Source organism: Hoylesella nanceiensis DSM 19126 = JCM 15639 (assembly GCF_000379965.1).
GTDB lineage: Bacteria > Bacteroidota > Bacteroidia > Bacteroidales > Bacteroidaceae > Prevotella > Prevotella nanceiensis.
Window position 1 is genome coordinate 115,343 of record NZ_KB904332.1, and the last position, 57,671, is coordinate 173,013.

The following is a 57,671-nucleotide window of genomic DNA, read 5'->3' on the forward strand; positions in this document are numbered from 1 at the left end:
ATCATCATAAAGAAACCTTTTTTGTTTTGATTGAGCAGCTCAATGCCCTTTAATGATGCTCGAGCTAATAGGTCTCCACGTTCATCTGGTAGCGGAGTATCCACCAAATAAGGCACAGCAAAGACCTTACCGCTATTGATTTTCTCTAAACTTTCCCACGAACGAGCGATCTGATAGCCCTTTGTTGAAAGCTCATTGAATAGGTTTCGGCCATCATTTCGATGTTCAAAGAACTTAGCTCCACCGCCAAAGGCATAGTCAATACCGCAATTTACGTAGTCAGCAGCAATCTCTTGCTCTCTATCTCTATCGCTATTATGACAACAGAACGTTGCGGGTGTGGCGTCCCAAAGTCGACATGTGACTGCAATACCTGCCGACTTGCCTTTTTGTTGAGCCAACTTACAGAGCGAAGGCACAGGATTTCCATCGCCATCTACGCCTACTGCATGATAACGAGTCTTCACTCCGCTCGACAATGCCGTTCCTCCTGCACCCGAATCAGTCACCAATCGATTGAGACAAGGAGTTTTAGAAAGACCCGTGTATTGAGCATTTTCTAACCAAAGTTGTCCCCTATTGCAAGTCCATGCAGTGTAGATGTGCATCAAACTCATTCCGTCCCCTATCATCAAGATAACATTTTTCACCTTTTTTCCTTTGGGTGGAGTGATCTTTTCCACTGCATAAGGGGTCTTTAAGGTATAGGTTTGGGTGTTAGTTTGTTGTCCTTTAACTCCTAAAACAAAGGAAAGAAACAGACTACAAAGGGCGATTGTGCGATAATTCATATTGTTTCGTTTTGAAAAGGTGAGAAGAATAAAGTCTTTTCTACCACTCATTAGGTTGCAGAGTGATAGAAAAGAACAAGTATTAATTTACACTTGCCTCAATAAAAAGGCAATAACCAGTAGTGCCAGAGAGCTTAGTTGCAACTGTTTCTCGTAACATCCACGATGTTGGTGCAATGACAAACAAGGCATAATCCTTATCTGCTTCTTTGGTTGCAAAGGCCAACTTCACATTTTGTACAGTCTTAACGGCTGTTTGAAGCTTCTCTGCTAAGCTTGTTTTTACCGAACCAACGAGCACAGCTCCATAGTTACTGCTCGCCAAACGAGTTAAAACTGGAAGTGAAGCAGTGATTTGTTCTTCGCTAGAAAAACGTGTTGTGGCAAAAGGAACAAGGATTTTGACGGGTGTTTGCACATTGCTTTGAGCCATAATAGGCACAAATTTGATGTAACAATCATCTGTTACCTTGAAACTTTCTTCGGTATTCAACTTATGATTAAACAAGATGGTACTTCCTTCGATATTACTTGTGGTGTAACGATGAAGAGAGAACGATGTAAAACGAGCTGTTTTCACTGCAAGATCGGTAGAAAGAGTCTTGCAAGCATCATACCATGGATAGTTTTGAACATCTGAACGCTCAACAACTCCTATTGAACACGCCTGCCCTTTGGCATTTAAAAAGTCGGAAATAGCATCGATATGGGTCTCTGTTTTATCGCTCAATGTAGATACGACATACACATCAATGGTTTTATTTTTATTCCATTCTTTCGCTTGTTCAGAGTTTTCTTGATGATTAGGAATAACGCCCCACTCCTCTTTTATACACGAAGCACATAAAAGTGCGCCGAAAAGGAAAAACAAATGTAGGTGTTTCATATCGTTATATATTATTTAAATGATTCATTACTTATAGCTTATCTTTCATCAATGCCATGCGGTGGTGTTGCAATAGCATAGCTTTTAGTATGTAATAGCTATCCTTTTACCATGCAAAAGCAATGCTTTTTGAATGTAATATCAATGCTTTTTCTGCGCTGTGAATAACACTTTGCCAAGGTGCAAAATTGATTTTGGAAAAGATAAGATATAGAATATAAATTATATAAAGTGTCGGTTCAGCTCTATTTCATTTTTACTACTGAAACAACAGGGCAGTGGTCGGAAAGTTCTTTGCCGTTTAAAAAGCGGTCGAGAACACGACATGACTCTAAAGTCCAGTGACCTTTTGAACCAAAAATGAAATCGATTTTCGACAATCCTAAGTATGTTCCGCTGTCATTGTCCATTCTTTCAAACACGGTTTCAATCTTATTGATCACCGTTGAGCCTGCTCCCATGTTCATATCTCCTGTTAAGAGCATTGGAATAGACGAGGTATAGACTTTATCCGATACCAAAACTTCGGCTTGTTCGAGCTGTCCTCCAACGTGATCTAAGTGAGTACTTGCTGCTCTTATCACTTTTTTTGAAGGAAGAAGAATATCTGCATACACCACACCTCGTTGGTCGGCAGAACCTTTTGGACGTGGAAGTTGCAAGCAACTGCTATTCAAAATGGGGTAACGAGATAAGATGGCATTGCCATAAAGCTCGTTAAGCGAATAGCGATAGTTTTCTTCTGAATACTCACCTTTCTTGTTAGCAAGGTTATAAGAGTAGCCAAAGAGTCCAAACATATTGAGTTTTTGTGCCAATTCTGCCACAACATCACGGAATTTTCCATTACGTTGCTGACGAGAACTTCTGTTTTCTACTTCATTTAAACAAATGATATCTGCCTCTTCACTACGCAACAACTCGGCATAGGGAGCAACATCGAAGTCGGGTTCAAATGAACGTATGTTGAATGTAATCACTTTTATCTTGTCTTGTGCACACAATTGCTGTGTAGCAAAAAGCGATACAAGGAAAAAGAATATCCATATTTTTTTCATAGCGATATGAAATTAGATTGTTATGAAGTTGAGATGGAAAGATAGATAGTTTGTTTGCATTACGAAACACTTGTCTTCTTGCCTCTCAACTCTTTTAATATTAATATCCCATATTTTGTTTCAAGTTGCCAGAAACACTCTTTCTAACCTGTGAAGCAGGTATTGCAAACACTTGATTCTTTACTGGATCGAAGGTGCGTTGGGGCCAAATTTCGATCTCTGTAACACCTGTTATGCTTGTTCCATCAGTGGTTGTAGAAATACCATGCAACGCTTTTGCATAAACAGTTTGTGCATCTCCCCATCTAACAAGGTCGAGATGGCGACTTGGTTGGAATTCGAATGCTAACTCACAACGACGTTGGTTCTTCAATTCAGCTTTGGTTGCAGAAGCGTTTTGTGATAGTCCTGCACGATGACGAATTTGATTTAGCAATGCTTTTGCTTCGTTATTACCTTCGCCTTGAGTCCAAATTAAAGCCTCAGCCTTCATCAACAACACATCAGCAAAGCGAATAAGACAAGTGCCGAGGGTGTTACTTGCATTGTTTCCGTTAGGGTTTAGGGTCTTACCAATGCAGTCTGCAGCTTCGAAAGGAGCCATAAACTTTCTGAAGGTCATTCCAGATGTACTTGAAATAGTAGCTGGTGAAACTCCAAAATGAATGTCGTGACCTATAAAGGTGATGTGTTGTCCGGGATAAAGAATGGTTGCATCTCTTCGTGTATCACCTGCTTCAAAAGCCTTGTACAGTTCAAGTGTGGGCTGGAAAAAGCCCCATGTGTTGTAATATCCCCAACCTCCGTTTTGGAAAGACATGCCATGAAACTTCGGACCTTCGGTTGCATTGCCCAAAAGTGAGAAGATATATTCTTCACAGAAGTTGTTTTCTGGTCGGAAAAGCTTGGTATAATCGGGATAAAGTGCTCGCTTATCAGCTCCTGTAAGATTGATTACTTTGTCGCAATAAGCAATTACTTTTTGATAATATGCTGCGTCCCACTGAGCTGCATACAATGCTGCACGTGCAGCAAAGGCCCACGCTGCAGCACGATGAGGTCTGCCATAATCATCTTCACTCAATTGAGAAAAGAGTGGAAGAGACTCTGCTGCCTTATCCATATCGTCTAAAATCATGTCGTAATTGGCAAGAACTGAAGCTGGACGAGGTTGGTCTAAGTCTGTTGTTGGGGTGTTTTCGGTTACAATAGGTATTCCTCCATTAGGTCCATTGTCGCCATAATAAGGTGCTAACCATAAGTAAGCAAAGCCTCTATAGAAGTGAGCTTGCCCAACAGCAACGCTCTTTAAGTTGGCAGAGATATCCATATTGGGAACGTTTCTCAACACGTCATTGGCTTTAGCGATGAGCTGATACATTGCAGGCCAATTGTCTTTGGCATCTCTTCCGTTAGATGCAGACATCTGGAAGTTCTTTATTTGAGCTGCTTCTGCATTGGGACGACCTGTTACAAGATTGTCACTACAATTCTCAAACCACATCATTCCACGACCAGTTAAGCCTTCTTCGTATGTAAAAGCATGGAAAGCATCGAGCGCTTTGTTTACATCTGCTTCTGTTTTCCAGAAGTTTACCGAGCCTTGAACGCCGTAAGGTTCATACTCTAAGCCACATCCATTGAGCATAACACCAACAAGTGTGCATGCCATTATCTGTTTGATATTAAGGAATTTCATAATAGATTGTTTTAAATTAGAAACCAAAATTAAAACCAATAGTAAATGAGCGAGCAACTGGATAAACACCTCCATCAAGACCAAAGTTGCCTACTTCGGGATCGATACCTGTGTAGTCGGTTATTGTAAAGAGGTTTTCGCAGTTGAAATAAAGACGCAATGTAGATTTCTTTAGGCCTAAAGCATTCAACCATTGTTGTGGAAGTGTGTAACCAAGTGTTAGGTTCTTTAAGCGAAGATAACTACCATCTTCAAGATAAAAGTCTGAAGGATTGGTGTAATTACCATTTGGATCGTCTACTAAAGCTAAGCGAGGAATACCTGATGTGTGGTTATAATCCCACGCATTGAGAATATCTTTCAACATATTACCACCTTGTTGACGACCTGTAAGGGTCATTTGTTTGAAGGCATTGTAGATAGTTGACTTGCCAACTCCTTGGAATTGGAAACTGAAATCGAGATTCTTATAATTGAGGTTTCCACCAAATCCAAATGTAATCTTTGGCATATAGCTACCCATATACTGATTATCATCTGAGTTGATCTTACCATCATTGTTGAAATCTACATATCTCAAGTCACCTGGTTTAGCGTTAGGTTGAATCAAATTGGTAAGTCCTGTGTTAGGATCGGTCCACTTATAATTATTGATTTCTTCTTGACTTTGGAAGATTCCGTTTGTTTTCAAAACATAATAAGAATACCATGGTTTGCCAACTGTTGAACGAAGAGGACGTTGACTGTTTACAACGATGTCGTGTTCAAGGGTCTTTCGGGTTCCAAGTTCTAACACTTCATTGTGAACGGTAGATAAGTTAGCGTTCAATCCGAAAGAAACTGCACCAATAGTTTTATGATAAGATGCGCTAAACTCCCAACCTCTGTTCACCACATCACCAATGTTTCCGTATGGTTCTACGGCAATTCCTGCTACAGAAGATACGGGAACCTTCTCTATTAGGTCTTTTGTTCGTTTGTTGAAGTAGTCTACTGTTAAGTTTAAGTCGTTGTTGAAAAGACCTACATCTAATCCAACTCCCCATTGTTCTGTGGTTTCCCACTTCAAATTCTTTGTCGCAATAGATTCTGCAAACACACCATATACCACCTTATTGAGGTTCTTTCCATAGATAATAGGCCACTCGGTATTTCCCATTGGCACGTTCCATGAATAGCGAGGAACAAGCGCAACGTTACCAACTTGACCCCAACCAGCACGTAGTTTCAATAAGTTGACGGTGCCTTTGAGAGGTTCAAAGAACTTTTCTGATGATATTTTCCAAGATGCAGACAATGCTGGGAAGACGCCAGAGTTATTGTCTTTGTATAATTTAGATGTGGCATCACGACGCAAACTTGCTGTTGCAAAGTAGCGATCGTTCCACGAATAGCCCACTCTTCCAAAGAAAGAGAGCATCGCTTCTTCCCATATTACCTCGTTAGGTTTATACTTTGTCCATTCATTTGCTTGTGGAAGGGTGCTTTCATGGCGTCCTTCTCTATCATAATTGGTGGTATAAACGCCATACATCTTATATTTATCATACTTCGTTGTCAATCCCATCATAGCACTAATATGATGCTGTTTGATCATAGTTGAATAGGTAGCTGTTGTTTCCCACAACCAATTATTCAAGCTAGAGTGCTCTATGTCGTGGCGATTTTCATCAGAAGGGTTACCTGGTTCGGGTACTTTATGAGTAAAGTTGTCGATCTCTGAAGAAGTAATACCAGCGGTAAATTGAGAACGGATATCTAAGTTTGCAATCGGTTTGATATGCAATGTAGTTGTAGAATATAAAGTACTTGAAGGACGTTTTTGATCTAATCGTCTCAAAAGAGCCACTGGATTGCGGAATTCTCCATATCCACTTATACCTTCTTCGGCTGCCCATCGAGGCAAAGTACCGTGATATAAGGCCTCACCATAGTTGTTATAAAGAGGTGATCCGCCTTTAGTATAATCGAAAATTGTGGCAGAACGTGGGAAGAAGATAGCGTTAGCAAGTACTCCTTCGTGTCCTTTATTGATGTTACCTTGTCCGTTTGAGAATGTATAAGTAACTTGTTCTGAGAACGATATGTATTTATTTACTTTGAAATCGAGATTTACTTTTCCACCAAACTTACGAGCGAAGGTATTTAAAAGCACACCTTGGTCTTTGTCAAAGTTAAACGATGCCAATGCTTTAAGATTGTCGCTACCTCCTGAAAGCGATAAAGCATAATGCTCTAAAGAACCTGTTCTGAATATTTCATCAATCCAATCGGTTCGTGTAACGGCTCCATAAGCATACTTACTTGCATCTGCTGTGGTTGGAAGAGTGCCGCCATAAAGACGCACTGCATCAGCCCATACCTTATTATATTCTTGAGATGTCAACACAGAAGGTAAGTGCATAGCATTCTTTATGCTCTTAGATATGTTCACACTAATCTTCACTTGTCCTGCTTTAGCTTGTTTAGTGGTGATAACAACCACACCTCCAGAACCTACACTAGCACCATAAATGGCAGCAGAGGCAGCATCTTTAAGGATAGTTATGCTCTCGATATCTTCAATATTGAATGGAGCTCCAGGCACACCATCAACAACATACAACACGCCATCACCGCTATTATAATCGTTGTCGGTACCTCTTGAACCTCTACCACGAATAGATAGCGATGCAGTTGATAAGGGATCGCCTCCATTATTCTGCACCATTACACCTGGCATGGTTCCTTGTAGCATCGAAACGATATTCGATGGACGGCTTTTCATTGCGTCATCGAGTTTCACAGAAGAGATAGATGTAGACAAGTCTTGCTTTCTTTGACTTCCATAACCAATAACAACAACTTCGTTAAGCGATTTCTTTTCATCGTGAAGAACTATCGTTTGTTGCTGTTTTGATGCTTTAATAGTTTGTGAGATGAAGCCAATAGACGAGATTTTTATTTCTGTTCCTGGACTAATATTTACCGAGAAGCGACCATTTACGTCACTTATTGCAAGTGTCTTGCCATCCTTTAAACTGATGGTTGCACCCACAATAGGTTCGCCCTGCTCGTCTAATACGATTCCAGTAACAACGTCTTGGCTCTGAACATTAATGTTGTTGCTCTTCAAACAAATACTTGTTGACACGGCATTCATTGGTACACAAACTGCGAGTGTGCACAAAACCGATACGAAACGGCTATGCCTTAAGGCTGTTTTTTTGACTATTCGTTTGTTCATTGCTATGAAGTTTTAGATTTATGACTTAAAACTTGGCAGGCAACAACTTTGAAGAAGAGTTTTCTTTGGGTGTGTTTTTAATCCTAGTAGCTATGATTATATAGGATGACGTGATATTTTATATTGGATGTTTTTGTATTTTCTTGAATGCTTCTTTAATAAGTTGTTGCCGTTATTGCCATGTTCTTTTTTACAAAGGTAATTTTACTTGCTGTTCTCCTCTTAGGAAGCACACTGCATCATCAGCGTTCATTCTAATGTACAATACCCCCTTTAAGGAAGAAACACTTTGTTTTTATTCTTCAGTATTTAAGGTTTAGGTTGGTTGTAGAATTGTTTTTATTATATTTATATCAAAAAGTTACACAGCAAAGATAAAGCTTTACACTTGATTTATATAAACGCATTTGCGTAATAAATATTCACTTTTGCGAAAAATATTTGTTTTTTTATTTAAAATGCGCAACGTCCTTACCTTATTAATATATAGGGAATGGATTTCGATGCCATTGTTTTTACTTTTAAACAGGAAAGCAAAGAAAGTCGACATTTAGGCAGAATAGAGCTCAAAAAGATACTCCTTTTAAAACGACTCAACCCAATTCACATCAAACAAATTACTCTATTTGATGCGAACTGGGTTGATATACTAAACTAAACTAATTAACTTGGTTTTACAACTTAGCTTATCTCGGTTAATAGAAAAAGCTTTTGTTGCAAGGCTTATGAATTTATTTGCCTAGATAATATTTATTGGTTACATTAAAATTATCGTCAAATTCATATACTAATGGAGTACCTGTTGGGATCTCAACATTGATAATTTCATCGTCAGAGATGTTTTCGAAGTACTTAATTAGTGAGCGTAGAGAGTTTCCGTGTGCTGCAATCATTACACGTTTACCTTCCATTACAAGAGGTTTAATTTCCTTTTCGAAGTAAGGAACAGTACGTGCAATTGTATCTTTCAAGCTTTCGCACATTGGAACTTCAGCTGGATCAACATTACGATACGCTGGATTCTTTAGCGAATTGTATGGATTGTCTTCTTCCATCTTTGGTGGACGAACGTCAAAGCTACGTCTCCAGATCTTAACTTGATCGTCACCGTACTTTTCTGCTGTTTCTTTTTTGTTCAAACCAGAAAGCGCACCGTAGTGACGTTCATTAAGTTTGTAAGACTTAAACACTGGTAACCATTCACGTTCCATTTCTTTTAGAATGATTTGTTGTGTGTTAATTGCTCTCTTAAGGTAAGATGTAAAACAGATATCGAAATCGATTCCTGCTTCTTTTAATGCCTTACCAGCACGCTTTGCTTCTTCACGTCCATTGTCAGAGAGTTCTACATCCACCCAACCGGTGAAGAGATTCTTTTGGTTCCATTCACTTTCTCCGTGACGGACAATAACTAATCTTTTCATTGTTTTTTGTTTTATATGAAAGTTAAATTAATAAAATCTTACTATTTACAAAATTACTTATAATATATTTCTTGCACAACTACCTCTTTGGGCTTTATCTTTCTTTTATACTTTGTTAAGAAATTTGTTTCTCAGTTGGTACTTCTTTGAGTTACAATTGCGATGGTTCGCAAGGCAATAAAATTGCGTTCAAGATACACAAAACCACCAAAAGGCATGTTTTTTCCCCACGAGTTTTTGGCAATATAATAGCTCTTTCCGTGCTTGTCGTGTGCTTTTCCTACAATACTCATCGCATGTTGGTCGTAAGTGGTGTAGCTTTCAATGGCACGTTGGCGCATATTTTGGTCTACCCTACTTATTTTCGAGCTCAAACGAGCCACTCCCTGTTCTATAACATACTCACCCTGAGGCAACGACCCCTCCCAACATACCGCCTTATGCGCTGCCAATTGCGAATCGATGATATTCATTAAAGAATCGATGGGCACATTATTAAACAGCTCATAGCTATTGTTATCTGGACTTTCTTGCAACACTTCACGATAAAAGGGGTGATGTGTTACACTGCAATAGGCTTTGTAACTATCCGCTGGTACAATACTTTGCGCAAATTGAAGAGGCGTATATTCCACACCAAAGAGATACACATTGAGGGGAAGTGCGCCCAAAGCATCGTCTAAATAGCTGTTCAACGCATTTTTAAAAGACATCATTGTAGCCTTTTCTCCAGCCTTTTGCTGAGCCACAAGCATTGCCTTTCTATTGATTGCATTTACATTTCGAGGTTGTGTTCCCTCATAACTATCAAACGGAACCAAGCCGTATTGCTGAATAAGTCGCAGACATAAGGGGGCCATTCCTGCCATTTCACGCTTTGAATAGGCCTTACGAAAGAAGTGTTGCAAAGCATTTTGAGTGATGAGGTTGCGCTCTACAAAGGCAGGCGACAAGTTAATAGAATCGTTTTGCTCTATTCTGTCGGTCTCAATGGTCGCCAACATAGCATAAATCCAACAGGTATAGCCTTCGCCCTGCTGTTTAACAGGAGTGGTTTTAAGCAGAATGTCGTTTGTAAACACAGGAAGTTTGGATTTCATTTCCTTGTTTCCCTTGCACGACATCACAGCCAACAACAGCCCCAACATCAAGCTTATTGCCCCTATTCTCTTAAAAAACATCTGCATTGTTTATTGCTTCTTTTCCTTCCTAAACGCCTTTTCATTCTCCCATAACAGAGCATTAAACAAGCTCACGAAATGTGTTTATTTACCAATTACTTCGCCAATTCAATTGCTTTCAATACAATTGGATTGTTTTCATTCAGTATTTGATAACACTCCGACATACCCCAGAGGTCACGAGCAATCAACGATTTCAATTGAAGTTGAAGCATAGGAATGGTGCGTTGCCATTCTTTTTCGTCCTTATAGGTAATCTTATCTTTCTTTGCCTCAGCCACAATGCCATTCAACACCTCGTCGGGCACCACAAAGCCATCTTTGAATTGCTCGAAAGTGGGATAACGCTTGCGTAGTTTTTTACGTTGACTATCATTATATTTAAACGCTGCATTCAACACAATACTCTTGCCCCAAAGCTGACGATAGAATGGAGTTGTGCGAGTGGTGTCGAGTGGAACGAACTCATCGGGCATGATACCGCCACCGCCATACACGGTTCTTTTTAGACGAAGAGTTTGAAATTTCAACGAATCGGCAAAGTGAATACTATCTTTATGATATAGTTCTCCGTGCTTAAAACGCTTTTCTATATCCATTTCGTAACCCTCTTTATCACCTTTTGCATAGGGTTTCTGAATATTTCTACCAACAGGTGTGTAGTAATGAGCAATGGTGATGCGCATCATACTACCGTCTTCGAATTCAACAGGACGTTGAACCAAGCCCTTTCCAAATGATCTTCTACCGATAATCGTTCCTCTATCATGGTCTTGCATCGCTCCACTTACAATCTCAGCAGCCGATGCAGAGTATTCATTTATCAAGACATAAAGAGGTAAATCTTGGTATTTCCCATTGCCACGAGCTGTAAATTCTTGCTTAGGAACACGTCTTCCTTGAGTGTAGACGATGAGGTTACCACGAGATAGGAATTCATTTGCTATGTCGGCAGCCGATTTTAGATAGCCACCGCCATTGTCTTGAAGGTCGAGAATCAACTTTGTCATACCCTGTTGTTTCAACTTTTCGAGGGCAGCCATCAACTCATCGTAAGTTGTTTCGCCAAAACTTTCAATACGTACATAGCCCACTTGTGGACGAATCATATAAGACACATCTACTGTTGTCAAAGGAATTTTATCACGAGTAACAACAAAGGTCAATCTATCTTTTATGCCTCTGCGTTGAATACCCAATTTAACTTTACTTCCCTTAGGCCCTCTTAGTCGCTTAACGATAGCCTCTCGGGTCATTTTCACGCCCGAAATAGCAGTGTCGTTCACCGAAACAATGCGGTCACCAGCCATAATTCCCACCTTTTCCGATGGTCCATTATTAACAGGTTGCACAACAATAAGGGTGTCATTCGATATATTAAACTGCACACCAATGCCCTCAAACGATCCTTGAAGTTGCTCTGTAAAGGCCTTTGTTTCCTTTGCTGTGGTGTAAGCAGAGTGCGGATCGAGCTCGTTCAACATTCCTCTTATGCCGTCTTCCACCAGTTTATCGGTCTGAACGGTATCTACATAAAGGTTTTTAACAGCCATTACAGCCAGCTGTAGTTTACGAAGTGGATTGTTGTTTTTGTCGTTTTGAATCGATTGTGCAAAGACATTGATAATCAGCAAACATGCTATTGCAGAAAAAATATACTTCTTCATATCTTCTTTTTTCAGTAATTGGTTCTACAAAGATAGGAAAAAAGCCCAAAGGTTGATTCATTACGGGCCTATTTTATTTGCATATTTTTTCATTTGCTTTTCACTTACTTTCTAAAAGCATTGTTTTTGCCTTGTAATAGCATTACTATTGCCCTCTAAAAGTATTGAGTTTGTCATCTAATTGCATTGACTTTATAAAACAATAAAAATCCCACCGGCATCACGCAAGCGGGATTTCATTTGAGGGGATTTAAGTAAGAAACAAATAATATAAAAGACACTCCCCTCTCAACTAAACAAGATTTCAATTAAATGAGTTATTTTTTGCCACCTGAAAGGTCACTAACAAACCTCTATGGTCGGTAGGCCAAACGCCCAAGGGATAGATATATGGGTCGCTTGAGTGATCTTTTTGAGGTTGAAGGCGCACAACAGAGGTGTCAAGTCCAAACAACTTGGCATCTATTGCCTTTAGTCCTTCACCCTTATAATAGATCAAATCGATTCTTTCTCGCTCGTCGGCTTTAGGCGCCCACGTTAGTTTTGCGATGTCAGCATCGGGATTAAAGCAGGGATAAGTAAAGCCCGGGTGAGTTAATACGTTAGGGAATACCACACGATAACTATCTTTAAAACCTGCTTTTTCTAATTTCTTTGAGATCGTCCAAGGCACAACAAAACCATGATGGTCGTAGAGTTGCGCTGTTGCCTCGATCCAATCGAGATGCGAAGGCTCATTAAAGTCGCCTCCAAATATCACCAATCGACCTTTTTCAATATCGTTTCGAGCCTCGTTTAAGAACACTGTTACAGCGTTATCTCGCCACGACAAGTCGTTCAATTTAAGCAATTGCTCAACATTTTCAGGTCTTTTGGTTTCTTTCCACGTATATCCATCAACGCCTCTAACATTATAATAGGCGCAATCGAGATAGTCTAAGTGACAGGTATACACGGCTATTTCCTTGCCTTTAACCTTTGTAACCAGCTTATAAACACTGCCATGGTCTTTATTTAAGGGAAAAACTACAACCGAATCGGTGATGGGTGTTCTACTTAAAACGCCCGAATCGTCTGAAAAGAACGAGTAGTAGGTAACGCCTTTCTTACGCAATTCGTTCACCAAACGAGCCGTAAAGTCGGTGTTTCGATAGTTTCTCACCTCGCTAAGTGTGATAAAATCGGGGCGCAAACGGTCTATCTCGTTCACAATAGCATCGAACCCACCTTTAATAAGGGTTCCTTCTTGCCAAATATTCCATTGAAGTACGGTGAATTGGAAATTACTTTTGGCATTGATTTTACATGCAATGAAAAGTATAAAGAGCAATAATCCTATCTTTTTCATATTCTTATTTTTTATTGGTTTCTATCTTTCTTCCAATCTCTTTGGTAATATCAAAGGCATTATAGCCCTTCTTTCGAAGTTGATTTACAAAGGGAATAACTCGCAACTTAAACGCATCATAACTTGTTTTGGTGCCCCATGCGCTCTCTGCAATAGCCAAAAGACGAGGGTAGGTCATGTATTCTGCATAGCGTTCTGTGTCGATATATTCAGTCCAAAGATTGCCTTGAATACCCCAAATATACTTACTTGCATCGGTATTTTCAATCTCTTTGGGCATAGGTTCATACTCATAAGCATTTCTAAGCAGTGTAAATCCACCTATTGCACGTGGTTGTGAGCTTGGATTATCTTGATAAGCATCTAAATAATAGCGTTTAGATGGAGTGATAATTACCCTGTGTTGCGCCTTAGCAGCATGCAAACCGCCTTGCTCTCCACGCCAAGACATCACCACAGCGTTTTGAGATAGCTTTCCACTTTCTTGTATTTCGTCCCAACCAATGATGCTTTTTCCATGCTTAGTAACGAAACTATCAATAGCAAGAATTAAGCGTCCTTGCAGCTGAAGCGTGTCGGTGTAGTTATACTTTTGCATCATTTGCTTACATTTAGGGCAGTTTTTCCAAAAGCGCATGGTTGCTTCATCACCTCCAATGTGTATGTATGGCGCAGGAAATAGCTCCATAACCTCTGTCAAAACCTTCTTTAAAAACACCTCAGTGTCGGGATTTCCCATGCAAAGATCAAAGCCATCGCCCTTTCCTGTGCATGACAATTCAGGATAAACAGCCATCACCTCGTTGCTATGTCCAGGCATTTCGATTTCTGGAATGACCATAATGAAACGCTTTGCAGCATAGTTAATGATGTCTTTTAAATCCTTTTTGGTGTAGTAACCACCATAAGCTCCTGGATAATCAGGCTCACAAAAGCGTCTACCCGCATCAATCCATTCGTCCCAATCGCTATGAGTTCGATAGGCTCCCTTACGTGTTAGGTCTGGGAATTGCTTCATTTCAATGCGCCAACCGCCTCCATCTACAAGGTGAAGGTGTAGCTTGTTGAGCTTAAGCAATGCCATTGCATCGATTTGCTTGTATATAAATTCTTTAGTAAAGAAATGTCTTGAGCAGTCGAGCATCCACCCTCTATAATCGTATTTGGGTGCATCTTCGATCACTTGGCATGCTATTTTCTTCGAGAAACAAAGCTGCTGAAGTGTTTGAAGACCATAGAAAAGACCCACATCTGATGGAGATGAAATGGTAATTTCATTGGGGGTGATTTCTAACTTGTAGCCTTGCTCTTCGTGAAAGGATAGCTTTTGCGATGCAATAGCAGTGTTATTGAGGCGTAAAAGCTTTGCTTTTCCAGTTGAATTTGTATGCTTTTGCAACTCGGTTAAAATATAGTCGAATTGCTTTCTGTTTCGTCTTGCAGTTTTAGGGTGCCACGCAAGAGGTGCATCTAACTCCATATAACCTTGTGTAAGGGTTACTTTTTGAGGTTGAGGAATGATGCCTTGTGCGTGAGAAGCACTGAAGAAAAAGCAGAAACAACAAAGTGCTACGAGCTTAAAAATATTGAGTTTTGTCATAAGATATCACTTTCTGAGTTGGAATCACACCATCGTTATTTCACAACGGGTTTCTTTTCAAGATTCCAACCCTCATTGTATGTTTGGTTGTTAGGTAGATTTGGGTTGCCAACACCTTTCTTCATCAACTCTTTTAAGTCTTTTAAATGGTATTGATATACCCCTCTTGGAGTGGTATTAAACTGCTTACAAAGAGATGCTGCCATACCAACTACCTCGCCCATCATACCTGTTGTGCGCATAACTCTTATCGCTCCAAGAGCAACGTGCGTTACACTTATGTTGCGACCAGCCATAAACAAGTTGTCGATATTGCGTGAATAAAGACATCTGTAAGGCACTGTGTGAGGATAAAGCACCATTTGTTTGGTGATAGCCTTAAACTCATTACCTGGGAAATGAATACTGTTTACTGAGTCGGGATAGTGCAAATCGATGCTCCAAGATGTGGGGAACGATGCGTCTTCGTGGTCAACCACTTTCGACAAGTCGTGCTCACTCAAGATATAATCGCCCAACAAACGGCGTGACTCACGTTTTCCTGCGACATAAGCAACCCACTCTAATTTATAATTAGCAAACTTCTTGCGGTCTACCGATTGGTTCTTTACATAGCTCCAGTTGCTATATGCCACCAACATTCCATAGTCTCTAATCTGCTCGAAGTCGTTAATTTGATTCTTATTCATACCTGTTTCCCAGGTCCATTCACCACGGAATATCTTCTCTGCAGTAGCTTCTGTAAAGGTAATTCCATAGTTAAACGAAGGGAAAGTGGTTGGCTTTGGTTGCTTAACAGAATACCATTGCACCGAAGAACCCATCACAAGAGAGTCTGCTTTGTTAGGAGCTAAGGTCTCATAGAAATCATCTTTACTTTCTCTTCCCATCATATAATCAGCTCCAACCAAATAACCTATGGTGCCATCTCCTGTACAATCGACGAAAAGAGGAGCACTGAAAGATATTTGTTGCGCTGTTTCTGTGTTTTGAGCAAGTACTGATTGAATTTTGTTTCCTTTGCTTTCGGCTTGAATAGCACGATAGTTCAAGAATAATTCGATATTCTTTTCGGCCTTAATCACCTCGAGTTTCCTCTCATCTGCATAGTGATGAGCTGGCATTGCGTTGCCTTCTAAAGTAGGACCAAACTCTTTTTGCAAGCCACCTAAGCGTGGGAAAGGACCAATCTCGATCTTTCCACCAAGATGAACACGCACTTCTGAGCTGTTATTCCCACCTAACACGGGGCGATCTTGTATCAAAGCCACTTTCATTCCCAATCGAGCTGCCGACAAAGCAGCACTCATTCCAGCAACACCTCCACCCACAACAACAAGGTCGAACTGCTTCTTTGCAGGCTCTTTTTGTAGAGTTGGATTGTGTTTTACTCTGAACCCGCTGAGCTCTTTCAAGCTATTAGGAGGCGTTGTGGGCGTTGTTGTAAGGAAGATAGCATCGCATCGTCCATCAAAACCTGTGAGGTCGTGAAGCTTTAGTGATGCTTTTCCTGCAGGAAGAGACACCTCTCCTGCATATTGCCACATCCATTTGTTGCCCGTTGAGCCTAATGTTGCATTTAATTTCTTATTGTTAATGCTGATAAGGAACTTGCCTGGACCAGCGGTTTTACACCAAGGTGCGGTCCAGTTATAAGTTCTTACATATACATAGTATTTCGCTTTGTCTTTTATTTCGATGTTTGTTTGGGCGTCGTTCACCTTCTTTCCCAGTCCATGAGCAATGAGATAAGGTGATCCCATTTGGTCTATAAACTGCTGATCTACACTCCAACCGCCTTTATTTTGAAAGCTTTCAGCCTCAACAAGCACATCACTTGCCAATGCAGAGCTACTTGTAAAAAGGGCAAAGAGAGCAAAAGCGCATCTTTTTATAGTCCTATTTACTTTTAAAGTTATCATCATTCTATTAATAACCATCATTCTGTTTAAAGTTCTTTACAATCTGAATATCTTTCGAAGGGATTGGCCATAGATATTGACGGTTATCCCATTGGCGTTGAGAAAGCACCTGAATGAGGCCTGTTGCCTCCATCTTTGTGAAGTCTGGACAGCCATTTTCGTCGATATCAGGAGTGATAGGCCAGAACCAATTGCCTGTGTTTACCACCTTAGTAAGGCACTCTGTAGCAGGATATAACATGCCATATTGCTTTTGTTTCATCACTACTTCAGCCAAACGCCATCTGATAAGGTCGGCAAAGCGAAGGTTTTCGCCAGCTAACTCCATACGTCTTTCCATGCGAAGTTGCTTTCTCATGTCGGTTTGAGGTAAGATTGTGAAAGCTGGATAAGATGTTGTTTGAGCCTTATCTACACCATAAGCACGAGCACGAACTGAGTTCATAGCATCGATAACGGTTGCATCTATCTCGTTTAACTCGATCTTTGCTTCTGCATACATCAACAAAACGTCTGCATAACGCATAAGAATAATGGGGTTTTCTGCAGTATATCCATTCTCTAACCACGACTCATCAATACCCTTTTTCCATGCTAATCCGTTGAAAGAAGCATATTGTTTATTGATACGGGTGTCGTTGTTATATTCTTGTTTGCCTGTCTTTACATTCAAAACAGTGGTTGCTGCGGGTGAAGGATTATAGACATAGCCTAAGAATGGTTCGTTAAATGGAACGATAGTCATTGCACATCGTGGGTCACGAGCTTTGAAAGGTTCATGCGAATCGAATAAAGGTGACTCGTCAATGGGCAATCCATCGGTGCAAGTATATGCGGCTAAAAGATTCCAAGAAGGGTCTGTTGAAGCCCAACCACCAGCATTTCGTACTACTTTATTCTTCACTTGACCAGCTGTTATCACATCTATTTTCATGTTGATAGAGCGTGGACGCACGAAAATGAACTCCTTTGAAACCTTTGTATGTTGCAAGAATAGGTCACGATAGTTATCGTGTAGGGCATAAACACCTAAGTCCATAACAGCTTTAGACGCTGTTGCTGCTGTTTGATAGTCGCCTAGATACAAAGCTGTTCGTGCCTTATAAGCCAACGCTGCACCCTTAGTTACTCGGTCGAAGGTTGTTGTTTTGGTAGGAAGAATATTGATAGCATAATCAAAATCCTCATAAACATGCTTTAAAACTTCGCTCTTTGCGGTTCTACCTTTAGCCATTCCCTCAGGGATTGTCAGTTCTTCTGTGAAATAAGGAACATCTCCGAAGCGAGTAATAAGACGTCCATAAGCTACCGCTCTGAAGAAATGTGCCTCCGCAACGTATTGCATTACCTCTGCTTTATTAGCGCCTCTGTCTAACGCTTTTTGGTAAGTATTGATGATTCCGTTAGCATAAGAGATCATTTGAAAATTGGTTCTCCAGTGCAAACCCACGATCCAATCCTCACTGTTGATGGTTCCATTCTCGAAAGCTGTTAAGGCATCACGATACACTGTGTCATCACTCCAGTCTGTTTGGTTATCTCCTTCTTGTCTCCAATAAGTCATATCGTATAGCTTATTCACTGACATTTGGATCTCTTTAGCCGAAGAATACCAGTTTCCTGTTGAGCCACTAGACAACGGATTGAGGTCTAAATCATGACAAGAAACAAGACTTAAACTTGTAATTGCAACAAGGAATATCTTTGAAATATATTTATTCATAATAAAATCACTAGAAGTTAATATTTAAACCGAACATTAATGAACGCATAATAGGATAGCCTGCGTCTACTACTTCAGGGTCCCATCCCTTTGGACAGTTATTGAAACTGAACAAATCATTCGCTGAAACATACACACGAAGTGACTTCACAAAGAAGCGATTCACAATGTGCTTAGGAATAGAATAGCCAAGAGTGATGTTCTTACAACGTAGATACCAACCATTATATAGCCATTGATCAGACATTGAATAGTTTGTATCTGCATTAGAACGAGTGAGTCTTGGATACTTCATTTGCTTGTTTTGTTCGTCTGTGTTATATGAACTCCAATATTGACCGTCGATGAGTTGTGGGAAATTGAGCCAGTTTCCTGGAAGACCTTCCACCATTGATGGGGTCATTCTGTTCCACTTTTCGCCTACACCTTGGAACGAAACATTAAAGTCGAAGCCTTTATATGCAGCGCCAAGTGATAGTCCATACAAGAAATGAGGTAGTGAACCCTTCAATAAAACACGGTCATATTCAGCCGAGATGATGCCATCTGCTGTTCCATTAGGACCTGAAACGTCTTCGTATTGAACGTCACCTACTTTAATATTCTTATTGAGTTTAGCTGAATTATCTAAGGTTGTTTGGTCTTGGTAGATACCTTTACTACGATAACCATACCATTGATTAAATTCACTTCCTTCTCTATTGATTTGCGCTCCCACAAATTCTGTACCATTCATGTTGCCCATCACCGATTTATAATCAGATAGGTTGAAAGCTACATTGTATTGAAGTTCGCCAATTTTGTCACGCCAAGACAAGTCAAGGTCGAATCCTTTGGTGTGCATTTTACCTGCATTGACATCTGGATTAGCATATCCCATGAAGATAGGGATTTGCAATGCCAACAACATATCTTTGGTATTCTTCTTATAATAGTCGAAAGTAAAGCTCAAACGATTGTTTAAGAAGCGTGCATCAATACCGATATCCCAGCTCTGAGTGGTTTCCCATGTGATGTCTTTCACTGCATATTTGCCTTGAGCAGCAGTGGTGATAGACATGGTTTGACCTGCATTATACATCAAAGCTCTACCGAAATCGATTGAAGCTTGATAAGGATAATAACTTCCGATACGCTCATTTCCTAACTTACCAGTAGACAAACGCACTTTGAAGTGATTAAGCCAACGCAATGGTTTCATGAAGTTTTCTTCTGAAACAACCCAACCTAACGACAAAGAAGGGAACGAAGCCCAACGTGTTGCACGATTAAATCGAGAAGAACCGTCACGTCTTAAGTTCAATTCTAATAGGTATTTATTAGCGTAAGAGTAGTTAATTCTGCTGAAGTATGAGCGATATGAATATTCAAGAGCATTACCACCCACCTTTTGATGATCGCTTGGTGCAAGGTCAAGATATGGATAATCCATCAATTCATAGTTGCTTCCGCTACCCGACATCTTTTCTTCTCTCATGTAGAAATATTCGTATCCTAACAATAAAGAGATGTCGTGAAGACCAATTGTCTTGTGATAATTACCCAAAGCTTGTGCTGTTATGTCGTAACCTTGCTTTCTTATTTCTTCTAAAGAGGTTACATAGTGACCACCAAAGTAGCCTACCACCTTGTTAGGATCGTCGGCATTGGTATAAGGAACTTGCTTAACAAAGCTCTTGATGTTGTCGAAACGGAAGTTAGGAGAAGCAATTAAAGATAGTTTTAAGCCTTCGATTGGCTTAATATTGAGTTCTCCCTTACCGCCAATAGCATATCTGTTGGTTGCTTCAACGCCACCTGCTTGAATCTTAGCAAGCATGTTTTCGCCGTCTTTCACGTCACCATAACGACCATCTTGCCAATGAACTGCATAGATAGGAGGAATATTTCGGCCACCATCATCAAATGGATTGTGATGTGGAGTCTTTAAACGTGAATAGCTAAAGTTAGCATCTAAGTGTGCCTCGATGTATTTATTTAATGAGAAGTCGTTGTTTAAACGAGTCATAAAGCGTTCGTAGTTGCGATTAACATACATACCATCGCTCTTGTCGTAACGGAAAGATGCTTTCGACATCACCTTCTTTCCACCACCCATTAAACTGAATGTGTGTGTTTGACGATTTACGTTTTTATTGTAAAGAACGTCTTCCCAATTAGTAATAGGATATTTATCGGGATTGGTTTTATTGTTTTGTAGGTAATTAGCAATGAGGTCTTCTGCATAAGTTTGGAACTTTCCACCTTGTGGGTTATCGTTATAACGCAACTCGTTGGTCATCTCCATAAAACGTTTCCAGCCTACATATTTAGGCATAGTGGTAGGTTTATCGAATCCAAACTCGAAGTTATACGACATTTGTAAGTCGTCTGTTTTTGCACGTTTAGTGGTGATAAGCACAACACCTGCAGCAGCTCTTGAACCATAAATAGCTGCCGATGCTGCATCTTTCAATACAGATAGATTTTCAACATCATCGGGATTCACCATATTAATATCACCAGGTACTCCGTCGATGATCACCAATGGACTTGTATCACTTAAGGTAGTGATACCACGAATTTGCAATGTTGCATTACTTTCAGGTGCTCCTCCGTTTCGAGTTACAGTTAAACCTGATGTTGCTCCTTGCAAAGCTGTAGACAAATGAGTGGCGTGACTGTCGCTAATGGTTGTGCTACTCACTGCACTCACTGCTCCTGTTAGGTTCTTCTTCTTCATTGTTCCATAACCAACAACAACCACTTCTTCGAGTGCTGCAACGTCGTCTTGGAGCACAATGCTCATATTTTTTGAAGCCTTTAGCTCTTTATCTCTCCAACCAATGTACGACACAACGAGTGTACTTCCTACTGGAGCATCCATCGAGAACTTACCATCTACATCGGTGATGGTGCGATTTTGGGTTCCTTTTTGCACGATAGTAGCACCAATAAGGGGTTCGCCTTTGGTGTCGGTAACACGTCCTGTGAGCTTAGTTACTACCTTAGAGGTTTCGCCTTGCTTTGAAAGAATAACATATTTGTTTGGTGTTAGCTCGTATTTCAAGCCGTTTTCTTTAGCCAATTGTTCAAGAAAAAGATCAAGTCTACCATTTTGTTGCGCTAAAGAAACTGTACGATGGATGTTTAAATCCACATCGCTATAAACAAACAAAAAGCCTGTTTGCTTTTCAATTTCAGACATCATTTTTTGCACTGTCAATGTCTTTGAAGACAAGCGCACTTGTTGCTGTTGTGCAAACACGGTGGCATTGCCTAACGTAAAGAACAAAAACAATGACAAAAAGGGTTTATTGAAATGTTTTGTTGCTTGCAAAGCACATTTCGCCCACATTGGTTCACTCATAGTTGTTTATCTTTTTAGTTATATTTTTGTTTAGGTATATTTTCTTATTTCGTAGGTGTTCTGGTAGGAGAATAAAGGTTTGTCGAGGCTAAGGCATACTTAAATAGATGGTTTGTTGTGCCTTTTGATGTTCGATTTTGAAGTGATGTACCCTACTAATTACATTGAGTATGGTTTCAACTCCATCATCTTGACGGAACTTTCCGCTATAAACGAAATTGTTAATGGCATTGTTCTTCACCTTAATGGTTACGTTGAAACGCTTCTGAAGCACGCCTATAATCTCTGCCATCGACTGCTTTGTAAAGACAATCATACCGTCTTTCCATTCTATCACATCATTACTTGCAGCCTCAACAGACATCAATGGTCCGTTGCAAACTAACTTATAATGAGGTTGAAGCACCACTCCATTCTCTTCTTTGTTCGCTTCATACACCTTAACAGAGCCTTCGAGCAATGTAACTATGCTTGAATTTTCTTTGTAAGCCTCTACATTGAAGGTGGTTCCGAGTGCCTTCACACAATAATTATTCGCTGTAACGATGAACGGATGCTTGTCGTCTTTTGCCACATAAAACAAGGCTTCGCCCTCTAATTTCACGTTGCGTTCGTCGCCAAACACCGAAGGGTAGGTTATTTTTGAACCCGAATTCGCCCACACTTCTGTGCCATCTGGCAAAACAAGTTGCGCTCTTTGCCCTACGGGTATGGTTAATGTCTGCATCGCCACTTGCATTTTGGTAGGCGTTGTCTTTGTCCAATAAACATAAGCCATCATGAAACAGAACAAAACCGCAGCAGCATAACGCCACCAATTGGTCTTTTTTATTTCAGGATATCTTGCTGCTTCTTTAGTGTTTGCACCTCGAAACGAAGTGTATTGAACGTTTTTATCGGTAGAACGAGGAGCCATGTTCATCAATGCCTCCATCTTCATTGCGCTTTCTACATCTTGTCTTAACAACTCATTGGTGTTGACATCATGCACAAAACGCTCTTTTTCTTCTTTCGATAGTTCACCTGCTAAATATTTAAGTATGCGTTTGTCCATATCAATAGATTGTTTTATTGTTATACGTAGCTATTTGATTTTCCGCTAAAAGAAAACTGTTAAAGAATTAAAAATGTTGATTTTTATTTATTCCTCTATTTCTTTTGCCGCTCAAAAATACATCTTTTTATGCAAATCTCCATCTATTTTTAGAGTGAATTTGATAAAAAGAAATAAGAATAGCATTGATATTGAGTGATAAAAGCACTGCTTTTGCCTTGCAATTCCATTGCTTTTAGATTGTAATAACATTGCTATTGCAAGTTACTTTCTTGAAGTATTTAGGGCGGTTGCAGAGTGTTGCTTTCGCTAAGGAGTAAAAATTTGAAAGCACATCTACTCCTATTATTATATAGGGGCATAAAAAAAACGAACCCACTATCGTTCCTTTCGATAGCGAGTTCGTCTATATTTCTTTTCTATTCTTTTGCTTTAAAGTTCTTAATGAGCACAACTTCGAGTCTTGTTTTATGCCTCTTTGTCCTCGTCTACTACATCTTCTTCAACCAAAAGATTATCGATAATGAAGTTTTGACGCTCCATTGTGTTCTTTCCCATGTAGTATTCTAAAAGCTTTTGTACTTGATCTGTCTTGTGAAGAGTTACCTGTTCGAGGCGCATTTCAGGGCCAATAAAGTGCGCAAACTCATCTGGTGAGATCTCACCAAGACCTTTAAATCGAGTGATTTCGGGTGAAGGTCCAAGCTCTTCTATCGCCTTTATGCGCTCTTCTTCAGTGTAACAATAACGTGTTATGAAGTCGTTTTTCTTGTCACCTTTCTTTTGTTTGTCGCCATTTTCTTCTAAAACGGCTTTATTTTTAATCTTACTCTTCTTGTTTCTAACACGGAATAAGGGAGTTTGTAACACGTAAACGTGTCCTTTTTTGATCAACTCTGGGAAGAATTGTAAGAAGAATGTGATGATTAAAAGCCTGATATGCATACCGTCAACATCAGCATCGGTAGCCACAATAACTTTGTTATAGCGAAGAGAATCGAGCCCTTCTTCAATATCAAGAGCCGCTTGTAGCAAGTTAAACTCTTCGTTTTCGTAAACCACTTTCTTGGTTAATCCAAACGAGTTAAGGGGCTTTCCACGCAAAGAGAATACCGCTTGAGTATTGACATCACGGCTTTTTGTGATACTTCCACTCGCAGAATCTCCCTCAGTTATAAAGATACAGCTTTTCTCTTTATCGTTGTTTTTGCCATCACTATAATGAATTCGGCAGTCACGAAGCTTGCGATTGTGTAGATTTGCCTTCTTTGCTCGCTCCCTTGCAAGCTTTGTTACGCCCGCCATTGACTTGCGTTCACGCTCGCTTTCTTGTATCTTTGCAAGCATTGTTTCGGCAATATCGGCGTGTTTATGCAGATAATTGTCTACTTCTGTCTTAACAAAATCACCAATATATTTATTGATGCTCACACCATCATTAGGGCTCATGGTTGTCGAACCCAATTTAATTTTGGTCTGACTTTCGAACATTGGCTCTTCAACATTAATGGCAATGGCTGCCACTAAGCCGTTTCTTATATCACCATATTCAAAGTTTTTACCCGAAAACTCTTTGATGGTCTTTGCAATATGCTCTTTAAATGCTGTTTGATGAGTACCTCCTTGGGTTGTATGTTGTCCGTTAACGAACGAGTGATACTCCTCTCCATACTGGTTAGTATGGGTAAATGCGATCTCAATATCTTCGCCAATGATGTGTATAATGGGATAAAGACCATCTGTAGTCATTGTATCTGTAAGAAGATCTGCAAGTCCATTGCGACTCATTATGCGTCTTCCATTATACATTATGGTAAGTCCTGTATTGAGATAGGTATAGTTTCTCAACATTGTTTCAATGATATCGTCGTGAAAACGATAATTAAGAAACAGTTGATTATCGGGTTCAAAGAATATAAAAGTTCCGTTTTCGTCTGTAGTTTTAGTAGTTTTATCGCTTTGAAGAATACCTCTTTCGAATATCGCTGTACGCACTTTGCCATCTCTATACGAACGAACTTCAAAGCGTTTGCTAAGCGCATTGACCGCTTTTATACCGACTCCGTTCAGTCCTACACTCTTTTTAAAGGCCTTTGAGTCGTATTTTCCACCTGTATTCAATACACTTACGGCTTCGATTAGCTTTCCTTGGGGGATACCTCGGCCGTAGTCTCTAACCGAAACGCTTGCATTTTCTGTGATATCTATTTCTATTCGACGACCAGCATCCATCTTGAACTCGTCGATTGAGTTATCAACGACTTCCTTAAGTAATACATATATACCGTCTTCAGGTAACGAACCGTCACCCAATCTACCAATATACATACCGGGACGGGTGCGTACATGCTCCATGTCCGATAAGTGTCTGATGTTGTCATCGGTATATTTTACTTGCTCTACCATGCTGATATTGTCTTTAATATTTTCCTTATCACTCTGCATTTAATACCTTTTTATAGCAGTTTCTACGTTTATGCATAACAGGATTGAGGGTCTCCCATTGGCTTTGCACATTGGTATTGGTTTCCATTTCCACTTGTGTTTCACCCCATTCAAAGCCGTATGCTTGGTATCTTGGAATGAGATCGGCAAATATAAGGGCGTTAACTCCCTTCATTCTATACTCTGGAAGCACTCCTATTAACAATAAGTCTACAATCTTAGTCTTATGGAATTTAATTGCTCTTAGTAAGTGGAACCAACCAAATGGGAACAGTCTTCCCTTCTTACATTTCTGCAATGCCTCTGAAAGAGAAGGTAATGTAATTCCAATTCCCACAAGTTTATTATCCGCAGAAGCATCTTCTACGAGGGTAATAAGACTTAAATCGGCAAATGGGAAATACATATTTATATATTGATCGATTTGCTTTTCCGACAATTCTGAGAAGCCATAAAGATCTTTATAGGTTGAGTTAATCAACTCAAAGATTTTCTTTCCGTATCCACCTTCAAAGATATCTTTCTTCGTTAGCTTTTTAATTCGAAGGTTATAACGATTCTGAATCATCTCAGCTATCTTGGCATACTTCTCTGGAACCGTATCAGGTACAAAGAGTTTGTACTCTACATACTTATTATCTACTTCGTAACCGGGAAGGCTTTCCAATAGTCTTGGGTAGTAATCGTAGTTATATATGGTTGGCATTGTTCCTAATTGGTCGAAACCCCATGTCAACATACCTTCTGGATCCATATCAGTGAAACCCAAAGGACCAACAATTTCGTTCATACCATGCGCCTTACCAAAGTCTTCTACCGCTTTTAATAGAGCCTCAAGAACCTCTTTATCTTCAATAAAATCAATCCAACCGAATCTCACTCGCTTTTGATCCCACTTCTCATTTGCTTTGTTATTGATAATGGCAGCAACCCTTCCTACAACCTTGTTATCACGAATTGCAAGATAATAGTCTGCTACACAGAAATCAAATGCTGCGTTTTTATCTTTACTTAGAGTGTTTACTTCATCGCTATATAGATTGGGTACGTCATATTCATTGCCCTCATAGAGGTCATAATGAAATTCAATGAAGGCTTTAAGATCTTCTTTTGTTTCAACCTTCTTTATTGTAATGGATGTCATTTATCTGTTGTTTTAAGTATATAATTCGTACAAAATTAGCAAATTAGTAACGAATAACCAAATTTAAGATATGTCTTTTATAGAATATTACTTTACAGGTAGTTCCTCATTGTTAGGAGAAAACACCAATTTTTGAGGACAATGATTACTTATTTGAGCCTGTTCTGCTTCGTTAAAGCGATGTAATTTAGGAAAATTAAAACGTAAAAAATGTTCTAATTCTCGTGTCACTGCAGCCTTTAAAGGACCAAAAGGAACCTTTACCAAATCGGTAGTTGCCTGCACTTTGATTTTATCTGTCTTCGTGGTGGTATTATTATAATAGGTAGCACAACTGCCATTAAAAGCACTTTGAGCCTTTACCATAGCCTTATAGATGTATTTTTTAGGCACAAGAGAGCATACCACACGAGTTAAAAAACACGCTAAAAGATTGCGATTACTGGGGTTTGGCACCTTAGGAGTACCGAAATATTTCCACATCCATATCTCTGTTCCTAACAAGCAGCATTTTAAGAAGTTCACAACTCCACGATGCGCCTTTTGCATTAGGGCATTATCAGGAATTTTATCAAATGGAAATACATCGATAAAGATACCCTGATGCATGGCTATTTCGCTAAACGTTTCCTCTTTAAAAAGCGTTCCATTTTTCCTCACTTTTGCAAAGTAGTAAGGCGTTTTGGGGTCTGTTTCATAATAAGACAAGAAATATTGTTCGCCAAGAGCAGTGGGAGCCACCTCTAAGAACCTGTTATATTGGTCACGAGTCATACCAATATCGATGTCATCGTCCCACGGAAGGATCGCTTGATCATACAAAGCACCTATCGCTGTGCCTCCTATTAGGAAGTAGCGAATATCGTGTTCTTCGCAAACCCTTATCGTTTCACGAAGAATGTCGTATAATTCTCGGTGCAAAGCCTGCAGTTCTTCTTTTGTATAGGTACGTTTCATCGATTCTTATAGAATTACTTTTTCAATATTTTTGAGCGAAGAAATGCTATGCTCTCGTTCAATATTTGAGCGTGCATCAGCTTCAATGCCACCACATAAAGAGTGCATGCAATAGCCAATCTACTTACAATGAGCAACCAAGGATTGTGCAATGAGACGGTTAAACAATAGGCAATAACAGCCATAACCAATGCCGTTGCGCCAAAGGGCACCACATCTTTCAAGAAGTTCCAAAGCGAATAGCTAGTTAAACGATTGGTAAAGAAGAACCAAACAAATAACCATGCGATGTTTAATAAGGTATATGCAATCACCATTACACGTATTCCATACACCCAAAGCAAGCTCATCATGATGATTTGAACCACTCCTAAGCCAAAAGTGCAATAGAAATAGATATTCGATTTGCCCTTACTGATAATCATGTTCGACAACAAAGTTGACAAAGGAATAGTGGCTCCGCTAAAGCAAAGGATTTGAATTAGCTCGGCACTTTCGAGCCATTTAGCCTTAATTGACACCAGAATAAACTCTTTTGCCACCATTCCAAAACCCAAAAGCAATGGAAACGACACAAAAGAAGTGAAGCGCATCAGTTTACGAAAGGCAAATATTTGGCGGCTTTCGTCGTCTTTTAGGTCAACAAGCATGGGCTGAGCCACTTGGTTCACCATGTTTTGTGCCAACATAAAACACTTCGAATTCCATTGATAAGCTTGGTTGTAGATACCCACTGCGTGTGTACTAAAATAGTGACCAAGCACGATATTCAAGATATTATTATTGACATGCGTGGTGATAGAGGTTGCAAGTATTTTAAAAGAGAATTTAAACATACTGCGAAGTGGCGAAAAATTGATGTTCTTCCACGTTGGTCTCCAAGGCGAAAAGTACCACACAATGAGCGTATTCATCAGCACATAAACCAGTCCTTGCGTTGCTAACGACCAATAGGCCATGCCATTATAGGCCATCACCACACCCGTTATGCTCGACAACAGCACTGCAATCATTCCTGCTTTAGCCTGCTGTTCGGCCATCATATTCTTAAAAAGGAAAGCCGATTGAGCCGTTCCAAACGATGCAATAACAATACTTAAAAAAGCATATCTACATAAAGGAACAAGCTTGTCGTTGTGATAGTAGTCGCCAATAAGAGGCGCACAGAAAAACAACAACAGATAAAGCGAAACGCCCATAATGATGTTAAACCAGAAAACAGCATTGTAGTGAGCCGACGTTGGGGCTTTAAGATTGGCAATAGCAGTGGTGAATCCACTATTTTGTAGCGTGGTTGCAATGAGCGAAAAGACGCTAATCATTGCTATCATGCCATAGTCTTCGGTAAAAAGAATTCTGCCTAAGATTATTCCGAAGATTACTCCTACGAGCTGTTGAACGGCATTATTCATACCGCCCCATAACAAACCTTTAGTTGTTTTCTCTTTTAATGTTGCCATTTATCTAAACTATAACAAATTGCAAAGATAAAAACAATTCAATAATTAGTGGCTCTTTCAGTTAGAATTAATTTCAAAAACCATGTTTTTCGTATCCTTAATAGAGTAAAAAGAGCATTTTAAGAAGATGCTCCTCGCCCACTCTTACCCTCAAGAAGAAAGTATTTGCCATGCCATTTATTCGCTCTTTCAAGCCATTAGAATGAATAAAAAGGCGTGTTTTGTGTCTATTGTTCTGTTTTTTAAGTACTTTTGCAAATATGAAGGTATATTTCTATCACACACAAGACATTCAACACATTCTGCAACAGATTGAAAAGCAAGAGTTTCCACCACATTTTTTATATGGCGCAACGCTCTTTTCAAAGCACGGAGTTGATGTTGTGTGGCATAAAAGCAAGCTCAACCAGAGTCGTTGGAAGATGATGTTGCGCACCACATGGCGCATACTCACTTGCAAAGAATCGTTCGATGCCGTTTATGCAACACACTATCGTGGATTAGAACTAATTGTTTTCTTGCGAGCTCTTCATCTTTTTCGCAAGCCAGTGATTGTTTGGCACCATCAACCCATCATCAAATCGCCCTCAAAGTGGCGTGAGTGGTTGGGTAAATTGTTTTATAAAGGATTCGACGAGCTGTTCTTTTTCTCTCAAAAATTAGTGAATGACTCGTGCAAAACGGCCAAATATCCACCTCAAAAGATGCACTTAGGACATTGGGGAGCCGACCTAAAGTTCTACGATTCTATTCGTCATCAAACCCAACGCACAACGGGTTTCATTTCAACAGGCAAGGAATTGCGAGACATGCCCACCCTTATCAAGGCCTTTAATGCTACCAATGCCCCGTTAGATATTTATATTAACGAGCAAAATGGCGATGTAAATTATAATAAGGTGTTTGCCAATTTAACGCTGAACGATAATATTAAGGTGCATCAATGGAACCGCTTGGCACCCTATGAGCTTGCTCTTGAGGTGAACAAAGCCAATTGTGTGGTGATATGTTGTCAAGAATCGAAATACACTGTGGGCTTAACTACGGTGGTAGAAGCACTTGCTTTGGGTCTACCTATTATCTGTAGTCGCAACCCTCAGATACCAATCGACTTCGATAAAGACGGCTGTGGCATCTCTGTTCCTTACTATGATGTAGAAAATTGGACAAAAGCTATTGAATATATCACCCAAAATCCGACCGAAGCTGCAGCGATGGGAGCACGTGGAAGGGCTCTTGCTGAGCGTGAATATAACAACGAAAAATGCGCTGAGGTAGTGACTAAGGTGATTAAAAAATACGATAAAAAGGCATAATTCGTTATGTCTTTTTATTGTTTTATGGTGTTGTTCCGTCTTTCTCTCAATCTTCTCTCTCCCCCTTTCCATTCCCTTTCTTCTTAAACACCTCACTCTTTCATTTTGAAAAGAGCGATACACGCCCCACATCTGCTTTTTAATTAGAAAACGAAAGCACTGCTTTTAATAAGTAAAAGCACTACATTTAAAGGGCAAAAGCAATGAAATTACGCCTCTATAGCAATGCTTTTAGAATGAAAGAGCGAAGTCATTCATTATCAAAGAGATAAAGACAAAAAGAAAAATCCTATACCCATGCTTTCAAGTGAGCAACGAATTGCCACACCAAAGAGCAAAAGTATAGGATTTTATCCGATGTGTTAGCTGCTTAATAACCACACATCTACATTCTATTAAATCACTTTTTCAAATAAGAAAATCTTAGTTTTTCTTTACAGCGGTCATGGTCATATCTTCCAAGTTCACAGTAATGGTGTAGTCACCAGCCTCAGAACTTTCCACTTTCCATTTGGTATCGTTACCGTCATAGGTGTTTGGATAGTTGCGACGAACCACCTTTCTTGCTGTAAGAGGAGCGTCAGCGTTCTCTGGCATCAAGAAATCACATTCGAAACCACTATTCAACCACAATGGAAGTTTAAACGAACCAGCTTTCAAAGTCACATCTAATGTAAAGATCTTAGCATTAGTTGGGTCTTGAGTAAACTTGGGTGCGTTACCTAAATCCCAACCACTTGGAAGTGCATCACCCACTCCATATAATTGAGTAACGGGCACTTCTGTTTGTTCGAACTTAATTTTTGAAGTCTTAGTATCAATTGTAATGGTGTAATATCCGTGCTTTGAAGCCACCCATTTGTTGTCGTTATCATCGTTGTAAAGCACCTTAGAATAGGTTGATTCGCCTTCTTCTATTGTCTTATTCTCATGTCCTGAAGCATTAGGCATTAACTGATAAGTGTTGTAATCACCATTATCTTCAAGAGTAAACTTCAACTCTTGGTTTTTATAGATGTTACCTTTCCATTCGAAAACGCCATTACCTTTAGCAGTAAGTTTGTCTCTGTGGTCCCAATTGGTTGGGTTACCAAATAGATAAACATCTTTAATTCCACCAGTAACAACCACTGTTTCGTTGCTTGAAACTTCGGTCCAAGGAGTGATGCCTGCGCCTGTTAGAGTGACACCTGTTTGAGAAAACTCTACATTATACATATATTTCTTTCCTGCTTCGAATGATGTTGCAGAAGAAAGAGTTGCTTTATATTCTTCACCTCCAATGGTAAAGGTAAGTGTTCTGTTTGCTGCTGCATTGCCATCAACGGTGTTAGGAATAACAATTGCTTCGAGATAGCTGTCGCCTTTGCGCAAAGTGATATCTTGAGTTGCATCGCCTTCTTTCAAAGAGATAGCATCTTGCAATACATTATAATTGATGTTGGTGTGTTGGTTGCCGATAGTTGCTGTTACTCTATCGAGATTCACACCACTGGTTGAGGTGAAAGTGAAATACAACTTGGTTAGTTTGTGAGAGAAACTGAGGTTGGCAGTTGGGTTAAGACGTGTAACATTAGTTGCCTTAGCCTGCAAAAGATCGATTGCAGCTTGGTTACTTTGGTCGGCAACACTTATAGAACGTACACCATCTGCGATATCAGTTGTGTAAGGATAGTATGCCACTACGTCTACAGCAGAGCCATCAGAAGGAAGGAAAGCGTTTTTACTTACAGGAGCAAAGTTGCCTTCTTCAGCTGTTTCAGTTTCAATATTACTTTTATATTGATAGTTAACGTCGCCATTAACTGTGGTTGTTCCTGCGTTAAGAAGATAAACTCCAATTTCATCTCCCTTGTTCCATTGATTGTCAAAAGCACGTGTTACTTTGTGAAGAGCAATACCTGCATTGATTTTTAGGGCTCCATTAGTAGTTTGATTGTTGCTCACTACATCGTCGTTAGCACATGAAGCAAATCCCATTGCACCAATAAGTGCTGCGTAAATAAAATGTTTCATTGTTATTGTTGTTTAGTATTATAGTTGAATAATAAATTTTCTCTACTTTATTGAAGATGATGTTGCCCTGCTAAAACATAGCACGAGGCAACATCATTATCTTTGATTGTTTATAACTTTATGGTTCCTGCATTCACAACTTGCCAATTATTAACACCTGACATGATGCTACTTAGAGCCACACCCGATGCAATATTTAGAGGAGCTGTTGTTTGTCCGAAATTTGAAAGATATGAACTTAAATCGGTTACGATGGTTTTTGAGGTTCCATCTGCAAGCGACAAGTAAATGGTTAGCGTGTGTGTTGCACTTTTATCAAGACCCAACAAACGGAAAGGAACAGTTATCTCTTGCTCGCCTTTTGCGTTGGTTGCAATGCGAACTTCGGTTACTGCATCTTCAGAACCACTGCTCTCGCCTGTTTTAAGATTCACACTTGATGCCACTCCATTCAACACTGCATAGCCACTATTTACACTTACATCGTTCGAAATAGTTACGTTTAAATCGTGTGTTAACTGCTTCATCTTCAAAGAAAGTGAAGAAGTAGCTCCTTCGAGGTTATCTATTCTACTGTAAGTACCATATAATGTGCCAGGAAGACCATTGATTGCGGTGGGTGAAGACACTTCAGTTTTACTTGTTCCAACCTTTGCAATGCTGTCGGTTATGGTGATGTTCTCGGCAAAAGTATAAGAACTGATTGCGTAGCTTTCGTTGGTTTTCAACTCATACACATTGTCTCCGTTCTCTACTGTATATTGATTTTCGTTGATATTCACCACATAGCTATTGGGCTTTTCACCTTTATCAACTCCTGTCCAGTCGGTTGTTAGAGTTAACATGGTGCGTGGTTTCTTGATAGGTTGTGGCAACTCATCGCCTGAACATGCTGTGATAGCAGGAAGAAGCGATAGCGCAAAGCAACCAAGAACCATATTCTTTATTATTGTTTTCATAGACAATCTATTTTTATTATGGTGTTCTTATATATTAATTAGCCGCTTTTGAAAGACGAACAATCTTACAAGAGTGAGGTGCTAAGGTTGCACTTACTCTGATATCTTCGCCTTCATCGGTGTGTTTCCACAAGTCACGAATCTTCATTGCACCGCTAATTCCTAAGCGAGAGAATTCAACTGCACGCACCTTTGGTGTGTCTTCACGATTGAACAAACCTACGATATAATCGCCGTTTGACATCTTTCCATACCAAATTTGACTTTCTTCGTTGGTGATATCACCTACAAGAGGTTTACCTACAAACTTATCTTGGTTGAGAGCAAGCATCTCTTTATTGGTGTAATACTTCAAATCGCCATTCACAAGAGTGTTATATTGGTCGGCAACAGCAATAGGACCACCTGCCATTAGTTGCAAAGAAATAACGAAAGTCTTTTCTTCTGCGCTGTTTAACTGATTCAAACGGGTGAAATCTCCATCGGGAATGATCTTTCCTCTACCTGTTATCTTAGACCAATAAACGAATCCATCGAACTGATTATGGAAGGTTGGCCAACCATAATGCTTTTGTCCACGCAACCAAGAAGACACATGTCCCCAACCACCTGTGTAGGTATCAGAAACGATACGTGCCATGTTGTTAGTGGTTTTCTCTGCTGCTCCATCGTCAAACATGTTAGGCATTACGATAGAAGTGAACACTTTGTATTTATTTGCTGCCTCATTAATATATTTAAGAGCCAACTTATAGTTTTCTCTTCCATAGCCTCTACCTGGCATATCGCCTGCTCCATCACCTGTTTCAAATAGACACATAAAGTCCATACGAATGAAATCAACACCAATAGATTTGTAGTATTTAAAGAAGCCATCGATATATTCACGTGCACCTGCATGGCTTGGAACGATCCAAGTGAATAAGTCTGTGCTGTTAGGTTTAATGACTTTGTCCTTTGCAGGGTCGTAAACTAAGTCTGAAAGTCTTTTGTTTGTACCTTCAATAACGGTTGTTAAAGGTGCATGAACCCACAATGGATTGTCGTAAACACCCAATTTCAAACCTTTATCTTTACACATCTGCACCAAATCGGTTAGTTTTATGCCTGCATAATGAGTCATATAACCTTGTGCATTGACGTTAAGATCATTTGTCATCGACATGAATCCATCGGTACAAATCATATTATAACCAGAAGGACGAAGGTTTTCTGACACCCAATCAATATTCTTTTTCCATGTCTCTAAAGGCATATTAGAGTTGGTATGCGATAGTTCTCCTGTTAAACCATATTCGTATACGCTCCAATAAAGAGGGGCTTGTTTGGCATCTGTTGCAGAAGTTGTGTCGTTTTCAACAACATCTTCAGGAATCATATCAGGTGTCCAGCCTGTTCCTTTCTCGTCACTGCACGCCATTAAGGCAAGTGCAATGACTGAAAGAGTAAATACTTTACTTATTTTAAACATTTTCTTTTCTGTTATATGGTTATTTTTTCTCAAACTTAATCTTATTAGTTAGCACGTTAACACTAATCTTATAAGTTCCTGCTTGAGCTGCTTCTACTTTCCACTTTTTATCAGGATTGCCCTTAACAATTACCTCACAATTGGTTTCAGACAATGGTGCAAGGTTGTTTCCGTCTACTGCTTTAGGCATGATATAATCGCAATCGAAACCATTGGTATTGTCTAATGGTAGCTTGAACTCACCTTCTTGCAATGTACCTGTCCACACAAAGGTTCCTTTTCCTGCCTTTCCGTCGTAGATAAACGATTGACTAAATGGAGTACCCCAACCTCCTTGGGTAGCATTTCCAACAATCCAAAGAGCTTTAATAGCCACATCATCGGGCACACGAGATGCTTCGTCACGTTCAAAAGTAACGGTCATATCGTATGTATTCACTGTAACTTTATAGTTTCCAGCGTCTGCATTGTAGAGTTTCCACTTGGTATCGAACTTATCATTCACGTCTGGGAAGTTGCGACGAACGGCCTTTGTTTCTGTAATAGAAGCGTTAGCGTTCTCTGCCATGATGTAATCACAGTCAAAACCCTTTGTATTTGTCAATGGGAACTTAAGTTCTCCAGCCTTCAAAGGACCTTCATATACAAATGCAACTTGGTTCTTTGGATCTCTCTTTAGCTTGATAGCGTTTCCAATAATCCATCCTATTGGGGTTGCATCTCCCACCATATACAACTCAGTGTAATCGGTTGTTGGACGCTCTACCTTAATAGTTAGATCTTCAATGTCGAGTGTTATAACATAGAAACCAGTCTGACTTGCAGTGAAGAGTTGCTCTGTTTCACCTTGTTTGGTGTATTTAAGCTTGCCAGCTGCATCGCCTTGAGTGTAACCATTGTCTATATTTGCAAGGTCTTTCACAAACTTATAGTTACCAGCTTCAAGTGTTCCACTCCATGTATAGGTCTTTTCTGAAACCTTTTCAACCATCTTCACTGCGTGAGCAGCGTCCATTCCACCTGTTGAAGTACCCACAATATAAAGGTCACGAGGTGCAAGATAGTATCCAACAGCATCGAAACGGAAACGTGATATTTCTGGTTTCATATACTCTTTTCCACCTGATACGTTCGCAATAATTTCGGCTTCAAGGGTCGCTGTCTCACCTGGTGCAATGTTCCAAGACGACAATAAGGCATTTAACTCTTTATGAGTGAATCCTATTGAGTGCTTACCTGCAGGAATAGTGACCTTATCTATAGATGTTTCGAAGTTGTTATCTGCCACATCTAACTTGAAATAATAAGTCAACTTGGTTCCTTCACCACGATTAGCAGCGTCTTTCCATGAGAAGACAATAGCTGTATCGGCACCTAAGTCTTGTTGAAGTTGCACCTTATTAGCATTTGCTGTGAGGTGCATTGTGTCTTCTGGACTATTAAGAATGTATCGTTCTAAATCGTCACTACAGCTTGCCAACACCATTGGAAGCATGAGAAGAAGATATTTAAATATATTTTTCATCATTGTTTTGCTATCTTTTATTTCCAATAAGGAGCTTGAACTAACTTGCTATTCTTATCCATTTCTGAGCGATGGATAGGCATCCAATAGAATGCTTTCTTATAAACACGCTTTTGATAAGGTGTTAATTGATAGAATGAAGCAGCATCTTTTCCGTTGAAGTTCATTCCATAGAAATCGCCATTGAGCTCTTTCTCTGCCTCTTTCCATCTGCGTAAATCATCGTAACGCAATCCTTCGCAACACAATTCTACATGACGTTCTGCATGAATGAGCTTGCGCATTGCATCTTGATCGTTTAAGTTTACATGGATAAAGTTATTATCTGTTGAGCCAGTTGTGTATTGACGAACTCCTGCACGCTCACGTATTTTGTTGAGATAAACAAGGATATCGGCATTACCTGGATCCGATTCGTTCAACGCTTCAGCATAATTTAGATACGCTTCGCCTAGTCGATACAAGATACCTGGGCGGTATTGAATGTTGCCTTGCTTCACATTTGAGTTTGGAGAAAGCTTCTTTCTAACCAAATAACCATTCTGAGGAGCATCGTGAGTGTGTGGATTATCCTTGCCACCATTGAAGAATTCGAATGGTCTTTGCTCTTGTGTGAAGTATGAATTGTTGAAACTTACAGTTACATAGAAACGTGGTTCACGATTACAATACATGTTATAGGTGTTCTTTGTCGTGATATGTCCGCCGTTAACTTTGGTGTCCCATTGAGTGTTATCCAATGTAACATCAGATGTAGAGAAGCCTGTTTGCACATAACCTGAATTGCTATCGGTGATGGGAAGACCATTGTTCATGAAGAAAGCGTCTACAAGTTTCTGTGTAACTCCTAAACCACCTGAACCTCCACTCGCTGAAGGTGTAGCGTGTCTTTCATAATCTGAATAGTCACATCCACCGGGTCTTGCAAAGAGAATCTCCTTATTTCCTTCGTCAAAACGCTTTAACATCATGTTTTGATATGACATAAAGGGGTCGATTGTGCCATCTGCATTGGTCTCAACATATAGCTCATGACCTGCATTTTGTGCGGCATCGATTAGCTCTTTACATGCTTGTGCTGCATATTTCCACTTTGTTGCATCGTAAGTTGGAGCAAAAATGTTCTCTCCATCCGAGTTTTTAAAGTTCGCATAGTCGGCATTTCCGTTCACTAAAGGACTCGCAGCAAAGAGCAACATACGTGCACGAACAGCCAAACACATGATAGATGTGACTCTACCATACTTGCGAGCTTCGGTATATTTAGCAGGAAGTAGCTTTGAAACAGCTAACAACTCTTTGTCACACCAATCGATAATTTCTGTATAAGGACGTTGTCCTACAAGCAAATCACTAAGTGTAAAGTCGGTTGGAGCAATGTAATCAGGTTTGAAAGGAACTCCACCATAAGTGTTTGCAAGCAAATAATAGTAATAAGCTTTATAGAAACGGCACTCTGCTTTCATATATTCTATCTCTGTAGTAGAGATACCTTGAGATGGAAGAGCATGTGCTTCACGCAAGAAAATATTTGCCTCACGAATTCGTTTAGGGAACTCAGACCAGTAATTTCCGTCCCAGTCTGAAGACGAAGTCCATTCACCTAGAGCGAAAGGAATAATCTTCCAGTTCCATTGACGCCATCTTTCAGAAGGTGTTATCTCATCTCCAAGAACGTCCCAACCGATAAATCGGCCATAACCCATATAGGGATCGGGTGTTCCAGACTGCACTCCTGCTAACCAACCTTCAAGCTTGTCTTTGTCATTAAACACGAGTTCAAGAGTTGCTTCTGTGTCCGATTCCTTATCAAGGTAATCTGAACAAGAGCTTAAAGTCATGAGACTAAGACAACCTATGTATATATATTTTACCAATTTCATTGTATTATCTGGTTTAATAGTTAAAATTTAAGATTCACACCCAATGTCACTGAGCGCATAGAAGGATAACGTAATCCATCTGATGTCTCAAGTTCTGGATCCCATAATTTAAATGGAGAGAAATAAAGAAGATTATCACCACTCACAAATACACGCACACTCTTAGCGAAGAATTTTGATGTTAATGCCTTAGGAAGGGTGTAACCAAGTTCAATTGACTTTAATCTTAGATAGCTCATGTTCTTCTTCCAGAATGTAGAAGCACGATTGTTGTTGGGGTTTGTGCTTTCTGAAAGACGTGGCCAGAATACATTTTGAGATGGATTCTCTTCAGTCCAACGGTCGGTATAGTTTGTATAAACGTTACCTAACACACCTTGTCCACTTCCAGGAATGAAGTAGTTGCTACCTCCAATTATACGATATGTGTCGCCAGAGCCTTGGAAGAAGAAGCTAAAGTCTACATCTTTATAATTAACATTACCTCCAAATCCATATACAATGCGTGGAGCTGAGGTGCCACCGATATAACCTTCGTCTGCATCTGTAATCACTCCATCGTCGTTCATATCACGATATTTGATGTCACCAGGGCGTACTACTGTTCCTAAAGACTGCTCTGCGATACCTGGTTTCAATTTACCATTGATGAAATCGTCTTCAGTAAACAATCCTTCTGCTTGTAAACCCCAAAGTGTTCCGATAGACTTTCCTGTAATAGAACGGTATGTTCCCACTACAGAAAGAGGCTCATCTTTCTCTTTAATGGTGTTCTTTGCATAAGTGATATTACCTCTTAAGCTGATATTGAATTCCTTATTAAAGCTGTGATTGTAAACAATTGACGCATCAAAACCATTATTATCTACTACACCATAGTTGGCATAAGGATTTGAAATGAATCCTACTTGAGAAGGAATGGTTGAGCGTTGCATGAAAATATTAGTTCTATGCTCACGGAAGAAGTCTACTTGTAAATCTAATTCGTTCCATAATCCCAACTCAAAACCAATGTTTGTTTTAAGTGATTTTTCCCAAGTTAGATTCTGAACTCCTACTTCTCCTTCTTGGACTCCAGTTCTACCTACCTCACCAGAGTAGCCCCAATTGTAACCACCTGCATTGGTATTGATAGTGGTGATATAAGCAAAACGACGTCCACCGATATCATCATTACCCACCATACCTATAGAACCTCTTACCTTTAATTTAGTAATAGTGTTTGAAAGGGGTTGCATAAACTTCTCTTCTGACACCAACCAACCAAGCGCAAGTGATGGGAAGAAACCATATCTGTTGCCCTTTGCAAAGTTTTCTGAACCGTTATAACCGAAGTTAAACTCTGAGATATAACGACGATCGTAGGTATATGACAAACGACCTGCAATACCTTGGGTACGCTTTGGTTGCACATCTCCCCAGTCATAACTACGTTGATTATACAAGAACAAAGCATTTAAAGCGTGCGCACCGAATGTCTTATCATATGAAAGAGATGCTTCCAAATAAGTACTCTTATTGCCATAGTTGGCATTTGAGCTATGTCCAAGGAACTCACTACCGAACGAAAGGATACTATGAACTAAGTTTCCTTCATCGTCTCGAGACTTAGCAACACTATAATAACGTGGGTCTTTACCTCTGGTTACAAAGGCTTCGTTATAAGTATCGAATGCAAATGTAACCTTAGCTTTCAATCCTGGGGTAATCATCTTTAAGTTTTGTTCTACCGAGAACAATGATTCTAACTTACTACGAGAACCTGTATAATAACCTGATTGTGTGCTTAAAGCCCATGGATTGAATCGAACATTAGATACACGGGGTATTGTTCCATCTGAATAGATAGCGGGATGAACAAAAGGAGGAGTTTCAAATGCGCTTGTAAAAAGCTCATCTGTACTGCTCTTTCCTTTGCGTAGGTCTTGCAAGTAACCACCAATATTAAAACGAACTAATGTTGTCTTGGTTAAATCAAGGTCTACATTGGCACGCATGTTATAACGTGTCAATTTACTAGAAGTATCATAAGGAAGACTATTATCACGTGCTAAGATACCGTTTTCATCGTAAACTGAAGCAGTTAAAGAATAACGTAACATATCAGAACCACCTGCAATGGTTAAGTTTGCACGTGTAGATGAAGCGTAATCTTTAGTTATTGCGTCAATCCAATTAACGTCTGGATAAAGATCTTTGTCGTAACCATAGTAGGTCTTAAGTATCTGATCTTTGGTGAATAGGCGTTTATTGGGATCTGGTTGCAATTGATTCAAAAGACTCATATATTCTGCTGCACCAATAAACTGAGGAAGTTTGGTAGGCTTACGAATAGCTTGTTCAAATCTAAAGTCTACTGATGGCTTTGCAACAGTACCACGTTTGGTATTAACAATGATAACACCATTCGCACCTCTAACACCATACATGGCACTAGCAGAAGCGTCTTTCAATACTGAGAACGATTCTATTTCTGCTGGATCGATATCATTTATGCTTCGTTCTACACCATCTACCAACACTAAAGGATGGTTATTGCCGCTAAATGATGAGATACCACGAATCCAGAAGTTCGAATTGTCGTATCCAGGCTCTCCACTTGGCTGGAAAGCAATAACACCTGCCAACTGACCTGCAAGGTTATTACTCATCGAACGACTTGAACCTACTTGCAACTTTTTAGGGTCTAAGGTCTGAATAGAACCGATAACCGACAATTTCTTTTGGTTACCATAACCCACAACCATCACTTCATCGAGTCCTGCAACATCTTCTTGCAAAGTGATGTTGAAGTTAATGTTGTTCGCTACCTTTATTTCCTGTGTCTTAAAACCAACATAACCAGCGACTAAAACAGCCGATTTATCTGGAACGGTTAAATAAAAGTGTCCATCAATGTCTGTTACAGTCATTATCTTAGTGCCCTTTACTGATACAGTTACACCTGGAAGCGGATTCTTTTCTGCATCAACAACAGTACCACTAACCTTAATTCCGTTCTCTTGTTGATTAGACATTTTCGTTGTTGGCTGTACTTCTGCCTTCGCACTTACTGGCGATAGAGCCGAAAGAACAAGGAAACCAACCAATATCCTTTTAATGTTCATATTTGTTTTTTATGTTGTTAATAGTATATTTTGCATCTGCTTAGTTTCTCAAGGTGTCTTTTCCTTTCAATGCAAAGATATACATTTGCTCTAGTTCTATATACTATATATAATAAATATACAAACTCTTAAAAACATCTATCACTGAAAATCAATCACTTACAAGTTTTAAAGATAACAAAAATACAAACCTAATCACGCCTATTTAAACTCTTTTTACCTCAAAAAACGCTTTTTCTTGACCCAAAACAACAAAGTAAATCTATTAAATTTAGAAAATATTACCAATAAAAAAGGTAGAAACGAGTTATTTTTTCAACTCATTCCTACCCCATAAAGTAAGTTGTTTTTATTCAAATTATGGCTCTGCTTCTACAAGTTTACAAACATAAACATTACATACTCGCTAACCTTCATAACAACCCTATATTAATAATACATTCACTTACACGCTTTGTAGAAGCTCGCCACATTTATTTTATAAACACTTTCTTACCTTTATGTATGTAGATTCCTTTACTAGGATGTTCCACTTTCACGCCATCGATAGTATAATAACTTTCGTCTTCGCTTGTCGTTGTTGCTTTATCGAAAGCAGATTGCAATGTTTCGTTATTGCTATTGATAAGCGACATAATGCGTGTTTGGTGCTTATTGCCAAACAATGGCACTTTGATGTATGTCTCATTGCTGTTGATTGTGCCTACAGTTAGGCGTTGCCAAGCATTGTTTTTGTTAACATAAACCACCTCATCACTATTATTCAAGCCATTAGAAGCACCTTTTTCTACCACCAACATCGTCCAATATTTCAAGCTGGGGACTTCGATATACAATTTATTTCCTTTTTTCTTAAAAGGTATATCTTGTGGAGTTCCACCATAAACATCAGGAGTTGCTGCCCAAACACGAGCTACATCTTCGTTGATATCGATATCTACTGTAAAGTGATATTTGGTCTTTGGTTCTGTTGTAGTGCGATATTTATCTATCCAAGAAGTATCTTTTACTGTTTCGAGATTCAACAAATGAATCATCAATTTATTGTCTTTCTCTGCACAATAGTAGTTCACTTCTTTTTCTTTTCCTGCAAAAGGAAGCACTTTGTTGTTCATTCTCACACTCTTATATTCTCTCTTGCAATTGTCTCGCAATAGATTTTCATAACCAACTAAGAAGTTATAATAAGGCACTAACTTCGTTCTTAGTTCGTCAGTCATATAACAATCAGCGTTAGGGAAATAAGGATTGTTCAACATATCATTACCACTTAGCTCTATTCGGCTACCTCCAATAGCAAAAATAAATGCGTCTGACACTAACACTGAAGGTATATTGAATGCGCCTTTAGCACCCTCACAATGTGTATAAGCAGCAAAAACAACAGGCTTATTAGGTGCAACTTCTTGGTTTTCTTTCATATAGTGACTAAAAGCTGCAAACTCTTTCCACCACACCTCTACATATACTGTATGAATATTAGGATTAGTTGCCACAACAGTATGTCCCCAATTACTCACTTGGTTCATCACCAATTCTTTCTTATTTTGATCATTGTGCAATTTAGTTAATAAAGGAGAATATCCATCCCACAATAAAACTTCTTTACCATCTTTAGTTGATAGCCTTGAGGCTTTTTCCACTTCATTGCCATTTTCCTTAACATGATATCCTGGGGCAGAGCCTAATTGGTCTACATGAAAGCCATCAAACTTAAAGTCTTGATACACTTCTCTAGTTCTCTTCACAAGATAATCTTGCCATTCTTCATTGGCTGGATTTTGTATAAAGATATCACTTTTGCCATGTTCCAATACATGTCTATAAGGAGAAACATCGGTAGAATCTATATAAACCTGCCATTCTGGTTTCACTCCATCCTCTTTTCCGTCCTTAAGAGCACCATAAGCAAGGTTATAGAACATTGCTTTTGAGCCAATGCCCTGCACTTCTCTAATATAATCTTTAACCACTTGTGCACTAATTGTCTCGTTAAATATTCCATGATAGGTAGCATCAGGACAATAAGGGCGATGATGTTTCCATTGCCAGTCGTAGAACTGCATCGCATTGATATGATATTTACGGAAAGTTTCCATTTCCTTTTTCATATCACGTGTTTTGCTGTCTGGATCATAATCAGCAATATAACCATATCGAGGGAACTTAGTCCACTCCGTAGAGACGTCTACTCCCACAGTAGAAACAACATTATATCCTGTTGCACTAGGCTCTGTCACCACCGCAAGATAGCCTTTATAGTTCTCTTTAGGAGTCTTCCACGTCCACGATTTACCCCCTACTACCGACACATCTACTACATCTGCGCCATGATAATAATACACTTTTGAACCATAAGCCAATGATCTTGAAGAAGTGAAATGCACCGTTTCGCCTGGATTATATATGGTTTTGTCGGTTAAAAGCTCGCTATTATCCATGTAACCCTCTATTGGTGCGGTCTTAGAATAATAGAAACTCATGGGCTGTTGCGCCACTTTGCGAATAGCAGAGTGGTCGTTTTGCTGGTCATCGGCAATGCGTGGGAAATACCATCTGTTGCTACCTGCCTGAATGTTCACAGCTTCGTTTGCCGCAACAACATGCACTCTTTCTTTGTTTTCTCTTCTATTTTGAGCCGAGAAGCCTGTTGTTACCATTGCTTGAACAGCAGGAGCGCTCGAAAAGTCTATTGCAAAATTCTTTGATATCAACTCATTATACGATGAATATTCAAGTGGGAACTCTACTCTCACCTTATTATTTAGAACAGGAACTCTATTCATTCTATCATAAAGAACGGGCTTTACATAAACGGCCAAATTGCCATCTGCACCTTTAAAGGTGTTGCTATGCACCTCAGGAACATTGTTTCCTAAATAATAAACAGAGCGAAGTGCTTTACATTCCAGAAAAGCTTCGGCACTCCAACGATGCAAATTCTCGGGAAGTGTGATATACTCAAGACTCGAGCAGGCATTAAACGCATAAGAATCGATGCTTTCGCACGAGCGAGGAATATCGACATTCTTTAGCGAAGTGCAATTTTCAAAGGCATTACGACCAATGTTTGTGATGCCTTGTGGCAACGAAATAGACTCAAGTTGTTCGCAATGTGCAAACACAAAGTCTTCTATTCGATCGGCTGTTGAGTGCATCTCCACCTTAGAAAGTTCCTTACAATCATAGAAAGCGCATGCCCCTATTCTTTGAATTGTTGCAGGAATGGTGATGGATCTGATGTCGGTGTTACCTTGAAAAGCATTGGCTTTGATTTCGGTTACTTTGTGTCCTCTAACATATTGAGGAATCACTACGGTTCCAAGAGCCGCTTTTCCGCTGGTTAACACGGCCTTACCATCGGGTGTAAGACTAAATTTTAAACCGCCAAAATCTACTGTTTCGGCAAAAACGCTAGCACATGCAAGTGCTAAACTCATTGTAAGTAAATGTCTTTTGTTCATAGTAATTGTTGTTTGGGTTAAACATTAAAACTCTGTTCAAAGGTTGTTAAAAGACAGAGTCAAAGGTTGTTGAATAAGTTTTCTTGCTCCTTTTGATACGAAAGAAACGTTTTCAGGTAAGTAGTTCGATAGATTATCATCGGATTCCTACAGAACCACGATTCAGTTTAATTATACCTCCCTTTTGATCTTTTGTTTTACTTTTTTGATACGGGTATCATGTGATCATCAAGTTGTTGCAAATCTAACGCTTTATTCTGCTGGTTGTGTCGCTGTATCACAAAAATATAAAATCAGCAAAAACATATTTCATTTATAATCAACACATTAAAGAAAACTCAAAGTATAAAACATACAAATAAAGAATTGTACAATATTTTTTCAAAATGGCTATAAACGATGAAAAACAGATGAGTTTTTGGGGTAGAAAAAGCAGCTTTTGAGCCTCAGCATAAATACATGTGGTGAAGAAATACATTTTATTGCATTTTCTTTCTCACAACAACTAGTTTTTATCTCTCTTTGTCTTGCGATGTAAAAGCTATGCTATTGGGGTTCAATAGCATTGATATTTGCATAAAAAAGCATTGCTTTTAAAAGGTAAAAGCAATGCTATTCTGTATGGAGTTGTAAACTTATAGGTTCATAAGTTGTTCTTCAAACAAGTCGGGTTGTAACGATTTCAATCGTGTTCGTGAGCGATATGAGTAGATAGTTGCCTTCGAACATCTTAAGAAAGCAGCCAAACGCTCGTTATCACTGATACCTAATCGAATGAGAGCACATATTCTTAACTCTGTATTTAAACGCTTATCCTTTTTATTTACCACTTGAGATTCGGGCAATAAAAGCTGATTAAAGTCGTGAACAAAGTTGGGAAACAAACTCAAGAAGGTTGCATCAAAGGTCGCAAAGAAGGCATCTACCTCCTTTTCTATAAAGGTTGGCGACTTCAATATATCTAATAATTCAGTCTTAGAGCCTGTAGTTGCCACCTTACGAAGCTGCTTTCTGTAGAGTTCCATCTTATCAATATAAGTAGAACACTCTGTCATAAACTGCGCAATGTACATGTCTTTGATTCTACTTGCCTCTGAAAGTGAGTCGTTACTCTCGCTCAAAGCGTCGTTAGTTTTCGACAATACATCATTCAATTTATATAGTTCTGCATTCTTATCTCTTAGCGCACGTTGTGTAACCGATAGCTTCTTCATTTGTCTACGCAACAAGAACACCAAGCCAATGAGCATCAACGACAACACACTTATGCTCACAAGAGCCAACAATGTGACGTGCTTTTCACGCTGAGTTTTATCTTCATACGCCTTATTAATAATGGGCATGATGTCTGAAACCTCAATAACTCGTAGGCGAGCGTTGCAATATATGGCATCTTCGAGGGCACGTTTCATATATAAATAAGAGCGTTCTATGTCGCCATCTTCATATAATAAGGTGGCAAGTCGACGCAAAGAGATATACTCTTTCACTGCACTTTTGATGTCTGCAATAGCGGAAACGATGAGATATTGCTTCTCTTTCTCTCTATTTCCCATCAATCTATAGATGTCAGAGATAGAATATGCCACATAAGCCATGCGTCTATCATCAACGTTTAGCGTTGGATATTCTTTCAATAATATCTGCAAAGCGTCTTTATAACGATGCTTATCCATCATTCTATCGGTAACAACCCAAACCGAAGGGTCGAGCTTTAGCGATAGAATTGAATCTTTATAAAGAGACGATTTCTCGTTATATAGTTTGCGTTCGTTAGCTGTTAAGCTCACAGTTTGCAAAGTGGTATAAAGATCTTGATTAACTGTATAATAATAATTGCGAAGGTTCGACGATGCGTTACGCACGTTTAAGCGTTGCAACACCTCGTTAGCTTCTTTATAGTTTCCACCCTTTATCAACATAGATGCAACATCGAGATAAGAGTAACTCAATTCTTCTGCATCGTTTAAGCGTTGTGCAAGACTTAGTTTTTTCTGTGCATAAAGGAGTGCCGAGTCGACAACAAACGACTGATAGCCTGCAAATAGTTCTTTTTCGATTGCATATTTTTTATGCAAATCGTCTGCCTTTCTTAGATCACTCTTCAACGAATCGAGCATTCTAAGACGTGCATTGGTGTATATTTGCTGATTGGCTACTACCTTATCTAAATCTTCTAACGTCGGAAATGTTGTATTCTTGGCATTTAGACAATGGCATACAAATAGCAAAATAAAGATATTTACAAGTCTAATCATATAATAAAATCACTACTTTAAATAGTTTCTTTTCTTCTAACATGTATACGTTTATATACTAATATATATTCGTATACCCTCCCATTTGTATTATTCTTTTATCTGCAAATATAGTAGTTATTTTTTTATTACTTGTCTTTTTAAAGCATTTAATTACTTTCTTTGGTTATAAAATGATAAAGCATAACAGATTAAAAGCTTTTACATATAATTATAAAGAATATTGTTTGGTAGTTGTTTTCTATCGTTTCATTTTATTATATCACCTTTTCTTTTTACCTAAAAGTCTTTGTTTTACATCTTTTTCTTATCGTTTTACCTGCTTATTAAGGGCAATTGTGACATCAATTGTTACAAAAAAATCTTTCATTTGCATTGTTCTTACAAGACGATAAGCCCTAAAAACAGGGAGAACAAGGGGTTACACGCCCTAAAAAGGATTATAGATTGACTTTCAATTCGACAAGAAACAAGAAAAGATAGAACAGAAAATGCGAAAAACAAGGTATTATTTTAAAATACTAAAGACGATTTAAAATGGTATTAAATTACGCCTATTTCGAACGCAATTATTGTAAATTATGACAAAATATTGGGCAAATTCATTGGCAAAATAACTGCCTTCACTATATTTGCAAGCGTTAATTCAATCGATTGTAAGAACAAAACAGAACATTCTTTAATGCATTTGGGAGATAAAAAAGAAAGATGATGCAAGCAAAGATGTTTATTTAAAGAGAGAGAACCAGAGCACTTCAAGGGTAACAGTTTTGCATGTGCTACTTAGTTTTTAAAGAGATGTTGTGCAAAACCATTATTATTGGGTCTCTAAATGTTTAACCCTAAAAACTAACACACACAATGAAGAAGAACATTTTTATAACTATTGCGGTTGCTGTGATAGCATTTTTCAGTAGTTGCAGTAAGGAAAGTGCCGAAGAAAGCACAACACACGAGGACGTAAAGCCCGTAGTTACTCAACCAATTAAGAGCAACAAAGCCAATCTTTTTGTTCATTATATGCCGTGGTTTGTGGCTCCTAAGAATGGACAAGGGGTGTGGGGATGGCATTGGACGATGGCTAATAGAAACCCAGACCGCATCGATTCGAATGGAAAACGTGAGATTGCATCGCATTATTATCCTCTAACTGGTCCGTATGATTCAGGAGATCAGACCATACTAGACTATCAATGTCTATTGATGAAGTATTCTGGTGTAGACGGAGTGATGGTAGATTGGTATGGAACACAAGACAAAGACGACTATTCTATCTTACTAAAAAACACCGAAGCCATTGCTAATGCGGCTGCAAAAGCAGGCTTGAAGTTTGCCGTTGTGTATGAAGATGCAACCCTAAGACACACTTCCGACCCTGTAGGTCAATTGAAAAGAGATCTCGAATACTTAAAGAACAACCTCTTTAATAAAGCCAATTATGTTCAAGTAGATGGTAAACCGCTCTTCATGGTCTTTGGTCCTCGCCAGTATAAGTCGGGAAAAGGCTGGAATGAAGCACTCGAATCGATCAACAAAAATGTGTTCTTCGTATCGCTAAACTATCACACTCAGAATATAAACAACGAGGGATATAACAACTCGAGAGGTGAGTTTATGTGGGTAGAGAAGTATCCTAACTACGACAGAGCACGTCAATTTGAATTCTTTATTGGTGGTGCAATGCCTGGATTCCACGACTTCTACACTGCAGGTAATGCCGAAAACAGTTACGCAACACACGACTCTGAGAACGGAGCGTTATTTGCTCGCCAGTTAGAAGCATTTAAAAACTCGGGCTTTAACTGGTTACAAATTAGCACATGGAACGACTATGGCGAAGGAACTACAATCGAACCAACTCGTGAATATGGCTATAAATATTTAACAATGCTACAACAATTTAGCGGAATGCCATACGAAGAGGGCGATTTAAAACGAATTTATCGCTGGTATGAACTAAGCGTTCAACACCCAGGAAACTGCAAATTGCAGTCGGCTTACTATCTTTTAAGCAGTTATCAAATCGACAAAGCCGACCAACTGCTTAACGAAGTGGCTGAAAACAGATAAGCCATGAAAGAAAACTACCTTAAAGAAAATACACAAATGATGAACCACAAGCAACCATAAGGTTAGCTTTCACTATGCGAAAAACATGTAACAAGGGTTGTTCTTCCCAACCTTGAACAACCAAAAAGAAAGCAAGTTAGAATCAAACGGAACTAACTTGCTTTCAATCTTTTATGTGGCGAGGTGCTAAAAGCTATCGAATTAGATTGCAAAAGCTATGCTATTGAAGTGTAAAAGCAATGACTTTGCACCATAAAAGCTACCTTATTATATTATAGAAGAATAGCTATTCGAAAGCCAACCTCGTGCCTTACTATCTTAAACAGATGGTTTATTTGCTCACTAAGCGCATGGTATCTCTTGCGATAACAAGCTCTTCGTCTGTTGGAATAACGCAAACAGTAACCTTAGAGTCGTCTGTTGAGATGATAGTTTCTTTTCCTCTAGCCTTGTTTCTCTCTGCATCTATCTTGATTCCGAGGAACTCTAAGTCGCTACAAGCATCGATTCGAGTACCTGTTTGGTTCTCTCCTACACCCGCAGTCCATACAATTATATCTACACCTCCCATCGCTGCAGCATACGCACCGATGTATTTTTTAATGCGATAGTTATACATGTTCAATGCAAGTTGCGCTCTTTCGTTTCCTTCTAAGGCTGCATTCTCGATCTCACGCATATCTGATGAGATTCCAGTTATGCCCAAAACACCACTCTTTTTGTTAAGGAAATCAGACATTTCTTGAGGCTTCTTGCCTAGCTTTTCCATTAGATATGTAACCGCAGCAGCATCAATATCGCCTGAACGACTACCCATCATTAAACCTTCAAGTGGTGTCATTCCCATTGAAGTGTCGATACATTCGCCATATTTAACAGCAGCAATACTTGCTCCATTGCCTATATGACAAGTGATGATGCGTTGAGTTTTGATGTCTTTTCCTAAGAATTCGCAAACTCGTTTTGATACATATCGGTGTGAAGTTCCATGGAATCCATAACGACGAACATGGTATTTTTCATATAAGTCGTAAGGAATTGCATATAGATAAGCATAATCTGGCATTGTACTATGGAAGGCATTGTCGAACACACACACTTGAGGTACGTTTGGCATAAGCTCATCTACAGCCTTAATACCACGCAAGTGACCTGGATTGTGCACTGGAGCTAGCTCGCAAAGGTCTTCGATGTCTTTCTCAACTTGTGGTGTAACAAGTACACTTTCGGTGTAAATATCACCTCCTTGAACAACACGATGACCCACAGCATCAATCTCATTAACACTTTGTAGAGCACCTATTTCTTTGTCTAAAAGCACTTGGAACACGAAATTAACACCCTCTTTGTGATCTGGCATATCGTGCATTATCTGCTTTTTCTCACCATTAGGCAACGCAACTTTAATGAAAGCGTTATCTAAACCAATTCGTTCTACACCACCAGAAGCTAAAACCTGGTCGTTATTCATGTCGTATAGCTTGTATTTAATAGACGAGCTACCACAATTGAGCACTAGTATTTTCATGTTGTTTTTGCTTATTTATATTCTAGTTATTAATTTAATGGTTCACTTTCTTGTTCGTTATTCAGCACAAAGTTTTGCTTGATGTGCTTGACATGCAGTGATGGCGATCATGTAATAGATATCATCTATTGAACAACCACGGCTCAAGTCGTTTACAGGACGTGCGATACCCTGAAGAATTGGACCAATTGCTACAGCGTCTCCAAGGCGTTGTACGAGTTTATAACCAATGTTTCCCACTTCTAAGTTAGGCACAACTAATACGTTTGCTTTACCTGCAATTGGGCTATCTGGTGCCTTTGTTGCTGCTACATCGGGTACAAGTGCAGCATCAGCTTGTAGCTCTCCGTCAACATTTAGTTGTGGATAGTATTCGTGAGCCAATCGAGTTGCCTCTATAACTCTGTTCACTAACTCGTGATTAGCACTGCCTTTGGTAGAGAAACTCAACATTGCTACACGTGGATCTTCAATTCCTGCCACTGCTTTTGCGGTCTCTGCAGTACAATAAGCTATCTGAGCCAATTGATCTGGTGTTGGACTTGGAGTCACAGCAACATCTCCCATCACTAAAAGTCCATTGTCGCCGTATTGTTTTGCCTTTGTGATAAGCACCATAGCACCGCTCACTACTGACACTTGAGGACTACATTTGATGATTTGAAGGGCTGGACGAAGGGTGTCACCAGTGGTACTTTCTGCTCCACTTATTTGTCCATCTGCTCCTTCTGTCTTGATAATTAAGCAACCAAGGTATAGTGGATTCTTCACTAACTCACGTGCTTTTTCAATGGTCATACCTTTTCTTTTACGCAAATCTGTTAGCAATTCTGCGTATTCTTCTGCTTTTGGGTGATTCAATGGGTCGATAATAGTTGCCTTATCGATGTTTTTCAATCCCCATTTATTGGCAAGTTCACGGATAACCTCAGGGTTTCCGATAAGTATAATTTCTGCAAGTTCGTCGCCAATAGCACGATCTGCAGCTCTAAGTGTTCTTTCTTCTGTTGCTTCGGGTAGAACAATTCGTTGCTTATAGCTTTTTGCACGTTCTACAATATCTTGTAAAAAATCCATAATTTGTTTGTTTATATATTTGTTCGTTTTTGCCTTTTAAGAGCTAAAAGGCTACTATGCAAAAGTAAGAAAAATAATTGTATTAAACTTGTTAGAATGATAAAAAAAATACCAAAAATGTAATGTTGACTTTACATTTTTGGTATTTTGCCTTGTAAAAGCTATGCTATTACCCTTTAAAAGCAATGCTTTTGTACCCTAAAAGGACTGCTTTTACATGCTAATTGCTATCCTTTTGCTGAACAGCTTGTTGTATTTCTTCTTCCGTTTTGTCTCTACCCGCTCTGAAGATGAGTCGCAACGACTGATTATAGTTGACATAATTCCATAGCCAGTTGAGCAGAACTACGATTCTGTTGCGTATTCCTAAGATTGAACGAAGATGCACAACCAACCACAATACCCATGCTATGAAACCCTGAGTTTTGAACAATGAGAATTCGGCAACAGCCTTGTTTCGTCCAATAGTGGCCATAGAACCCAAGTTTTTATATTGGAAGGTCTTTAACTTTTTGCCCTTTTGCTCTCGAACAAGATTCTTGGCAAGTAATTTTCCCTGCTGAATTGCAACCTGTGCAAGCTGTGGATGTCCGCCAGGATATGCCTTATCTACGTTCGGCATGATGCATTGATCGCCTATTGCATACACATCTTCAATACCAAGTACACGATTATAGCCATCTACAAGTAAACGACGTCCACGGCCATAGTGTTCTTTTTCGAGTCCATCAAACGCCACTCCGATAATTCCACTCACCCATATTAAAGAGCGAGTTGCGATGCTACTGCCGTCGTTTAGCATCACTTTATGGTTCTTATAGTCGTTAACAAACTTGCTTAGAATGACGTTTACACCCATAGAACGCAAGAAGTCGATGGCTTTTTGAGATGACTCGGGAGCCATTGCGGGCAACAATCGGTTATCACCTTGTATGAGATAGACATTCATTAGCGAAGCATCTAACTCTGGATAGTCACGAGGTAGAATGGTTTTCTTCATCTCTGACATCACACCTGCAAGCTCAACGCCAGTGGCTCCACCACCAACTACAACAATGTTCAATAACTCTTGTCTGAAAACAGGGTCTTCTGTGGTAATCGCTCTCTCTATGTTTGCTAACACAGTGTTGCGTATTCGGGCTGCTTCTGATAGGCTTTTCATCGCCATTGAGCCTTTTTCTATCTCTTTATTGCCAAAGAAATTACTTGTAGCTCCTGCTGCTAACACTACATAATCATAACTTACACTACCGATACTTGTGATAACTTTCTTGTTCTTAACGTCTATCTGCTTTACTTCGGCTAAGCGAAAGTAAAGGTTTTTGTATTTTTGAAAGATGCGACGGTATGGGAATGAGATGGAACTTGGCTCCATTCCTGCTGACGCAACCTGATATATTAGAGGTTGAAACTGATGATAGTTGTGTTTATCTATCAACACTATTTGCATGCCAGTCTTGCGTAAATTCTTTGCAAGTTCAAGGCCTCCAAAGCCTCCACCCACAATAACTATACGCTTTTTGTCGCCTTTCTCAATATTAAAATCCATAACTTTAGATTTGATTTTTATTTCTCCTGAATAATGTTATTATGCTACTCTATAGCTATTCTATAAAAAATTTGAGCTGTGTTCTCTCTCCTCTTCAATCTTACATCTATAGATGTACCTTCTATTTGCTCACAAAGTTAAATATTATTTTCAATAAAAATACACATAAAAGTACTCTTTTTTTCAATTAATTGTTACCTTTGTGTGCGCAAACAATATTTTGTTCTTTTTGTAACATTATTTGTTCTGCACACTAACGTTTATTTAATTCTATAACATCTAAACCAAAACAAAAATGAAAAGAATGCTATTTGTTATGCTTATTGCCATTCTATTTGGCAGCATAACAGCAGTTGCACAACGTCCCAAAACAGTTAAATGCACCATGAACTCGGTAAAGAAAACGATGAATGCAAAGAGCTCTGTTGCTAATTCATCACAAAACACTACATTAGTTGTGGTTGATTGCCAATATGATTTTTGCAATCCACAAGGTAGTTTGTATGTTCCAGGAGCCGAAAAAGCTGTAGATAATGTTTTAGCTTATTTACAATCGCATCCCAATATCAACGAAGTGATCTTCACAGTAGACTGGCATAACGCTAAAGATGGCTCGTTTAAGGCACAAGGAGGACCATGGCCTCCACACTGTATACGCTTTTCTAAGGGCTCACAAATAGACGAACGCCTTATACAAGCATGTCTTGATAAAAACATTCCTTATCAAGTTATTCGCAAAGGCGAGGTAATTGAGACTGAAGAATATGGTGCTTTCCAAAAGATTACACCTGCAGTTAAAGGCAAAAGAACACTTTGCACTATGACAGACAAAGTGACTTCGGCTAACACTAATTTTGTGATCTGCGGTGTTGCAGGCGACTATTGTGTTTTAGAAACTCTTAAAAACCTTCTAAAAGGTGGCTTACACGTTGATGTTTACACTAATGGTGTAGCTTCAATTGATAAAGGTGAGAAGCTATCTTCATTTATAAAGGAAAAGAACTTGAAGGTGGCTAACGACTAATAGCTTTGCCACTCAAAAATAAGCGGTTATCACTTTCATCACGATAACGGCTTAACGGCAATTCAAAATTATAAAAAGAAAGATGAGAAGTGAATGCCTCTATATATAATAAGGTGTAACTTCTCATCTTTTTGTTATGATGTTCTATTCTACTTACATTGCTTTTTAATGTCCACTCATCTCATAAGCGAGCACTCTTTCAAGCTCTTCGGCAGACAATCGCAATTTAAATTCGCCCTTTATAGCCACTGATATGTTTCCAGTTTCTTCTGAAACGACTATCGCAATGGCGTCACTACTCTGCGAAATACCAAGTGCTGAGCGGTGACGAAGGCCTAATGACTTGGGAATATCTTTGTTATGAGATACGGGAAGGATACAACCTGCAGCCTTAACCCGTTTCTTTGAGATGAGCATTGCACCGTCGTGAAGAGGTGAATTCTTAAAGAATATATTCTCAATGAGGCGCTGACTGATCCTTGCATCAATCCTTTCTCCTGTATCGGCAATGTCGTTTAGGGGCGCACCACGCTCTATTACGATCAAAGCTCCAACCTTTCCACGAGCCATATTCATGCAAGCCATCACCAAAGGTAATATTGTTTCTTTGTCTTCTTCATTCTTATCGGCTGGAATAAAGTAGCGAGTGAGTCGCTTTATACGTCCATGTCCACCTAAAGAATATAAAAATTTGCGTATTTCTTCTTGGAAAAGAATAATCAATGCCAACACTCCTACACTCACAAGCTTATCTAATATAGAGCCAAGTAGGCGCATTGAGAGTATCTTACTCACGAAAAGCCAGATGACAATGAATACCATTATGCCGCTAAAGATGTTTAAAGAGCGACTTTCTTTCATCAATCTATAAACATAATATAGCATCAATGCCACCAAAAATATATCGATTATATCTTTTATTCCAAACTCAAAGGGCATAGTAATAATATCTTTTTATAGGGTTAATAACGATGAAGCCTGTTTGTATTGCTCCACTATTTGAATGGCTTCGACGGCCTCTTGCACATCATGAACACGCAAAATAGAGGCTCCTTTCATTAATGCAAGGGTATGAACTACCGTTGTTCCATTTAAAGAATGGGCAGCATCGACATTCAAAGACTGTTGAATCATACGCTTACGAGATGCTCCAACCAACACAGGGGCATCTAAAACGGATAGCTTTTCTAAGTGATAAAGCACCTCATAGTTTTGCTTTAGGTCTTTACCAAAGCCGAATCCAGGATCTAATATCACATTTTTCACGCCCAAAGCATGCAACTCGTTCAACTCAGCAACAAAGGATTTAATCATCGAAACGATATCGCTTTTCACCGACATCAATATATATGGCACTTTAAGTTGTGCCACTGTTTTAAACATTTGTTGCTCTTCTTCGAGCAAAACATTGGTTCTTCCGGTGATACCTCCTTCAGAAACGTCGTTGATTATGTCTACTCCAAACTCTTCAACACACATCTTTGCCACATTACTTCGATAGGTATCGACAGACAACAACGCATTGGGCAGTTCCTTTTTCAATAGCAATAAGCCTGCTTTTAAACGCTGCATTTCTTCTTTTTCGCTCACTTCTTCGGCTCCAGGACGTGTTGAAAACGCCCCAATATCTAAGATTGTGGCTCCTGCCTGCAACATTTCTTCGGCACGTTGAATAAGGTTTTTATTGGCTTCTACTCTACTATTGGCATAGAAAGAGTCGGGGGTTAGATTTAAAATCCCCATCACTACGGGAGTAGAGAAGTCGAAAAGCTGCCCTCGTATGTTAAGTATTTTCGTCATCAAGACCTTTCTTTTGAATATCATTGCAAAGATAATGTTTTTTAATGAAAATCTTTTTAGGTGATAAATGATTTTAGAAAACAATGCAATTGATACATATCAAAAATTAAACTATTTATCTATTGACGTACATCATTTATGAAATAATCACCTTATGATATATCCTTTTATCATTATCTTTACATCAAAATGAAACTATATGGATGCATCAAATATCACTTTTCATATTCAATATAGCACTACTTACGGTGAAGAACTGCTTTTAAACCTTGTTTATTTCGATAAAAAAGGAGCGCAACAGACTTCTGTTTACAGAATGAACACATACGATGGACATAACTGGAGAGTTCATATTCAGCAACTTCCATCGAACGACATCAAAGTGTTTCACTACTATTACAGCGTTGAAAAGGACGCAAAGGTCATCAAATCAGAATGGCAAGTGCAAACACATTTATTCTATTTAAATACACTTTGCGGTAAGAGTTACGAGGTTTTTGATATTTGGACCGATGCTCCTCAAGACACATATCTATACAGTTCGGCTTTTACTAACTGCATTAATCAACGAGAAACAAAGGCTCTTGAACCCAATTCATACGACATCACGCTTCGATTGGTGGTGCATGCGCCTCAATTACGCTCGTTCGAACGCCTTGCAGTTGTAGGTAATTTAGATGTATTAGGGGTGTGGAACATCAATAAAGCCTTAGCTATGACCGAGCAACAGCATAACGAATGGGTTATAGATATCAATGCTTCGTCGTTTATTGGCGAGAAAATTGAATTTAAGTTCGTTGCCATTAACACGCAAAATCAAAGTCTTTCGCTCTGGGAAACAGAGAATAACCGTTCTCTTTCTATCCCAATCGTCAACAAAGGCAAAACACTTGTCTATTCATTGAATCAAGCTTTCTTTGATATTTGCGACATTCGATTGGCTGGAACCTTAATTCCTTTGTTCTCATTGCGCACCAATAACAGCTTTGGAATTGGCGACTTTGGAGACTTAAAGCGCATGATTGATTTCATGTCGTGCACCAATCAGCGTGTACTTCAATTGCTTCCCATCAACGACACCACTGCTTCTCACACATGGAAAGATAGCTATCCATATAGTTGCGTAAGCGTTTTTGCACTTCATCCACAATATATCAACCTCAAAGCGTTGCCTTCTTTGAAAGATGAAAAGCTCTATCGACATTTCCAAAAGCTACAAAAGGAACTCAATGGCTTAGAAAGTCTCGACTATGAGAAGGTGAATAACGCTAAAAACGAATATCTATCGCTTCTTTATCAACAAGAAGGTACCAAGATATTAACATCGAAAGAGTTTTCAACTTTCTTTGAAAACAATCAAGAATGGCTTGTTCCTTATGCTCGTTTCTGCTCGTTACGAGATCAATATAAAACGCCTTTATTTAGCAATTGGGGTGAACATAAGCAATGGAAAGAAAGCTGGCGCAAGCCATTATCTAACCCAAAGAGCAAGGAATACAAAGAGGTTGCCTACTATTATTTCGTTCAATACCTCCTATTCTCACAAATGCAAGAGGCGCATGCCTATGCTCTTCATAAGCAAGTGATATTGAAAGGCGACATACCTATTGGTGTTGACCGACACAGTTGCGATGTTTGGGTAGAGCCAAAGTATTTCAATCTCAACTCACAAGCAGGCGCACCGCCTGAC

General features: G+C 39.2%; 35 protein-coding genes (2 of these 35 running past the window's edge). 4 read left to right on the top strand and 31 right to left on the bottom strand.

Translation table 11 applies throughout. The annotated features are described in order from the left end of the window. The 18 genes from A3GM_RS0108340 to A3GM_RS0108430 form a co-directional block, all read right to left on the bottom strand. Positions 1–791, bottom strand: the 5' portion of a protein-coding gene (locus A3GM_RS0108340) for an alkaline phosphatase (RefSeq protein ID WP_018362926.1). The gene continues 337 nt to the left of window position 1, outside the view; the window shows 791 of its 1,128 coding nt (coding positions 1–791); it begins with the start codon at positions 789–791; its stop codon lies off the left edge, out of view. A gap of 82 nt (positions 792–873) precedes the next feature. Beyond that, positions 874–1,677, bottom strand: coding sequence for a hypothetical protein (locus A3GM_RS0108345; protein WP_018362927.1), 804 nt, complete (start codon positions 1,675–1,677; stop codon positions 874–876). A 245-nt stretch (positions 1,678–1,922) separates the two neighbouring features. Further along, positions 1,923–2,735: an endonuclease/exonuclease/phosphatase family protein gene (locus A3GM_RS0108350; protein ID WP_018362928.1), complete on the bottom strand. Its 813-nt coding sequence runs from the start codon at positions 2,733–2,735 to the stop codon at positions 1,923–1,925. 100 nt (positions 2,736–2,835) lie between these two features. Beyond that, positions 2,836–4,434, bottom strand: coding sequence for a RagB/SusD family nutrient uptake outer membrane protein (locus tag A3GM_RS0108355; protein WP_018362929.1), 1,599 nt, complete (start codon positions 4,432–4,434; stop codon positions 2,836–2,838). Between the two features lie 16 nt (positions 4,435–4,450). Next, a complete protein-coding gene (locus A3GM_RS0108360) occupies positions 4,451–7,660 on the bottom strand; it encodes a SusC/RagA family TonB-linked outer membrane protein (protein WP_025829950.1) in 3,210 nt (1,069 codons plus the stop codon). Positions 7,661–8,391: 731 nt separating this feature from the next. Beyond that, positions 8,392–9,084, bottom strand: coding sequence for a 2,3-diphosphoglycerate-dependent phosphoglycerate mutase (gene gpmA / locus A3GM_RS0108370; protein ID WP_018362932.1), 693 nt, complete (start codon positions 9,082–9,084; stop codon positions 8,392–8,394). Between the two features lie 131 nt (positions 9,085–9,215). Further along, complete coding sequence (locus A3GM_RS0108375) at positions 9,216–10,265, bottom strand: C1 family peptidase (protein WP_238299296.1); 1,050 nt, start codon at positions 10,263–10,265, stop codon at positions 9,216–9,218. Positions 10,266–10,360: 95 nt separating this feature from the next. Then, positions 10,361–11,932 carry a S41 family peptidase gene (locus A3GM_RS0108380; RefSeq protein ID WP_018362934.1) on the bottom strand — a complete coding sequence of 524 codons (1,572 nt, stop codon included), beginning with the start codon at positions 11,930–11,932 and terminating at the stop codon, positions 10,361–10,363. A 304-nt stretch (positions 11,933–12,236) separates the two neighbouring features. Beyond that, positions 12,237–13,280, bottom strand: a complete 1,044-nt coding sequence (locus A3GM_RS0108385; RefSeq protein WP_018362935.1) for an endonuclease/exonuclease/phosphatase family protein — start codon at positions 13,278–13,280, stop codon at positions 12,237–12,239. Between the two features lie 4 nt (positions 13,281–13,284). Continuing rightward, on the bottom strand, positions 13,285–14,880 hold the full coding sequence (locus A3GM_RS0108390) for a beta-N-acetylhexosaminidase (RefSeq protein ID WP_018362936.1): 1,596 nt from the start codon (positions 14,878–14,880) through the stop codon (positions 13,285–13,287). A gap of 35 nt (positions 14,881–14,915) precedes the next feature. Continuing rightward, the gene (locus A3GM_RS0108395; protein ID WP_154648140.1) at positions 14,916–16,802 is read right to left on the bottom strand and encodes an FAD-dependent oxidoreductase; all 1,887 of its coding nucleotides are present in this window, start codon (positions 16,800–16,802) and stop codon (positions 14,916–14,918) included. 7 nt (positions 16,803–16,809) lie between these two features. Next, a complete protein-coding gene (locus tag A3GM_RS0108400; protein ID WP_018362938.1) occupies positions 16,810–18,525 on the bottom strand; it encodes a RagB/SusD family nutrient uptake outer membrane protein in 1,716 nt (571 codons plus the stop codon). Positions 18,526–18,535: 10 nt separating this feature from the next. After that, complete coding sequence (locus A3GM_RS0108405; RefSeq protein ID WP_018362939.1) at positions 18,536–21,874, bottom strand: TonB-dependent receptor; 3,339 nt, start codon at positions 21,872–21,874, stop codon at positions 18,536–18,538. An 88-nt stretch (positions 21,875–21,962) separates the two neighbouring features. After that, positions 21,963–22,928, bottom strand: a complete 966-nt coding sequence (locus tag A3GM_RS0108410) for a FecR family protein (protein WP_018362940.1) — start codon at positions 22,926–22,928, stop codon at positions 21,963–21,965. Between the two features lie 468 nt (positions 22,929–23,396). Further along, positions 23,397–25,373, bottom strand: a complete 1,977-nt coding sequence (locus tag A3GM_RS0108415) for a DNA topoisomerase IV subunit B (RefSeq protein WP_018362941.1) — start codon at positions 25,371–25,373, stop codon at positions 23,397–23,399. Then, on the bottom strand, positions 25,363–26,517 hold the full coding sequence (locus A3GM_RS0108420) for a hypothetical protein (RefSeq protein WP_018362942.1): 1,155 nt from the start codon (positions 26,515–26,517) through the stop codon (positions 25,363–25,365). The genes A3GM_RS0108415 and A3GM_RS0108420 overlap by 11 nt, the downstream gene beginning before the upstream one ends. An 87-nt stretch (positions 26,518–26,604) precedes the next feature. Further along, entirely contained in the window at positions 26,605–27,474 is an 870-nt protein-coding gene (locus tag A3GM_RS0108425; RefSeq protein WP_018362943.1) for a LicD family protein, read from the bottom strand. Between the two features lie 14 nt (positions 27,475–27,488). Next, entirely contained in the window at positions 27,489–28,934 is a 1,446-nt protein-coding gene (locus A3GM_RS0108430; protein WP_025829954.1) for a lipopolysaccharide biosynthesis protein, read from the bottom strand. A gap of 260 nt (positions 28,935–29,194) precedes the next feature. Between A3GM_RS0108430 and A3GM_RS0108435 the strand changes: the two genes are divergently transcribed. After that, on the top strand, positions 29,195–30,250 hold the full coding sequence (locus A3GM_RS0108435) for a glycosyltransferase (protein WP_018362945.1): 1,056 nt from the start codon (positions 29,195–29,197) through the stop codon (positions 30,248–30,250). A gap of 423 nt (positions 30,251–30,673) precedes the next feature. Here the strand turns inward: A3GM_RS0108435 and A3GM_RS0108440 are convergent, their stop codons facing one another. From A3GM_RS0108440 to A3GM_RS0108475, 8 genes are all read right to left on the bottom strand, one after another. Then, entirely contained in the window at positions 30,674–32,266 is a 1,593-nt protein-coding gene (locus tag A3GM_RS0108440; RefSeq protein ID WP_018362946.1) for a fimbrillin family protein, read from the bottom strand. A 110-nt stretch (positions 32,267–32,376) separates the two neighbouring features. Then, entirely contained in the window at positions 32,377–33,225 is an 849-nt protein-coding gene (locus A3GM_RS0108445) for a FimB/Mfa2 family fimbrial subunit (protein ID WP_018362947.1), read from the bottom strand. Between the two features lie 34 nt (positions 33,226–33,259). Next, a complete protein-coding gene (locus tag A3GM_RS0108450) occupies positions 33,260–34,696 on the bottom strand; it encodes an alpha-galactosidase (RefSeq protein ID WP_018362948.1) in 1,437 nt (478 codons plus the stop codon). Between the two features lie 19 nt (positions 34,697–34,715). Then, complete coding sequence (locus A3GM_RS0108455) at positions 34,716–36,224, bottom strand: SusE domain-containing protein (RefSeq protein ID WP_018362949.1); 1,509 nt, start codon at positions 36,222–36,224, stop codon at positions 34,716–34,718. 14 nt (positions 36,225–36,238) lie between these two features. Then, positions 36,239–38,104, bottom strand: a complete 1,866-nt coding sequence (locus A3GM_RS0108460; protein WP_026216169.1) for a RagB/SusD family nutrient uptake outer membrane protein — start codon at positions 38,102–38,104, stop codon at positions 36,239–36,241. Positions 38,105–38,124: 20 nt separating this feature from the next. Then, entirely contained in the window at positions 38,125–41,211 is a 3,087-nt protein-coding gene (locus A3GM_RS0108465; RefSeq protein WP_018362951.1) for a SusC/RagA family TonB-linked outer membrane protein, read from the bottom strand. 473 nt (positions 41,212–41,684) lie between these two features. After that, positions 41,685–44,675: a glycoside hydrolase family 66 protein gene (locus tag A3GM_RS0108470; RefSeq protein WP_026216170.1), complete on the bottom strand. Its 2,991-nt coding sequence runs from the start codon at positions 44,673–44,675 to the stop codon at positions 41,685–41,687. A gap of 635 nt (positions 44,676–45,310) precedes the next feature. Next, positions 45,311–46,933 carry a DUF6377 domain-containing protein gene (locus A3GM_RS0108475; protein WP_018362953.1) on the bottom strand — a complete coding sequence of 541 codons (1,623 nt, stop codon included), beginning with the start codon at positions 46,931–46,933 and terminating at the stop codon, positions 45,311–45,313. 861 nt (positions 46,934–47,794) lie between these two features. Here A3GM_RS0108475 and A3GM_RS0108480 point away from each other — a divergent pair. After that, positions 47,795–49,003 carry a glycoside hydrolase family 99 protein gene (locus A3GM_RS0108480; protein ID WP_018362955.1) on the top strand — a complete coding sequence of 403 codons (1,209 nt, stop codon included), beginning with the start codon at positions 47,795–47,797 and terminating at the stop codon, positions 49,001–49,003. A 331-nt stretch (positions 49,004–49,334) separates the two neighbouring features. On the opposite strand, the gene A3GM_RS0108485 is transcribed toward A3GM_RS0108480, so the two are convergent. The 3 genes from A3GM_RS0108485 to A3GM_RS0108495 all read right to left on the bottom strand — a co-directional run bounded on the left by A3GM_RS0108485 (position 49,335) and on the right by A3GM_RS0108495 (position 53,157). Then, positions 49,335–50,531, bottom strand: a complete 1,197-nt coding sequence (locus A3GM_RS0108485) for an acetate kinase (RefSeq protein WP_018362956.1) — start codon at positions 50,529–50,531, stop codon at positions 49,335–49,337. 57 nt (positions 50,532–50,588) lie between these two features. Then, positions 50,589–51,608 (bottom strand): phosphate acetyltransferase, encoded by a 1,020-nt coding sequence (gene pta, locus A3GM_RS0108490; RefSeq protein ID WP_018362957.1) that lies wholly within the window; start codon positions 51,606–51,608, stop codon positions 50,589–50,591. Positions 51,609–51,828: 220 nt separating this feature from the next. Beyond that, positions 51,829–53,157, bottom strand: a complete 1,329-nt coding sequence (locus A3GM_RS0108495; RefSeq protein WP_018362958.1) for an NAD(P)/FAD-dependent oxidoreductase — start codon at positions 53,155–53,157, stop codon at positions 51,829–51,831. Positions 53,158–53,563: 406 nt separating this feature from the next. Between A3GM_RS0108495 and A3GM_RS0108500 the strand changes: the two genes are divergently transcribed. Then, a complete protein-coding gene (locus A3GM_RS0108500) occupies positions 53,564–54,181 on the top strand; it encodes an isochorismatase family protein (protein WP_044124960.1) in 618 nt (205 codons plus the stop codon). Positions 54,182–54,346: 165 nt separating this feature from the next. On the opposite strand, the gene cdaA is transcribed toward A3GM_RS0108500, so the two are convergent. Continuing rightward, positions 54,347–55,120: a diadenylate cyclase CdaA gene (cdaA, locus tag A3GM_RS0108505; RefSeq protein WP_018362960.1), complete on the bottom strand. Its 774-nt coding sequence runs from the start codon at positions 55,118–55,120 to the stop codon at positions 54,347–54,349. A 15-nt stretch (positions 55,121–55,135) separates the two neighbouring features. Beyond that, positions 55,136–55,981 (bottom strand): dihydropteroate synthase, encoded by an 846-nt coding sequence (folP, locus tag A3GM_RS0108510; RefSeq protein ID WP_018362961.1) that lies wholly within the window; start codon positions 55,979–55,981, stop codon positions 55,136–55,138. A gap of 199 nt (positions 55,982–56,180) precedes the next feature. On the opposite strand from folP, the gene A3GM_RS0108515 reads away from it, so the two are divergent. Continuing rightward, positions 56,181–57,671 carry the 5' portion of a 4-alpha-glucanotransferase gene (locus tag A3GM_RS0108515; protein ID WP_018362962.1) on the top strand. The gene runs 1,215 nt beyond the window's last position, so 1,491 of the gene's 2,706 nt are visible here — the first part of the coding sequence; its start codon is at positions 56,181–56,183; its stop codon lies beyond the right edge, outside the window.

Excerpts from the sequence above, each read along its gene's own strand:
- A3GM_RS0108345 (WP_018362927.1), bottom strand. The coding sequence starts at position 1,677 with ATGAAACACCTACATTTGTTTTTCCTTTTCGGCGCACTTTTATGTGCT.
- A3GM_RS0108350 (WP_018362928.1), bottom strand. The coding sequence starts at position 2,735 with ATGAAAAAAATATGGATATTCTTTTTCCTTGTATCGCTTTTTGCTACA.
- A3GM_RS0108355 (WP_018362929.1), bottom strand. The coding sequence starts at position 4,434 with ATGAAATTCCTTAATATCAAACAGATAATGGCATGCACACTTGTTGGT.
- A3GM_RS0108360 (WP_025829950.1), bottom strand. The coding sequence starts at position 7,660 with ATGAACAAACGAATAGTCAAAAAAACAGCCTTAAGGCATAGCCGTTTC.
- gpmA (WP_018362932.1), bottom strand. The coding sequence starts at position 9,084 with ATGAAAAGATTAGTTATTGTCCGTCACGGAGAAAGTGAATGGAACCAA.
- A3GM_RS0108375 (WP_238299296.1), bottom strand. The coding sequence starts at position 10,265 with ATGTTTTTTAAGAGAATAGGGGCAATAAGCTTGATGTTGGGGCTGTTG.
- A3GM_RS0108380 (WP_018362934.1), bottom strand. The coding sequence starts at position 11,932 with ATGAAGAAGTATATTTTTTCTGCAATAGCATGTTTGCTGATTATCAAT.
- A3GM_RS0108385 (WP_018362935.1), bottom strand. The coding sequence starts at position 13,280 with ATGAAAAAGATAGGATTATTGCTCTTTATACTTTTCATTGCATGTAAA.
- A3GM_RS0108390 (WP_018362936.1), bottom strand. The coding sequence starts at position 14,880 with ATGACAAAACTCAATATTTTTAAGCTCGTAGCACTTTGTTGTTTCTGC.
- A3GM_RS0108395 (WP_154648140.1), bottom strand. The coding sequence starts at position 16,802 with ATGATAACTTTAAAAGTAAATAGGACTATAAAAAGATGCGCTTTTGCT.
- A3GM_RS0108400 (WP_018362938.1), bottom strand. The coding sequence starts at position 18,525 with ATGAATAAATATATTTCAAAGATATTCCTTGTTGCAATTACAAGTTTA.
- A3GM_RS0108405 (WP_018362939.1), bottom strand. The coding sequence starts at position 21,874 with ATGAGTGAACCAATGTGGGCGAAATGTGCTTTGCAAGCAACAAAACAT.
- A3GM_RS0108410 (WP_018362940.1), bottom strand. The coding sequence starts at position 22,928 with ATGGACAAACGCATACTTAAATATTTAGCAGGTGAACTATCGAAAGAA.
- A3GM_RS0108415 (WP_018362941.1), bottom strand. The coding sequence starts at position 25,373 with ATGCAGAGTGATAAGGAAAATATTAAAGACAATATCAGCATGGTAGAG.
- A3GM_RS0108420 (WP_018362942.1), bottom strand. The coding sequence starts at position 26,517 with ATGACATCCATTACAATAAAGAAGGTTGAAACAAAAGAAGATCTTAAA.
- A3GM_RS0108425 (WP_018362943.1), bottom strand. The coding sequence starts at position 27,474 with ATGAAACGTACCTATACAAAAGAAGAACTGCAGGCTTTGCACCGAGAA.
- A3GM_RS0108430 (WP_025829954.1), bottom strand. The coding sequence starts at position 28,934 with ATGGCAACATTAAAAGAGAAAACAACTAAAGGTTTGTTATGGGGCGGT.
- A3GM_RS0108435 (WP_018362945.1), top strand. The coding sequence starts at position 29,195 with ATGAAGGTATATTTCTATCACACACAAGACATTCAACACATTCTGCAA.
- A3GM_RS0108440 (WP_018362946.1), bottom strand. The coding sequence starts at position 32,266 with ATGAAACATTTTATTTACGCAGCACTTATTGGTGCAATGGGATTTGCT.
- A3GM_RS0108445 (WP_018362947.1), bottom strand. The coding sequence starts at position 33,225 with ATGAAAACAATAATAAAGAATATGGTTCTTGGTTGCTTTGCGCTATCG.
- A3GM_RS0108450 (WP_018362948.1), bottom strand. The coding sequence starts at position 34,696 with ATGTTTAAAATAAGTAAAGTATTTACTCTTTCAGTCATTGCACTTGCC.
- A3GM_RS0108455 (WP_018362949.1), bottom strand. The coding sequence starts at position 36,224 with ATGATGAAAAATATATTTAAATATCTTCTTCTCATGCTTCCAATGGTG.
- A3GM_RS0108460 (WP_026216169.1), bottom strand. The coding sequence starts at position 38,104 with ATGAAATTGGTAAAATATATATACATAGGTTGTCTTAGTCTCATGACT.
- A3GM_RS0108465 (WP_018362951.1), bottom strand. The coding sequence starts at position 41,211 with ATGAACATTAAAAGGATATTGGTTGGTTTCCTTGTTCTTTCGGCTCTA.
- A3GM_RS0108470 (WP_026216170.1), bottom strand. The coding sequence starts at position 44,675 with ATGAACAAAAGACATTTACTTACAATGAGTTTAGCACTTGCATGTGCT.
- A3GM_RS0108475 (WP_018362953.1), bottom strand. The coding sequence starts at position 46,933 with ATGATTAGACTTGTAAATATCTTTATTTTGCTATTTGTATGCCATTGT.
- A3GM_RS0108480 (WP_018362955.1), top strand. The coding sequence starts at position 47,795 with ATGAAGAAGAACATTTTTATAACTATTGCGGTTGCTGTGATAGCATTT.
- A3GM_RS0108485 (WP_018362956.1), bottom strand. The coding sequence starts at position 50,531 with ATGAAAATACTAGTGCTCAATTGTGGTAGCTCGTCTATTAAATACAAG.
- pta (WP_018362957.1), bottom strand. The coding sequence starts at position 51,608 with ATGGATTTTTTACAAGATATTGTAGAACGTGCAAAAAGCTATAAGCAA.
- A3GM_RS0108495 (WP_018362958.1), bottom strand. The coding sequence starts at position 53,157 with ATGGATTTTAATATTGAGAAAGGCGACAAAAAGCGTATAGTTATTGTG.
- A3GM_RS0108500 (WP_044124960.1), top strand. The coding sequence starts at position 53,564 with ATGAATGCAAAGAGCTCTGTTGCTAATTCATCACAAAACACTACATTA.
- cdaA (WP_018362960.1), bottom strand. The coding sequence starts at position 55,120 with ATGCCCTTTGAGTTTGGAATAAAAGATATAATCGATATATTTTTGGTG.
- folP (WP_018362961.1), bottom strand. The coding sequence starts at position 55,981 with ATGACGAAAATACTTAACATACGAGGGCAGCTTTTCGACTTCTCTACT.